Origin of the sequence: Streptomyces sp. NPDC001604 (genome assembly GCF_042893475.1) — a bacterium.
Lineage (GTDB): Bacteria > Actinomycetota > Actinomycetes > Streptomycetales > Streptomycetaceae > Streptomyces.
The window spans coordinates 56,100-111,799 of sequence record NZ_JBIAUY010000028.1; the positions used below are offsets into that span (position 1 = coordinate 56,100).

A 55,700-nucleotide genomic window follows, 5' to 3' on the forward strand; every position below is an offset into this window, starting at 1 on the left:
CATCCTGGGCAGCGCGAAGGACATGTACGGGCACCAGCTCGACAACGGCCAGCTGGTCACGGCGACGGCGGTGACGGCGGCGTTCACGACCCTCCTCATGGGCGTCGTCGGCAACGTGCCGATCGCGCTCGCCGCCGGTCTCGGTGTGAACTCGGTCGTCGCGCTCCAGCTCGCTCCCCGGATGTCCTGGCCGGACGCCATGGGCATGGTGGTCCTGGCCGGCTTCATCGTGATGCTGCTGGTCGCCACCGGACTGCGCGAGCGCGTCATGAACGCGGTGCCCTACAGCCTGCGCAAGGCGATCTCCATCGGCATCGGCCTGTTCATCATGCTGATCGGCCTGGTCGACTCGGGCTTCGTCTCCCGGATCCCGGACGTCGCCCAGACCACCGTCCCGCTCCAGCTCGGCAGCACCGGACACCTCAACGGCTGGCCCGTCCTGGTCTTCATCCTGGGCGCGCTGCTCACCTTCGTACTGATCATCCGCAAGGTCTCCGGCGCGATCCTGATCTCGATCGTCACGATGACGGTCCTCGCGCTGATCATCGACGCCGTCGCGAAGATCCCGACCTGGGGCCTTACGACGCCGAAGTGGCCCGGCAACCCGGTCGCCACCCCGGACTTCGGTCTGATCGGAAAGGTCAGCCTGTTCGGCGGCTTCTCCCACGTCGGTGTGCTGACCGGCATCCTCTTCGTCTTCACCGTGCTGCTGTCGTGCTTCTTCGACGCGATGGGCACGATCATGGGCGTCAGCGACGAGGCAAAGCTGACCGACGCCCAGGGTTATATGCCGGGCATCAACAAGGTCCTGTTCATCGACGGCCTCGCGGTCGCGACGGGCGGCGCCAGCTCCTCCTCTGCCACCACCGCGTTCGTGGAGTCCACGGCGGGCGTCGGTGAAGGCGCCCGTACGGGCCTCGCGAACGTCGTCACCGGCGGTCTGTTCGCCATCGCCCTGTTCCTGACCCCCGTCGCCACGATGGTCCCGTCCCAGGCGGCCACCCCGGCCCTGCTCGCGGTGGGCTTCCTGATCCTGGCCGGCTCCGTCAAGGAGATCGACTGGGCCGACTACACGATCGCCATCCCCGCCTTCGTGACGATGGTGATGATGCCGTTCACCTACTCCATCACCAACGGCATCGGCATGGGCTTCATCACCTTCGTGGTGCTGCGTCTCGCGGCCGGCCGGGGCCGGGAGGTCCCGGTGGCGATGTACGTCGTCGCGGCGGTGTTCGGCTTCTACTACCTGATGCCCGCGCTCGGTCTCACGTGACGCCGTAGAACCTCTCGGTCTCCTCCACGGCGGACTGGAAGCGCTCGTCGAAGTCATCCCGAATGAGCGTCCGGACGACATAGTCCTGGACGCTCATTCCTCTTTTGGCGGCGTGGTGCCGGAGCCGTTCGAGCAGCTCTCCGTCTATCCGCAGGCTGAGCACAGTGGTCCCCATGCCTACGAGGGTCGCGGCACCCTTCGGTGCGGTGTGTCACGTTCCGCGTCTCGATCACCCAAATGAGTGATGTTCCGCTTCAGTGGCGCGTGTCACGGGCATTCGGAGCGTCCCACCTGGTCCTTAGCGAGAGTAATGAGTTACTCTAAATACATGTCGGACCTCAGCCATGGCGACGACGCTGCCGCCGTGAACTCCCTGCGATCAGCTGTCATGCGGCTGTCCCGTCGACTCAAGCACCAGCGGGTCGACGAGTCGCTCAGCCCCACCGAGATGTCGGTGCTGGGCACCCTCTCCAACTGCGGTAGCGCCACACCGGGCGAACTGGCCCGCAAGGAGCACGTGCAGCCGCCGTCGATGACCCGCATCGTCGCGCTGCTCGAGGCCAAGGGGCTGGTCCGGCTGGAGCCGCACCCCGAGGACCGGCGCCAGAAGGTCGTCACCAAGACCGAACAGGCCGAGGCCATGCTCGCGGAGAGCCGCGCCAAGCGGAACGCGTTCCTGGCCAGCCTGGTCGACGGCCTCGACGAGGACGAGTGGGCGAAACTCCGCGCCGCCGCCCCCGTGCTGGAGAAGCTCGCACACCTGTAAGCCGACAAAGAGGAGGCGAACCCTTTTGAGTACGGGACCCGGAGCAGCTTCCGCCCCCGCACCGACACCTACGACCCCCGCTTCACCCCCGCTCTCCCGCAAGTCCTCGATGTTCAGCTCGCTGAAGGTCAGGAACTACCGCCTGTTCTTCATGGGCCAGGTCGTCTCCAACATAGGCACCTGGATGCAGCGCATCGCCCAGGACTGGCTGGTCCTGAGCCTCACCGGCTCCGCCACGGCCGTCGGCGTCACGACGGCCCTGCAGTTCCTGCCGATGCTGTTCCTCGGCCTCTACGGCGGAGTCCTCGTCGACCGCCTGCCCAGGCGCCGCACGCTGCTCTTCACGCAGACCTCGATGGCCGCCACCGGTATCGCGCTCGCGGCGCTCACCCTCTCCGGCCATGTCCAGGTCTGGCACGTGTACCTCGCGGCCTTCGCCGTGGGCCTCGCGACGGTCGTCGACAACCCGGCCCGGCAGTCCTTCGTCTCCGAGATGGTCGGCCCGGACCAGCTGCAGAACGCGGTCAGCCTCAACTCCGCCAACTTCCAGTCCGCCCGGCTGGTCGGCCCCGCCGTGGCCGGCCTGATGATCACCGGCGTGGGCACCGGCTGGGCGTTCCTCTTCAACGGCCTGTCCTTCGTCGCCCCGATCGCCGGTCTGCTGCTGATGCGGGCGCGCGAGCTGTGCGTCGTCGAGCGGGCACCGCGCGGAAAGGGCCAGCTGCGGGAGGGACTCCGCTATGTTGCCGGGCGCCCCGACCTGATCTGGACGATCGTCCTGGTCGGGTTCATCGGCACCTTCGGCTTCAACTTCCCGGTCTACCTCTCGGCCTTCGCGGACGACGTCTTCCACGCGGGCGCCGGCTCCTACAGCCTCTTCAACACGCTGATGGCGGTCGGTTCACTGGCGGGCGCCCTGCTCGCCGCCCGGCGCGGCACCGCCCGTATGCGCGTCCTGATCGCGGCGGCGGTGGCCTTCGGCGCGATGGAGATCGTGGCCGCGACCGCCCCCTCGCTGTGGCTGTTCACCCTGCTGATGGCCCCGATCGGCATGTTCGGCATGACGGTCAACGTCACCGCCAACACCAGCATCCAGATGGCCACCGACCCGGCCATGCGCGGCCGGGTGATGGCCCTCTACATGATGGTCTTCCTCGGCGGATCCCCGATCGGCGCACCCATCGCCGGGTGGATCACGGATGCGTACGGCGTCCGGGCGGGCCTGGCCGTGGGCGGCGCGATCGCCACGGCGGCAGCCGTCAGCATCGGTGTGATCCTTGCCAGGGTCGGCGGACTGCGGCTGTCGGTCGGCTGGAACCGCGGTCATCCGGTCGTGCGGTTCGTGCCGCGGGAGCGGCGGGAGGAGCTGGCCGCGGCGGCGTAGAGCGGCCGGGTCAGTCGCGGGGGAACTCGTCGGTCTTGAGGACCAGGCCGACCGGAGTGCCGGTCAGGTCGATGTCTTCCCCGAAGGAGAAGCTGACGTCGCTGTGGTACTTGCCGTCCTTCGGCAGGGTGTGCAGGTGCCACTCGCCGGTGTACGGGTCCACGATCAGGTACACCGGTACTTCGGCTGCGGCGTAGGTGTCCTTCTTCGGGCCGTAGTCGTTGCCCGCCGTGTCCTTGGAGACGACCTCGGCCACGAATTCGACGTCCTGGTAGCGCCAGCGGCCCTTGCTGTCCTTGACCGACCGCTCGGCCATCGCGGCCAGGTCGCAGGCGAAGCCGTTCAGATGCCCGGGGAAGTCGATCCGCACGTCCGACGCCAACCGCTTACGGGGGTACTTGGCGCGCAGCTGCTCCGCGATACCGAAGATGATCTCCCAGTGGTTCTGCCGCTGCGGTGACATGAAGATGTTCCCCCCGACGATCTCGATCTTCGTACCCTCGGGGATGGGCATCTTCTCAAGGCACTCGAACAGGACGTCCAGCGTCAGCTCGCCGCACTCCTCGGCCATCTCGATCCTGTCGTCAAGGACGGTCATCGTGGCGCTCCTCCCCGGCTGCCGCTCGGTCACGGACAGCCGCGCAGTACAACGATACGCACGGTGACCGGGACACGCCCGGCTGACGGCACGGTGTGCAGACTGGCCTCATGAGACTCTTCGCCGCCGTGCTGCCCCCCGAGGGGGTCGTCGACGAACTCGCCACTGAGGTGGCGGAATTGAAGAAGCTGCCGCGAGCGGAGGCGCTTCGCTGGACGGCCCGGGAAGGGTGGCACTTCACGCTCGCGTTCTACGGCGAGGTCGACGACGGCCTCGTACCGGAGCTGTCGGCCCGGCTGAAGCGGACGGCACAGCGATCCGAGCCCTTTGCGCTGGCCCTGCGGGGCGGTGGCCAGTTCGGGCACGGGCGGGCGCTGTGGGTGGGCGCGGAGGGGGGACTGCCGGCCCTGGGGCTGCTCGCCGATCGCGCCGAGGCGGCCGGGCGGAAGGCGGGCGTGGACATGGGGGAGCACCGGAGGTACAAGGCGCATCTGACGGTGGCGCGGAGCCGGGACGCGGTGGACGTACGGCCGTATGTCGCCGCCCTCCGGGAGTTCACCAGCCGTACGTGGACGGTGGGGGACCTGGTCCTGGTGCGGAGCAGGCTGCCGAGGTCCGGGGTGCCGGGGGAGCAGCCGCGTTATGAGGCGGTCGCCCGTTGGGGGCTCGGGGGCGCCGGTTAGGCTCGATGCGTGGACCCGAAAACCCGGAACCGGATCATGGCCGGTGCGCTTGTTGTTCTGTTTGTCGTTGTCGCCCTGGCGGCTGCGCTCCGTAAGTAGGGCGGCTCTGCGGGGACACGCCGGGGAACTGCGCGTTCGTCGCCGGGTGCGGGTGGGTTGTGGCTGGTCGCGCCCACGCGGCGGAGCCGCATATCGAATGCAGCCCCGCCGCCCCTGTCGGGACGCTGCTGTTGCCGGCGCTACCAGGCGAACGCCTCCGGAGACGGGCCCGGGCCCGGGAAGATTTCGTCCAGGCCGGTCAGGAGCTCGTCGCTCAGTTCCAGCTCAGCCGCCCTGATCGCCGACTCCAGCTGTTCCGCCGTGCGCGGGCCCACGATCGGGCCGGTGACGCCGGGGCGGGTCAGGAGCCAGGCCAGGGCTGCCTCGCCCGGTTCCACGCCGTGCTTGTCGAGCAGGTCCTCGTACGCCTGGATCTGCGCGCGGATGGTGGTGTTGGCGAGGGCGTCCGCGGCCCGGCCGCTCGCCCGGCGCCCGCCCTCGACCTCCTTCTTGATCACACCGCCGAGCAGGCCGCCGTGCAGCGGAGACCAGGGGATGACCCCGAGGCCGTACTCCTGCGCGGCCGGGATGACCTCCATCTCGGCGCGGCGCTCGGCCAGGTTGTAGAGGCACTGCTCGCTGACCAGGCCGATGGTGCCGCCGCGGCGGGCGGCGATCTCGTTGGCCTGGGCGATCTTGTAGCCGGGGAAGTTCGAGGACCCGACGTAGAGGATCTTGCCCTGCTGGACCAGGACGTCGATCGCCTGCCAGATCTCCTCGAAGGGGGTGCGGCGGTCTACGTGGTGGAACTGGTAGACGTCGATGTGGTCGGTCTGCAGCCGCTTCAGGCTGGCGTCGACCGCGCGCCGGATGTTCAGCGCCGAGAGCTTGTCGTGGTTGGGCCAGGTCTCGCCGTCGGCGGCCATGTTGCCGTACACCTTGGTGGCGAGGACGACCTTGTCGCGGTGGGCCGCGCTCTTGGCGAACCAGTTGCCGATGATCTCTTCCGTACGGCCCTTGTTCTCGCCCCAGCCGTACACGTTGGCGGTGTCGAAGAAGTTGATGCCGGCGTCCAGCGCCGCGTCCATGATCGCGTGACTGTCGGCCTCGTCGGTCTGCGGTCCGAAGTTCATGGTGCCGAGGACCAGTCGGCTGACCTTGAGTCCCGTGCGTCCGAGCTGCGTGTACTCCATGACCACCCAGCCAACGACTTGGAGTGCGCTCTACGCAAGGGATTCTCCAGAAAATGATCTATCCCTTCAGATGATCTTTGCTGTGCGAGAAGAATTCAAAAGACAAACTGCTGGATTACAAGCGCTCTAGTCGATGTTTTCGTCGAATTGGCCTCACTCGTTTGCCGCGCATCCGGAGGAGGGGACGCGGCGTTAGCGGAATATGGCGAAAGCAAGGTTCCTTAACCCGTACCGTTCCGGAGCGACCGCGGAGGATCTGCCCCCCGCCCGTGCGGTGACAGTGGGGCGCTACACCTTCACGCCCGCCGCGGCGTACTCGGCGGCCGACGCGTGCGGCACCTTGCACGGGGACGGTGCGCGGATCGAACTGCAGGTCACCGGGACCCTCTTCAGCGAGTTCCTGGGAATCCTGGACACGGCTCAGGAGGAACTCGGGCGGCGGTGGAACGATCAGGGACGGTCCGGCTGCCACGCGGTTACATGACGGGGGCGGACCTCCATGAACGACGAATACCTGGATCTTTCCTTCACCCCGCACGAACGGTATCCCGGTGACTACCCCACCGGGCTGGCCACCGGCCGCCACCGGGGTCCTGCAGAGGACATGTACGCCACGGGCCCCCTGGTGGAGGGCTGGGACCCGGTCGAGGAACTCACGTCCCTCCTGCAGAACGCCGTGACGGCGGAGCAGACGGCCACCGTGTCGCCGCCGCCTCGTCGAGAGCCACCGCCGCCGTCCGACCTCGACTTCACGGGCGAGTCGATGGACAACCTGGCGAGGATCACCGCCGAGCTGCCACCCATCCGGCGCCGTACCGTCCGGCACCGGAAAGTGCGGTTCCGGCTGCGCTTCCGGTTCGGGTGGCTGCAGACCGTCAGCTTTCTGATCGCCGCGCTGGCCGCCGTGATCGTTTCGATGGTGAGCGTCTTCGGCGGCATGGTGGCCTATGCACCTCTGCGGCACGTCGCGTCGGCCACGCAGGGCGGAATACTGACCTGGTGGCCGCTTCTGGTCTACGGCCCCTGGATGGTGGCCTCGCTCTCCATCCTGCGCAGCGCCCTTCACCAACGCAGGGCCGTGCACTCCTGGTTCGTCGTTCTGCTCTTCTCCTTCCTTGCGATGTCACTCTGCGTGGCCGAAGCCGACAGGAGCTTCACCGGTATCGCCGCGGCGGCCCTGCCGACGCTCGCGTCCCTGGCCTGCTTCCAGCAACTGGTCCGTCAGATCACGCTGACCCGGCCGCCACGCAGGAACATCTCCCGCCACCGTCATCGCCAGACGCCCGCAAGTGCCAAGTCCCCTGCATCCAAGAGCGGTTCGGCCGCTTCGAAGCCGCGCCCCACCGGTGGCGGCACGGCCTCCCGAAGCTGAACGGGGATCAGGCCGGCTTCCCGTCGGCCTCCCGCGCCGCACGCTCCACCCGGTCCCGGTGGCTCTCCCACCAGGCCGCGTCGTCCGACGGCATGCTGTCGTTGCCCTGGTTCATCCCCACCGCGCCGTCCGTGAGTTCGCGGAGGATGTCGGCGTGCCCGGCGTGCCGGTGCGTGTCGGCGATCACGCGGACCACGACGTGGTGCAAGGTCACTTCGTCCCTGCCGTCGGGCCACCACGGCACCTTGCCGACCGCGTCCAGCGGCAGCGCGTCGATCGTCGCGTCCGCGTGTGCCCACACCCGGCGGTAGAGGTCCACGATGTACTCGCGGGACTCGTCGGCGGTGGCCCACATGTCCGCGTTGGGTTCACTGCTCGCTGCCATCCAGGGAAGCGGCCCGCCGGACAACGGCCGCCCGAAGGTGTCGCCGAGGTACCCCAGCTCCACGCCGGTCGCGTGCTTCACCAGGCCCAGGAGGTTGGTGCCGGTCGGTGTGCGCGGGCGGCGGATGTCGTACTCCGAGAGCCCTTCGAGCTTCCAGAGCAGGGCATCGCGGGCGGACTGCAGGTAGAAGTGCAGATCGGCCTTGGCGTCAGGGGTTGGGGAGGTCATGGGGGCAGTCTGCCGCCGGCGCGATCTTTGGTCACCGGCTTTTCCCGCAGGCTTTCCGCTGCCTGCGGGAGTCGCCGGGTTCAGTCGCGGGGGAACTCTTCGGTCTTGAGGGTGAGGCCCACAAGCGTGGTGGTCATGTCGACGTCGCCGCCGAAAGCGACGGACAGTTCGACGACGTATTCGCCGTCCTTCGGCTGGGTGTAGAGGTGGCACTTGCCCTGGTAGGGGTCGGCGATGAGGTAGACGGGGACTTCGGCGAGGGCGTAGGCGGTCTTCTTGGAGCCGTAGTCGTTGGCGGCCGTGCCCTTCGAGATGACCTCGGCGACGAACTCGACGTCCTCGCAGCGCCACAGCCCCTTGTCGTCCTTCTCGGCGCCCTCGGAGACAAGAGTCACATCGGATGCGAAGCCGTTGAGGTGCCCCGGATAGTCGACGCGGACGTCCGACTTCACGCGCTTGCGGGGGTACTTGGTGCGCAGTTGCTCGTAGATGTCGGCGATGATTTCCCAGTGCGTGTCCCGCTGCGGCGACATGAAGATGGCCCCCTCGACGATCTCGACCTTGTAGCCCTCGGGGGTGGTCCGCTCAAGCGAATCGAACAGGCTGTCCAGAGTCAGCTCGGCGCTGTGTTCGGCCATCTCGATCCTGTCTTCAAGGACGGTCATCGTGGCGCTCCTCCCCGGCTGCCCCACGGACAGGCACAGCCGCGCAGTACAACGATACGCACGGTGACCAGGACGCGCGGAGAGGAACACATGCCCGATCCCGGCGCCTTCGAGGGTCAGCCCGCGTAGGGCTCCCCGAAGTCCCAGGCCTGGTACATCGCGTCCGCGAACGCCCCCGCGATCTTCCGCTCGCCGCTCGCGTTCGGATGCGTGCCGTCATAGGTGTCGAGATCGATGTCGTACGACGGCGGGGGCGAGGCCAGCAGGAGCGGGGAGCGCGGCTCGTCCAGATCGGCGACCGTCTTCGCCAGCAGTTCGTTGAAGCGGGTCACCTGTGCGGCGAAGGGGGCGTCCGAGGTGGCGCGGACGTTCGGGATCACCGGCAGGACGACGATACGGATGCGCGGGTTGGCCGAGCGCGCCGCCGCCACGAAGCCGTGCACGTTCTCCGCCGTCTGCTCCGCGTTCGTGTAGAAGCCCAGGTCGATCAGGCCGAGGGAGACCAGCAGGACGTCCGCGCGGCAGGAGCGCACCGCCTCCCCGATCAGCGGCGCCATGTGCTGCCAGCCCTCACCCCAGCCCGCCAGATGAGCGCGCGGGAAGTCGGGGTCGGCGTATTCGTACGACACCGGCGCGTCCGCCGCCTTGTCGTAGAGCGTCTCGCGCGGACCGACCAGGGCGAACGGGGCGCCGTACGTCTCGCGCAGGTGCTCCCACATCCGGTAGCGCCATGTGTGCTCGCCCGCGCTTCCGATCGTCATGGAGTCGCCGACCGGCATGAACCTAAGCATCCGCTCATGATGGACGATCGGGGAGGGTTCAGGGAGGGACCAATGGGACGGGTGGGGTGTGAGGCCTGCCACGCGCCCCTGCCGGCCCCCTCCCCGCGCCCCGCCCGTGAACACCGGGCCGGGATGGCAGGCTTGGGGACATGCGCCGACCGTTCGCTCTCCTCGCCGGGGTCCTTCTCGTGGGCGCCTTCGCCGTGCCCGCATCCGCCGCCGACGGCGACGGCAAGGGTGACCAGGGGTTCACCATCAAGGACTCGCGCATCACCGAGTCCAGCGGCCTCGCCGCCTCCCGTCTGCACCCCGGCATCTACTGGACCCACAACGACAGCGACGACGGCCCGTACATCTACGCCGTCGACAGCAGCACAGGGAAGACGGTCGCCCGCGTCACCCTCAGCGGAATCGGTTCACCCCGCGATGTCGAGGCGATCTCCATCGGCCCCGGCAACCAGATCTACGTCGGCGACATCGGCGACAACCTCGGCGGCAAGTGGCCGTATGTGTGGATCTACCGGCTGCCCGAGCCGAAGAAACTGGTCGACCAGACCGTGCGGGCCACGCAGTACGTGGTCAAGTACACGGACGGGGCGCGCAACGCCGAGTCGCTCGTCGTCGATCCGAGGACCGGGCGCGCGTACATCATCGACAAGAACGAGAACGGCGGGCACCTGTACGAGGGGCCGGCCAAGCTCTCCGCCTCCGGCACGAACTACTTCAGGCCCGTCGCCACCGTCGACCTCTGGGCCACCGACGCCGCCATCTCCCCGGACGACAGGCAGCTCGCCGTGCGCGGCTACTTCGGCGGGATCTACTACGACTGGAACGGCGGCAGGATCGAACGCAAGGGGCGGCTGAACGTTCCGCTGCAGGGGCAGGGCGAGTCCATCACCTACTCCGTCGACGGCTCGAAGCTCATGTACGGCAGCGAGGGCGCCGACAGCTCCGTGCAGGCACAGGACGCCCCGGGCGGGGGCGGGAGTTCGAAGTCGCCCTCCGGGAGCGGGAGTGCCAGTGCCTCGGGCGGGAGCAGTGGCGGTGTGGGCGGCAACCTCAAGGTCGGCGCGCTCGCCGTCGCCGTCGCGGCGGCGGTGGTCTTCGGGATCCGGCGGCTGCTGCGCCGCTGACCGACGTCGTAGTTATTGACGTGTTCATGTGACGTCGCTTCCATGGAGATGCCGGGTTGTGGGAGCGCTCCCACTCGTTCCGGGCCCGCGCCTCCCGAGAGGAAACAGCGACATGTTCCGCAGCCTGCGAAGAGCGCTGTGCGCTGTTGCAGCGGCGCTCCTGTTACCGCTGGGGCTCGGTGCCTCCACAGCACACGCGGCCGCCGTCCCCGGCGCCGGCTACTGGCACACCAGCGGCCGTCAGATCCTCGACGCGGCCGGCCAGCCGGTCCGGATCGCCGGGATCAACTGGTTCGGCTTCGAGACCGGCAACCACGTCGTCCACGGCCTCTGGTCCCGCGACTACAAGTCCATGATCGACCAGATGAAGTCGCTGGGCTACAACACCATCCGGCTGCCCTACAGCGACGACATCTTCACATCGTCCACCGTCCCCAACAGCATCGACTTCAGCAGCGGCAAGAACGCCGATCTGCAGGGGCTCAGCTCCCTCCAGGTCATGGACAGGCTCGTGGCGTACGCCGGTCAGGACGGCCTCAAGGTCATCCTCGACCGGCACCGGCCGGACTCCGGCGGACAGTCGGCGCTCTGGTACACGGCGGCCGTCCCCGAGTCGACATGGATCGCCGATCTGAAGGCACTGGCGGCCCGCTACAAAGGCCAGGACACCGTCATCGGCATCGACCTGCACAACGAGCCCCACGATCCGGCCTGCTGGGGCTGCGGCGACACGGCGACCGACTGGCGGCTGGCCGCCGAGCGGGCCGGCAACGCGGTGCTCTCCGTCAACCCCGACCTGCTGATCTTCGTCGAGGGCGTGCAGACGTATGCCGGGGTGTCGGGGTGGTGGGGCGGCAACCTGATGGGCGTCGCCCAGTACCCGGTCCGGCTCGACGTGGCCAACCGGGTCGTGTACTCCGCCCACGACTACGCGACCAGCGTCGCCCAGCAGCCGTGGTTCAGCGATCCGGCGTTCCCCGCCAACATGCCGGGCGTCTGGGACAAGTACTGGGGTTACATCTTCAAGCAGAACATCGCGCCCGTGTGGGTCGGCGAGTTCGGTACGACGCTGGCCTCGGCCGTCGACCAGAAGTGGCTGGCGGCGCTGGTGAGCTATCTGCGGCCGACGTCGACGTACGGGGCCGACTCCTTCCACTGGACGTTCTGGTCCTGGAACCCCAACTCCGGTGACACGGGCGGGATCCTGAAGGACGACTGGACGACCGTCGACACGGCGAAGGACGGTTACCTGGCGAGCATCAAGGCGCCGCTCTTTCCCGGCACCGGCACGGGCGGCGGGGGTGGCGGGGGTGGCGGGGGTGGCGGCGGGAGCACGGCCGCGTGCTCGGCCTCCTACACCGTGAGCAGCGACTGGGGCAGCGGCTTCAACGCCGAGGTGAAGGTGACCAACACCGGGACGAGCGCGATCGGTTCCTGGAAGGTGACCTGGACCTGGAGCGGGTCACAGCAGGTCACGAACATGTGGAACGCGTCGTACACCCAGAGCGGTGCGACGGTGACCGCGGTGAACGCCGCTCACAACGGCAGTGTCCCGGCCGGTGGCTCGGTGAGCTTCGGGTTCGGGGGCGCGCCGGGCGGGGGTGCGGTGCCGAGCGTGAGCTGTACAGCGGCCTGAGCCAGGAACCAGGGGCGCCCGGTGCTCGCCGGGCGCCCTCGTCGTCGTGGCCGCAGCTCAGCCGCGTACCGGCATGATCCCGTGCAGCCGGCGTGGTTTGGGGGCGTCCAGCATGCTGACTCCGTTGTAGCGGCGGCCCCGGAGGAAGAGCACAGGAGCGGCTACGAAGGTGACGAAGACCGAGACGACGCTGATGGGGAAGAGCGTGGGGAGGGACTGGCCCTCGGGGAGGGTCTTTCCGCCCTCGTGGACGGCGTAGCCGAACGCCATGAGGAGCACGAGCACGGACAGGGCGGCCAACACCAGCAGAATGGTCGCGGTCCTTCGGGTCCGGGCCTCGTCGCGGACCTCGGCCAGCAGGGACGCCTCGCACTCGGGGCAGGTCAGCTCGACGGTGTGCTTGCCCGACGCCGGCCGGCGCACCCGGTAGATGCCGTCCCGCCAGGTGATCCTGCGGGTCCTGGTCAGGAAGCCCGTCGTCCTGTCGCTGAGGATGTGGCGCACCGCGACCTGCACGGTGCCCGGTATCGGTCTGTTCATGCCACGGCCGTACCCAACGCACAGGGCCCTGTCACCGACAGGGCCCTGCAACAAGTTACGGAACTACGGGGTTTGACGCGGGAGTTACAGCTTCTCGATCACGTAGTCGATGCACTTCGTCAGCGCCTCGACGTCCGCCGGGTCGATCGCCGGGAACATCGCGACGCGCAGCTGGTTGCGGCCGAGCTTGCGGTACGGCTCGGTGTCGACGATGCCGTTGGCGCGCAGCACCTTGGCGACGGCGGCCGCGTCCACCTCGTCGGTGAAGTCGATCGTGCCGATGACCGCCGAGCGCTTGGCCGGGTCGGTGACGAACGGGTTGGCGTACTTGATGTCCTCGGCCCAGCCGTAGAGCGTGCGGGCGGAGGTCGCCGTTCGGCGGACCGACCAGTCCAGGCCGCCCTGGCCGTTGAGCCACTCCAGCTGCTGGTTCAGCAGGAAGAGGGTGGCGAGGGCCGGGGTGTTGTACGTCTGGTTCTTGCGGGAGTTGTCGATCGCTGTGGGGAGGCTGAAGAACTCCGGGACGTGGCGGCCGGATGCGTGGATGCGCTCGGCGCGCTCGATCGCGGCGGGGGAGAAGATGCCGATCCACAGGCCGCCGTCGGAGGCGAAGGACTTCTGCGGGGCGAAGTAGTAGACGTCCGTCTCGGACACGTCCACCGGGAGGCCGCCGGCGCCGGAGGTGGCGTCGACCAGGACCAGGGCGCCCTCGTCGGCGCCCGCCACACGCTTGATCGGCATGGCGACGCCGGTGGACGTCTCGTTGTGGGTGAAGGCGTAGACGTCGACGCCCGCCTCGGCCTGCGGCTCCGGGTGCGTGCCCGGGTCGCTCGCGATGACGGTCGGCTCGGCCAGCCACGGGGCCAGCTTGGCCGCCTTCGCGAACTTCGAGGAGAACTCGCCGAAGTTGAGGTGCTGCGACTTGTTCTCGATCAGGCCGTGCGTCGCGATGTCCCAGAACGCGGTGGAGCCGCCGTTGCCGAGGACCACCTCGTAGCCCTCGGGGAGGGAGAACAGCTCACTGATGCCCTCGCGCACCTTGCCGACCAGGTTCTTGACCGGGGCCTGGCGGTGGGAGGTGCCGAGGAGGGAGGTACCGGTCGCGGCCAGCGCGTCCAGCGCTTCCGTCCGCACCTTGGAGGGGCCCGCGCCGAAACGTCCGTCGGCGGGCTTGATGTCAGCGGGAATCTGGATCTCAGCCACGGGGTGAGGTTAGCTCTTTCGCGAAACGTGGGTGAAACCTCGTCCGTCGGGTGAGACGGCGGTGTCGTGGACGTCGGAACTGGGGGCTGCGCCCCCAGACCCCCCTTCGGCCTGAACGGCCTCGTCCTCAAACGCCGGACGGGCTGAGAGGCTGGCCCCATGGCGGATCTCGAGGCACGTTTGCGCGAGGTTGTCCGGGGTGAGGTGCGGTTTGACGTGGCCGCCCGGGCACTGGTCACGATGGACGCGTCCAACTATCGGCGTGTCCCGCTGGGGGTGGTCGCCCCGAGGGACGCCGCCGACGTGGCCGCCGTGCTGGAGGTCTGCCGGGCGCACGGCGTGCCCGTCGTGCCGCGTGGTGGTGGCACCTCGATCGCCGGGCAGGCCACAGGTACCGGTGTCGTGCTGGACTTCACCCGGCACATGAACCGGATCGTCTCCCTGGACGCCGAGGCCCGTGCCGCTGTCGTCCAGCCGGGGCTGGTTCTGGACCGGTTGCAGGAGGCCGCCGCGCCGCACGGGCTCCGGTTCGGGCCCGATCCGTCCACGCACAGCCGCTGCACGCTCGGCGGGATGATCGGGAACAACTCGTGCGGCTCGCACTCGGTGGCGTGGGGGACCACCGCGGACAGCGTGCGGGAGCTGGACGTGGTCACCGGGAGCGGGGAGCGGCTGCGGCTCGGGCAGGGGTGGGCCGGGGCGCCGGACGGGCTGCGGGGACTGGTCGAGGGCGAGTTGGCGCGGCTGCGGACGGGGTTTCCGGAGCTGCCCCGGCGGATCTCCGGGTATGCGGTGGACGCGCTGCTGCCGGAGAAGGGGGCCGATGTCGCCCGTTCCTTCTGCGGGAGCGAGGGCACGCTGGGGGTGCTGACCGAGGCCGTCGTACGGCTCGTCGAGGCGCCGCGCGCGCGTGCGCTGGCCGTGCTGGCGTACGCCGACGAGAGTGCGGCGGCGGAGGCCGCGGCCGGGTTGCTGCCGTACGGGCCGTTGACGGTGGAGGGGATGGCGGCCGATCTGGTGCCGTCCACGGCGGGGCTGCCGCGCGGCGCGGCCTGGCTGTTCGTGGAGACCGGCGGGGAGACGGAGGCGGAGGCACGCGCGCGTGCCGAGGCGATCGTCCGGGCCGCCGATGTCGTCGACTCGCTCGTCGTCACCGATCCGGGCGGGCAGCGGGCGCTGTGGCGTATCCGCGAGGACGCCAGTGGGACGGCGACCCGGATGCCGGACGGGAGCGAGGCCTGGCCGGGCTGGGAGGACTGCGCGGTGCCGCCCGCGCGGCTCGGCGCCTATCTGCGGGACTTCAGGCGGCTGCTGACCTCCCACGGACTGCGCGGCACCCCGTACGGGCACTTCGGGGACGGCTGCATCCACGTCCGTATCGACTTCGACCTGCTGAGCGAGGCGGGTGTCGGCCGGTTCCGGCGGTTCTCGGAGGAACTCGCGGACGTGGTCGTGGCGCACGGCGGATCGCTGTCCGGGGAGCACGGGGACGGGCAGGCGCGGGCGGAACTGCTGCCGAGGATGTACGGCGAGGAGATGGTCGCCCTCTTCGAGCGGGTGAAGGGCGTCTGGGACCCGGACGACCTCCTCAACCCCGGCATGCTGGTCCGTCCGGCACCGCTCGACGCTGACCTCCGCTTCTCCGTGCTGCCGCGCGAGCCCGTCGATGTGGCCTTCGGGTACCCGGCGGACGGCGGCGACTTCTCCGCGGCCGTACGGCGCTGCGTGGGCGTCGCCAAGTGCCGTACGACCTCTGCGTCCGGGACGTCCGTCATGTGCCCGTCCTTCCGGGCGACCGGCGAGGAGGAGCACTCCACGCGCGGACGGGCCCGGCTGCTGCACGAGATGCTGGCCGGCGAGGTCGTCACCGATGGCTGGCGGTCGACGGAGGTGCGGGACGCGCTCGATCTGTGCCTGTCCTGCAAGGGATGCCGGTCCGACTGCCCGGTCGAGGTCGACATGGCCACGTACAAGGCGGAGTTCCTGCACCACCACTACGCGGGACGGCGCCGTCCGGCCGCGCACTACAGCATGGGATGGCTGCCGGTGTGGCTGCGGCTGGTGGACCGCACCCGCACCGCCCGGCTGGTCAACCTCTCCGCCTCCGTGGGCCCGTTGGCGGCGCTCGCCAAGCGGCTGGGCGGGATCGCGCCCGAGCGGCGGATTCCGCGGGTGGCGACCGAGAGGTTCACCCGGTGGTTCGGGCGCCGTGCGAGGGCGCGGCAGCGGCGGATGATCCGCGAGCTGGGACCGGAGTACGAGGAGTCCTCCGGCAGGCCTGTCCTGCTGTGGCCGGACACCTTCACGGAGCACCTCTCGCCGGAGGTGGGGAAGGCGGCCGTGCGGGTCTTGGAAGCGGCGGGGCTGAGGCCGGTCCCGCTGCCCAGGCTGCCCCGGCACCGCCCCGTCTGCTGCGGGCTGACCTACCTCTCGACCGGCCAACTCGATCGTGCCCGCGAGGTGTTGCGCCGCACCCTCGACCAGCTCGACGTCCTGGTCTCCTCCGACGCGGCCGAGACCCTCGCACCCCTCGTCGTCCTGGAGCCCAGCTGCGCCGCGGCCCTGCGCACGGACCTGCCGGAGCTGCTGCACGACGACCCGCGCGCCGCCCGCCTCGCCGCCTCGGTCATGACCTTCGCGGAGGCGCTGGAGCGGTACGCCCCCGACTGGGTGCCGCCCGCCCTCGACCGCCCGGTCACCGGGCAGACCCACTGCCACCAGCACGCGGTCCTCGGTGACGGCCCGGACCGCCGGCTGCGCGAGGCGGCGGGGCTCACCGGCGAGTTGGCGGGCGGATGCTGCGGTCTGGCGGGCAACTTCGGCTTCGAGAAGGGCCATTACGAGGTGTCGGTGGCCTGTGCGGAGGAACAGCTGCTGCCGGCGGTGCGGGACGCGGCTGAGGGGACGGTCGTGCTGGCGGACGGGTTCTCCTGCCGGACGCAGTTGGAGCAGCTCGCCGGGGTGCGCGGAAGGCACCTGGCCGAGGTGTTGGCGGACGGACTGGGGAAGGGGCGCTCGCTCCCGGCTTCATAAGGCCCCCTCTTCCGATCTCTTCCGTGACGAGGTCGGCCCTGGTCCGGCATCCGAGGCTGCCGTGTCCACCATTCAGGACAGTCGCAAAACGGGTTCACACGCCTGACCGAGTCCACTACCCTGGACCTGGCAGTGCATCGAGATGAACAAGTCGTGAACCCCGAGCCGAGCACCTGGACCGCCCGTGACCAGCCCCAGCACCACCACCTCTCCGTCAGCGGTGCACACCCCGACGGCACCGCACCGACGAGGCTCCCTCGGCCCGGTCGGCCTGGTCCTGGCCGGCGGTGTGTCGGTGCAGTTCGGCGCCGCCCTGGCGGTGAACCTGATGCCGCGGGCGGGCGCGCTCGGCGTGGTCACCCTCCGCCTCCTCGCCGCGGCCGTGGTGCTGCTGCTGGTCTGCCGGCCCCGGCTGCGCGGCCACTCGCGCACCGACTGGGGCACGGTGATCGTCTTCGGTGTCACCCTGGGCACGATGAACGGCCTCTTCTACCAGGCGGTCGACCGCATCCCGCTCGGCCCGGCGGTCACCCTGGAGGTCCTCGGCCCGCTCGCCCTGTCGGTCCTGACCTCCCGCCGCGCGCTCAACGTCGTCTGGGCCGGACTCGCCCTCACCGGTGTCTTCCTGCTCGGCGGCGGAGGCTTCGACGGCCTCGACCCCCTCGGCGTCGCCTTCGCGCTGGGCGCGGGCGCCATGTGGGCGGCGTACATCGTCTTCAGTGCGCGTACGGGCCGACGGTTCCCGCAGGCGGACGGGCTGGCGCTGGCCATGGCGGTCGGGGCGCTGCTCATGCTCCCGCTGGGGATCGCCGAATCCGGCGCGAAGCTCATCGACCCGACGACGATCGCGCTGGGCTCGGCAGTGGCCATCATGTCCTCGGTGCTCCCGTACACCCTGGAACTCCTGGCCCTGCGCAGCCTCCCCGCATCCACCTTCGCGATCATGATGAGCCTGGAACCGGCCCTCGCAGCGACCGCCGGCTTCCTCATCCTGGGTCAGTCCCTCTCCGCCTGGCAGGCCGCCGCCATCGCCCTGGTCATCGGGGCGAGCATGGGGGCGGTGCGGACGCAGGTGGGGCGGGGGCGGGCGAAGGCGCCAGAGGTGGATTTCTGACGGTTGACGGGGCGTGGTTGGGTGCGGCGGCATTAGAGTCGGGCTCGTGGTGGGGAACGAGGACGCGGGGCGAGGAGGGAACGGCGCATGAGTCTGCAGCACACCGAGGCGTCGGGAGACGCGCCGCTGATCCCCCGACCCGAGCGCACCCCGGCAGCGTTGCGCGCTGCCTGTGCCGTCGTTGCTCCTCAGCTGGTGGCCGCGTACGACCGAGCCAAGGACCAGGCACTTGCGGAAGCCGTCGCACACGGCTCGTTGGGGCCCGTTCACGCGTACCTTGCCCACTGGGCGGCCCTGATCGAGATCGAGCGACATCCCGGGGCGGCAAAGGCGTACCACCGCGCCGAGTATCTCGGCCACATCGCGGCAGAGCCGACTGAGGCCCGCGAACACCTGACCGTCGCCAGCGACATCTATCGCGCCGCGGCCGAAGCGGTGCGCGTGGAGTGAACTGGCACTGGGAGTACGTCCCGGACGAGGAAACCGTGGCGGCCGGGGCGCCGCCCGAGTTCCTGGCCGAGGTGGAGAAGAAAGCCGATGAACTGGTCCGGGCCGCCGAAGCCCTCTATCTCCACGGGCCGGACTATCAGGGAGCGGACGAGGGGGCGAAGCACGCTTTCGTGGCCGGCGGCTTCTTCGTCTACATGATCACTCCGCGTTCGGAACTCATCACCATCTGGCAAGCAACCCCTGATCCGCTCAGCTGAAGGGATGGCGGCGCGCCGGGCGTGGCGCGCCTCATTTTCAGCGTTTCGCGTCCAGCAATTCGCGTTCAGCAGTTCGCGCTGTAGCGGACGCAGCCGGGCGGTGGGGAGTGGTCGTGGTTCCACTCGCGATGCGCGGCCGTCAGCGCTCCGCCGGCCAGGAGGGCCACCAGCAGGTGTGCGACCACGGTCCAGCGGGCACGGAAGACTCCCGCGACGACCGCCGGCACGAGTACGGCGATCTGCAGTTCCTGTAACCGGTCCATGTGCGCGAGGGCAGCCGCGTCGATCCGCGCCTGGTCGCCCTGCGCCGCCCATACCTCCAGCCCGTAGCCGTACATCCAGTCCAGCACGAGCCACCCGGCCTCCAGCAGGAACAGCGGGATCGCGAGGGCGAGGTCCACGCCCAGCCGCGTTCTGCGCGACCAGGGCCACCGGCGGGCCGGGCGTACGAGGGTGTCGGTCATGCGTGCAGCGTGCCGCGCCGGGCGGTGGCGCGCATGAGCACCTGTACTCAGGCGCGGGGGTTCTGGGCGGTGCCTCGGAGGAAGGCGGAGAAGGCGGCGGGGCTGAGGGTGAGGATCCCTGCCGGGGGGTTCTTGGAGTCGCGGACGGCTATGAGGGCTGTGCGGGGGGTGAGGTCGGCGACCTCCACGCAATCACCGCCACTGCTGCCGCTGTACGACGACTTACGCCACGTCGCGGTGCCGAGAGGGGCGCACTCGACACATTCGCCTCCGGTGCCGCCGCTGTAGGACGACTTACGCCAGCGAGCTCCGGTCAGGTCCTGGCTGTTCTGCATACCGTTCCTCCCGTACGCGGGCGATCAGCGCTGCCGAGTCCTCGACTGAGAGGGCTGCGGCCTGCAGATGATCGTAACGATGCGAACAGTCCCTGACGACGTCCGGGTTGGCGGTCATGTATCCCTTGTCGTAGTTCTCCGAGTAGGCGATGTCGGGGTCGTCATTGAAACGCAGGATGGTGAAGGAGCCCGCCGTGGCCGGATGTTGCCCCACCCCGAACGGCAACAGCTGCACACGCAGCTGGCGGCGTTTCTGGAGGTTCAACAGGTGCGTCAGTTGCTGACGCATGACTTCCCTGCCGCCGAAAGGCCTGTGCAGCACCACCTCGTCCAGCACCACCCATGCAAGGGGCGGTTTCTCCCGAGTCAGGATGCGCTGCCTTTCCAGGCGCGCCGCCACCTGCTCGTCGAGCTTGTCCGCCCAGCCTGCCTCCAGCACCGCACGCGCGTACGCCGGTGTCTGGAGCAGCCCGTAGACCACCTGGGCCTGGAACGTGGCGATGTTCGTCGCGCGTGCCTCCAGCTCCGCAAAGGGCTGAAACCAACTCGGCAACTGGTTCCGCAGAACCAGCCCCACCAACCGCGAAAACGTCCCGTCCGTCCCCAGCGCCGCATCCACGCGCTCGGAGAACTCCCGGGTCGGCACCCTCAAGGTCGTCTCGATCTGGCCGACCAGCGACCCCGTACAGAACACGATCGAACCGAGCGCCGCCTGAGTCAGCCCCGCTGCCTCACGGGCACGCCGTAGTTCGAAGCCGTAGTAGTCCAGCGGCGACGCACTGGGATCAAGTTCGCGGATATGCACGGCGACCACCTCCACTCACTGAGGGTAGCCAGTTGACTGCGCACAGGTGCCGGACCTGTGGAAAACAAATTAATGCAAGCACGCTTGCTTGTTTCTGAACCCCCTGCCATGCTCGCCCCATGGCTGACCCGACGCCCGTGATCGACGATCTCTGCGCGGAGAGCGAGGAACTCGACCTGCTCGTGGCGGAGTTGAGTCCGGAGCAGTGGGCGCTCGCGACCCCGGCGCCCGGCTGGACCGTCGCCCATCAGATCGCGCATCTTGCCTGGACCGACCACTCCTCCGTGCTGGCCGTGACCGACCAGGACGCCTTCGCCCGCGAGGTCGAGAAGGCGCTGGCCCAGCCCGGGGACTTCGTGGACAACGGCGCGGAGGAGGGCGCCCGGAAGCCGCCCGAGCAGTTGCTCGCGGACTGGCGGGCCGGGCGCAAGGCCCTGGCGGACGCACTCCGGGCCGCACCCGACGGAGCCCGCTTCCCCTGGTACGGCCCGCCCATGTCCACCGCCTCCATGGCCACCGCCCGCCTCATGGAGACCTGGGCGCACGGCGGGGACGTGGCGGACGCGCTGGGCGTGGAACGCACCCCCACCGACCGGCTCCGGCACATCGTCCGCCTCGGGGTCCGCACCCGCGACTTCGCCTTCGGCGTGCACGGGCTGACTCCGCCGTTCGAGGAGTTCCGTGTCGAACTGACCGCCCCGAGCGGCGAGTTGTGGGTGTACGGGCCTGAGGATGCCGACGACCGCGTCACCGGCCCCGCCCTCGACTTCTGCCGCCTGGTCACCCAGCGCGCCCACCGTACCGACCTCGCCCTGCACGCAGAGGGCTCCGACGCCGACCGCTGGCTGGACATCGCCCAGGCCTTCGCGGGCCCACCGGGTGACGGACGCCCGCCGAAGGGCGGCGGCACCGCATGACGGCGACCCTGCGCATCGGCAACGCCTCCGGCTTCTACGGCGACCGTTTCGACGCCATGCGCGAGATGCTCACCGGCGGTGAGCTGGACGTGCTGACCGGCGACTATCTCGCCGAGCTGACCATGCTGATCCTGGGCCGCGACCGCCTGAAGGACCCCGCGGCCGGATACGCCCGCACCTTCCTGCACCAGCTGGAGGAGTGCCTCGGCCTCGCCCATGAACGCTCCGTCAAGATCGTCACGAACGCCGGCGGTCTCAACCCCGCCGGACTCGCCGACGCCGTACGGCAGTTGGCCGACCGGCTCGGCATTCCCGTCCGTGTCGCACATGTCGAAGGTGATGACCTCAAGGCCGACTACCCGGACAGCCTCGCCGCCCACGCCTACCTCGGCGGCTTCGGCGTCGCGGCCTGCCTGCGGGAGGGCGCGGACGTGGTCGTCACCGGGCGCGTGACGGACGCGGCGCTGGTCACCGGGCCCGCCGCCGCCCACTTCGGGTGGGCCCGGACGGACTACGACCGGCTCGCGGGAGCCGTCGTCGCCGGGCATGTGCTGGAGTGCGGGACGCAGGCCACCGGGGGGAACTACGCCTTCTTCACCGAACACCCGGGTGACCTCCGGCGCCCCGGCTTCCCCCTCGCAGAGATCCACGAGGACGGCAGCTGCGTCATCACCAAACACCCCGGCACCGGCGGTTTCGTCGACGTCGGCACGGTCACCGCGCAGCTGCTGTACGAGACGGCGGGCGCCCGGTATGCGGGACCGGACGTGACGGCCCGCCTGGACACCGTCCGCCTCACCCAGGACGGCCCCGACCGCGTCCGCGTCGAGGGCGTGGGTGGCGAGGCCCCGCCGCCCACCCTCAAGGTCGGCCTCAACCGCCTCGGCGGCTTCCGCAACGAGGTCGCCTTCGTCCTCACCGGCCTCGACATCGAGGCCAAGGCGGCCCTCGTGCGGGAACAGATGGAGGCCGCTTTCGCGGACGCCAAGTCCCGTCCTCATGACATCAGTTGGGACCTCGTCCGCACCGACCGTCCCGACGCCCCGACCGAGGAGACGGCGAGCGCGCTGCTCCGGCTCGTCGTGCGGGACCCGGACGAGCGGCTCGTCGGGCGGGCGTTGAGCGGAGCGGCCGTAGAGCTGGCACTGGCCAGCTACCCCGGCTTCCATGTGCTGGCGCCACCCGGAAAGGGCGCGCCTTATGGGGTCTTCGAGGATGTGTACGTCCCCCATGGTGCCGTCGACCATGTGGCGGTCCTCTACGACGGGCGTCGGGTCCCTATAGCCCCGGCACACGACACCCTCGTACTCGACAACCTCCCGAGCCCCGAGTCGCCCGAGCCGCTCCCGGACGGACCCACCCGGCGTGCCCCGCTCGGCCTCGTCGCCGGCGCCCGCAGCGGGGACAAGGGCGGGGACGCCAACGTCGGGGTCTGGGCCCGTACGGACGAGTCCTGGCGGTGGCTCGCCCACGACCTGTCCGTCGACCGTTTCCGTGAGCTGCTGCCCGAGGCCCGCGACCTGCCCGTCACCCGGCACGTCCTGCCGAACCTCCGCGCCCTCAACTTCGTCGTCGAGGGCATCCTCGGCGCGGGCGTCGCCGCCCAGCACCGTTTCGACCCGCAGGCCAAGGCCCTCGGCGAATGGCTGCGCTCCCGCCATCTGGACCTCCCGGAGGCCCTCCTGTGACCGTTCTGCCGACCACCCTGGACACCGACGGCCCGGACTACCGGGCGGCCCGCGAGGCCATGCTCGCCAAGCTGGCCGACCTCGACGCCGAGCACGCCAAGGCCCTCGCGGGCGGCGGCGAGAAGTACGTCGAACGGCATCGCAAGCGCGGCAAGCTGCTCGCCCGCGAACGCATCGAACTGCTCCTCGACCCGGACACGCCCTTCCTGGAGCTGTCCCCGCTCGCCGCCTGGGGCAGCGAGTACGCGGTGGGCGCCTCGCTCGTCACCGGCATCGGGGTGGTGGAGGGGGTGGAGTGCCTGATCACCGCCAATGACCCGACCGTGCGCGGCGGCGCCAGCAACCCCTGGTCGCTGAAGAAGGCCCTGCGGGCGAATGACATCGCGCTCGCCAATCGGCTCCCGTGCATCAGCCTGGTGGAGTCGGGCGGCGCCGATCTGCCCTCCCAGAAGGAGATCTTCATCCCCGGGGGCGCCATCTTCCGGGACCTGACGAGGCTGTCGGCGGCCGGCATCCCCACCGTCGCCGTCGTCTTCGGGAACTCGACCGCCGGAGGCGCGTACATCCCCGGCATGTCCGACCACGTGATCATGGTCAAGGAGCGCGCGAAGGTCTTCCTCGGCGGCCCGCCCCTGGTCAAGATGGCGACCGGCGAGGAGAGCGACGACGAGTCCCTCGGCGGCGCCGAGATGCACGCGCGCGTGTCGGGTCTCGCCGACTACTTCGCCGTCGACGAACCGGACGCCCTGCGCCAGGCCCGCCGGGTGGTCGCCCGCCTCAACCACCGCAAGGCGTACGACGATCCGGGACCGGCCGAACCGCCCAAGTACTCGGCCGACGAGCTGCTGGGCATCGTCCCGGAGGATCTCAAGACCCCCTTCGACCCGCGCGAGGTCATCGCCCGGATCGTCGACGCCTCCGACTTCGACGAGTTCAAACCGCTGTACGGGACGAGCCTGACGACGGGCTGGGCCACGCTCCACGGCTATCCCGTGGGGGTGCTGGCGAACGCCCAGGGGGTCCTCTTCAGCGAGGAGTCCCAGAAGGCCGCCCAGTTCATCCAGCTGGCCAACCAGCGCGACATCCCGCTCCTCTTCCTGCACAACACCACCGGCTACATGGTCGGCAAGGAGTACGAGCAGGGCGGCATCATCAAGCACGGCGCAATGATGATCAACGCGGTCTCCAACTCGAAGGTGCCCCATCTGTCGGTCCTGATGGGCGCCTCCTACGGCGCCGGTCACTACGGCATGTGCGGCCGCGCCTACGACCCCCGCTTCCTCTTCGCCTGGCCCAGCGCCAAGTCCGCTGTCATGGGGCCGCAGCAGCTGGCCGGCGTCCTGTCGATCGTCGCCCGGCAGTCGGCGGCCGCGAAGGGCCGGCCGTACGACGAGGACGGCGACGCCGCCCTGCGCGCCATGGTGGAGCAGCAGATCGAGTCCGAGTCGCTGCCGATGTTCCTGTCCGGGCGGCTCTACGACGACGGCGTCATCGACCCCCGCGACACCCGCACGGTCCTGGGCCTGTGCCTGTCCGCCATCCACACCGCGCCGTACGAGGGTGCGCGCGGCGGCTTCGGCGTCTTCCGGATGTGAGGCTCATGATTACGTCTGTCCTGGTGGCGAACCGCGGCGAGATCGCCTGCCGTATCTTCCGCACCTGCCGTGAGTTGGGAATCCGGACGGTCGCGGTGCACTCCGACGCCGACGAGAACGCCCTCCACGCGCGCGTGGCCGACACGGCGGTACGGCTGCCCGGCGCGGCGCCCGCGGACACGTACCTGCGCGGCGACCTGATCGTGAAGGCGGCCGTCGCCTCCGGCGCGGACGCCGTCCACCCCGGCTACGGCTTCCTCTCCGAGAACGCCGACTTCGCACGCGCCGTCATCGACGCCGGCCTGACCTGGATCGGACCGCCCCCCGAGGCCATCGAGGCGATGGCGTCCAAGACACGCGCCAAGGAGCTCATGGGCATCGCCTCCCTGGAACGAGGGCGGATCACCGAGGCCGATCTGCCGGTCCTGGTGAAGGCGGCCGCGGGCGGCGGAGGGCGCGGAATGCGCATCGTGCGCCGCCTGGAGGACCTCGACGCCGCCCTGGAGGGCGCACGGGCCGAGGCCGCGAGCGCCTTCGGCGACGGCGAGGTCTTCGTCGAGCCGTACCTGGAGCACGGCCGCCACGTGGAGGTCCAGGTCCTCGCCGACAGCCACGGCACGATCTGGACCCTCGGCACCCGCGACTGCTCGCTCCAGCGCCGCCACCAGAAGGTCATCGAGGAGGCCCCGGCACCCGGCCTCCCGGACAGCCTCGTCGAGGACCTGTACGCGCTGTCGACACAGGCCGTGTGCGCCGTCGCCTACGAGGGCGCCGGCACCGTCGAGTTCCTGGTCGCCGACGGCCGCGCGCACTTCCTGGAGATGAACACCCGCCTCCAGGTCGAACACCCCGTCACGGAAGCGGTCTTCGGCATCGACCTGGTGGCCCTGCAGATCCGGGTCGCCGAGGGCCACCGCCTGGAGAACGACCCCCCACGCGCGCGTGGCCACGCGATCGAGGCCCGCCTCTACGCCGAGGACCCGGCGAACGACTGGACCCCGCAGACCGGCACCCTGCACCGCCTGACCGCCCCCGAAGGCATCCGCCTGGACACCGGCTACGGCGACGGAGACGACATCGGCGTCCACTACGACCCCATGCTCGCCAAGGCCGTCGCCCACGCCACCACCCGCGCGGAGGCCGTCCGCCGACTGGCCGGAGCCCTGGAGCGCACCACGATCCACGGCCCCACCACCAACCGCGACCTCCTCGTCCGCTCCCTGCGCCACCAGCAGTTCACCTCGGCGGCCATGGACACGGCCTTCTACGACCGCCACCTTCCCGAACTGACCACCCCGACCCCGGACCCCTGCGCCCCCTTGGCCGCCGCCCTCGCCGACGCCCGCTCCTGCCCCTCCCGCTTCGGCGGCTTCCGCAACCTCCCCTCCCAGCCGCAGACCAAGCGGTACGCCATGGCGGGCGAGGAACACGAGGCCCGCTACCGCCACACGCGCACGGGCCTGGAGGCGGACGGGGTACGGGTCGTACACGCGGACGCGCGTCTCGTCGTACTCGAAGTGGACGGCGTACAGCAGAAGTACGAGGTGGCACGGTACGGCGACGAGGTGTTCGTGAACACCACGCGCCTGACCGCCCTGCCCCGCTTCCCCGACCCGACGACCCAGCACGCCCCGGGCTCCCTCCTGGCGCCCATGCCGGGAACGGTCGTCAAGGTCGCCGAGGGTCTGGCCGTAGGAGCCGCCGTAAAGGCCGGGGAGCCCCTGCTCTGGCTGGAAGCGATGAAGATGCAACACAAGATCACAGCGCCGGTCACAGGCACGCTGAGCGCTTTGGAAGTAGTACCTGGCCAGCAGGTGACGGTCGGCACTTTGTTGGCAGTAGTGGAGGAAACGTAAGGGGCGCGGGACTGCATCGATTTGCGGCTACCGCCGCGTGAGCGCGACCAGCCACCTACAACCCGCACCCCGAAGGAGCCGAGATGCCCCTCATCGAATCCGAAGAACAAAAAGCCCTCCGCTCTGCAGTCGCCGCCCTCGGCAAGCGCCACGGCCGCGAATTCGACCGCGAGGCACTCTGGTCGGAGGCAGCCAAGCTGGGCTACCTGGGCGTCAACCTGCCGGAGGCATACGGCGGCGGAGGCGGCGGCATAGCCGAACTCTCCATCGTCCTGGAAGAACTCGGTGCCGCAGGCTGCCCGCTCCTCATGATGGTCGTGTCCCCGGCGATCTGCGGCACAGTGATCGCCCGCTTCGGCACCGAGGACCAGAAACGCACATGGCTCCCGGGCCTCGCCGACGGCACCCGGACCATGGCCTTCGGCATCACCGAACCCGACGCCGGCTCCAACAGCCACCGCATCACCACCACGGCCCGCCGCGACCCCGACACCGGCGACTGGCTGCTCACCGGCCGCAAAGTCTTCATCTCCGGCGTCGACATCGCGGACGCCACCCTGATTGTCGGCCGCACAGAAGACGCCCGCACCGGCAACCTGAAACCCTGCCTGTTCATCGTCCCGCGGGACGCCGCCGGCTTCACCCGCCGCCAGATCGACATGGAACTCCAGGCCGCGGAGAAGCAGTTCGAGCTGACCCTGGACGACGTACGCCTCCCGGCGGACGCCCTCGTGGGCGACGAGGACGCAGGCCTCCTCCAGCTCTTCGCCGGCCTCAACCCCGAACGCATCATGACCGCCGCCTTCGCCATCGGCATGGGCCGCTACGCACTCGCCCAGGCGATCACCTACGCCCGCGACCGCACCGTCTGGAAAACCCCCATCGGCGCCCACCAGGCCATCGCCCACCCCCTCGCCCAGGCGCACATCGACCTCGAACTCGCCCGCCTGATGATGCAGAAAGCGGCCCACCTGTACGACGCCGGAGACGACGTCGGCGCAGGCGAGGCCGCCAACATGGCCAAGTACGCGGCCGGAGAGGCCTGCGTCAAAGCCGTCGACCAGGCCGTGCACACCCTCGGCGGAAACGGCCTCACCCGCGAATTCGGACTCGCCTCGTTGATAACGGCCGCACGCGTGGCTCGTATTGCTCCGGTGAGCCGGGAGATGATTCTCAACTACGTCTCCCACCAGACTCTGGGCCTTCCCAAGTCGTACTAGACCGTCGTGGCCGCCTTGGAGGAACCGTGTTCCGCAGCGAGTACGCAGACGTTCCGCCCGTAGAACTCCCCATCCACGAAGCGGTGCTGGGCCGGGCCGCCGAGTACGGTGACGCGCCCGCCCTCATCGACGGAACCGACGGCACCACCCTCACGTACGAGCAACTGGACCGCTTCCACCGGCGCATCGCGGCCGCGCTCGCCGAGGCCGGCGTACGCAAGGGCGACGTGCTCGCCCTGCACAGCCCCAACACCGTCGCCTTCCCGACCGCCTTCTACGCGGCCACGCGCGCGGGTGCCACCGTCACCACCGTGCACCCCCTGGCCACCGCCGAGGAGTTCGCCAAGCAGCTGAAGGACTCGGCGGCCCGCTGGATCGTCACCGTGTCACCCCTGCTGGAAACGGCACGCAGGGCCACCGAACTCGCCGGCGGCGTCGAGGAGATCTTCGTCTGCGACAGCGCACCCGGACACCGGTCGCTGATCGACATGCTGGCCTCCGCCGCGCCCGAGCCGGAGGTCGCCATCGACCCGGTGGAGGACGTCGCCGCGCTGCCGTACTCCTCGGGCACCACCGGCATCCCCAAGGGCGTCATGCTCACGCACCGCCAGATCGCCACCAACCTCGCCCAGCTCGAACCCGTCATGCCGGCCGGCCCCGGCGAACGCATCCTCGCCGTCCTGCCCTTCTTCCACATCTACGGCCTGACGGCCCTCATGAACGCACCCCTCAGGCAGGGCGCCACGGTCGTCGTCCTTGCGCGCTTCGAACTCGAAACCTTCCTCGCGGCCATCCAGAACCACCGCATCACCAGCCTGTTCGTCGCCCCGCCCATCGTCCTGGCCCTCGCCAAACACCCCCTGGTCGCCCAGTACGACCTCTCGTCCCTGAAGCACGTCATCAGCGCCGCCGCCCCCCTGGACGCCCAACTCGCCGCCGCCTGCTCCGAGCGGCTCGGCCTGCCACCCGTCGGCCAGGCCTACGGCATGACGGAGCTGTCACCCGGCACCCATGTGGTCCCCCTCGCCGCCATGCACGAGGCACCTCCCGGCACCGTCGGCAAACTCATCGCGGGCACCGAGATGCGCATCGTCTCCCTCGACGACCCCGACAAGGACCTCGGCGCCGGCGAGTCCGGCGAGATCCTCATCCGCGGCCCCCAGATCATGAAGGGCTACCTCGGCCGCCCCGACGCCACCGCCGCGATGATCGACCCGGACGGCTGGCTGCACACCGGAGACGTCGGCCACGTCGACAACGACGGCTGGCTCTTCGTCGTCGACCGCGTCAAGGAACTCATCAAGTACAAGGGCTTCCAGGTGGCCCCCGCCGAACTCGAAGCCCTCCTGCTCACCCACCCGGGCATCACCGACGCGGCCGTCATCGGCGTCTACAACGACGACAACAACGAAGTCCCGCACGCCTACGTCGTCCGCCGGCCCACCGCCACCGACCTCTCCGAAGGAGAGGTCATGATGTATGTCGCCGAACGCGTCGCTCCCTACAAACGCGTCCGCCGGGTCACCTTCATCGACTGCATCCCGCGGGCCGCCTCCGGAAAGATCCTCCGCCGTGAACTGCGGGCACTGCAGGAGCGCACATGACATTGATCGGACGTGCACGCGCGCGTGGCATCGAGACCCTCAGCCTCGACTCCCCGGCCAGCCGCAACGCACTCTCCGCGGCACTCGTCGGAGAACTGGCCGACGCGCTGACGGACTGCGCCAAGGACACCGACGTCCGCGCGATCGTCCTCACCCACACCGGCAACACGTTCTGCGCGGGCGCCGACCTCCGCGACCCGCCGGCGCCGGACGCACTCGTCGGGCTGCTGAGGCAGATCGTCGAGCTGCGCAAACCGGTCGTGGCCCGCGTCACCGGCCATGTGCGCGCAGGCGGCCTCGGTCTGCTGGCCGCCTGCGACATCGCGGCGGGGGCGACGGCGTCCACCTTCGCCTTCACCGAGGTACGCATCGGGGTGGCCCCCGCGGTCATCTCCCTGCCCTTGCTGCCCCGCACGGACCCCCGGGCCCTCGCGCGCTACTACCTCACCGGCGAACGCTTCGAGGCCCCCGAGGCGGCCCGCATCGGCCTGCTGACCGCCACCGGCGACGACGTGGACGCCGTACTGGAACCGATCCTGGACGGACTGCGCCGAGCCGCCCCGCAGGGCCTGGCCGAGACGAAAGCGCTGCTCACAGCTAAGGTGCTCGAAACATTCGACCGGGACGCGGCCGACCTCACCGCGCTCTCGGCCCGGCTGTTCGCCTCCCCGCAGGCCCGCGAGGGGATGACGGCCTTCCTGGAACGACGGGATCCCACATGGGTGCTGTGACCACCGACAACGGCGTCGACCGCGCCGACCGCGTACCCAAGCAGGACCGCAGCCGAGCCACCCGGCAGCGCCTCCTGGAAGCCGCCGTGGCCTGCCTCGCCGAACACGGCTGGGCAGGCTCCACGGTCTCCGTCGTGGCCGAACGCGCCGGCGTCTCCCGCGGCGCCGCCCAGCACCACTTCCCCACCCGCGAGGACCTCTTCACGGCAGCCGTCGAATACGTCGCCGAGGAACGCTCGACGGCGCTGCGCGCCCTGTTCCCGCAGGGAGCGGCCGGAGACCGACGGGCGGTCGTGTCGGCCCTCGTCGACCTCTACACCGGCCCCCTCTTCCGGGCGGCGCTGCACTTGTGGGTCGCCGCCTCCAACGAGGAACAGCTCCGTCCGCGCGTCACCGAACTCGAAGCCCACGTCGGCCGCGAAACCCACCGCATCGCGGTCGACCTCCTGGACGCCGACGAATCCCGCCCCGGCGTCCGCGAAACCGTCCAGGGCCTCCTGGACATGGCCCGCGGCCTCGGCCTCGCCAACCTCCTCACGGACGACACCGGACGCCGGGAGCGGGTCGTCGCGCAGTGGGCGGCCGTCCTGGACCGGGAACTCAGGGACTGAGCCGCTCCACCCGCCACCCCCCGTCCGCCTCCGCCACATACCGCAACCGGTCGTGCAGCCGGTTCTCGCGGCCCTGCCAGAACTCCACCGCCTGCGGGGCGACCCGGAAACCACCCCAGTTCGGGGGCACGGGCACCTGCTCGCCCTCCGGGTAGCGGGCCGTCAGTTCGGCGTACGAGGCGTCCAGGTCGGCGCGGGTGGAGATCACGCTCGACTGGGCGCTGGCCCAGGCGCCGAGCTGCGAGCCGTGCGGACGGGTGCGGAAGTAGGCGGCGGTCTCGTCACGGCCGGTGCGGCGCGCGATGCCCGTGACGATGACCTGGCGGGCCATCGGATGCCAGGGGAACAACAGCGAGATGTACGGGTTCTCGGCGAGGTCGCGGGCCTTGCGGGAGTCGTAGTTGGTGTAGAAGACGAAACCCTGCTCGTCGAAGTGCTTCAGCAGCACGGTGCGCGAGCTGGGACGGCCTTCGGCGTTCGCCGTGGAGACGACCATGGCGTTCGGCTCGAAGAGATGGGCCTGAGTCGCGGCCTGCTGGAACCAGCGCGCGAACTGCGCCACCGGGGTGGCGGCCAGATCGGACTCGGCGAGGCCCTCGGCCCGGTACTGCTTGCGCATCGAGGCGGGATCGAAGGGGACGGCGTCTCGGTCGGTCACCCGATCATCCTGCCGTATGCGCAGGTGCCGTTCGCCATGGCGTCCGTCATGATTTCGGCATGGGCGCTCGCCGACCACGAGCACCGTGGCACTGAGTGCCGCGAAGCCTCCCCAAAAGTGGCACTCAGAGATATCGTGCTGGTGCGTTCTGGTTGAGCGACCAGCCGCGTGGGGCATCACCAGGGTGGCCCCCAGGACCACGAGTCGCACGACACGACCGGGGATCCAGCGGCCGAGCCGCCGTTTTTCTGCCCTGCACATCTGTCGTACACATCACGAGGAGCCGCCTGATGTCCGACTTCGTACCCGGACTCGAGGGAGTCGTCGCGTTCGAGACGGAGATCGCCGAACCGGACAAGGAGGGCGGCGCCCTCCGGTACCGGGGCGTCGACATCGAGGACCTGGTCGGTCACGTCTCCTTCGGAAACGTCTGGGGGCTGCTCGTCGACGGCGCCTTCAACCCCGGCCTGCCGCCCGCCGAACCGTTCCCGATCCCCGTGCACTCCGGCGACATCCGGGTGGACGTCCAGTCGGCACTGGCCATGCTGGCACCGGTCTGGGGCCTCAAACCCCTCCTGGACATCGACGCCGAGCAGGCCCGCGCGGACCTCGCCCGAGCCGCCGTCATGGCACTCTCCTACGTCGCCCAGTCGGCCCGCGGCCAGGGCCTCCCCATGGTTCCGCAGCGGGAGATCGACAAGGCCCACTCGATCACCGAGCGCTTCATGATCCGCTGGCGCGGCGAGCCCGACCCCAAGCACGTCGCCGCCGTCGACGCCTACTGGACCTCCGCCGCCGAGCACGGCATGAACGCGTCCACCTTCACCGCCCGCGTCATCGCCTCCACCGGAGCGGACGTCGCCGCGGCGCTCTCCGGCGCCGTAGGAGCGATGTCCGGCCCGCTGCATGGCGGCGCGCCCTCCCGGGTCCTCGGCATGATCGAGGAGATCGAACGGACCGGCGACGCGGAGGCGTACGTCAAGCAGGCCCTCGACAAGGGCGAGCGGCTGATGGGCTTCGGACACCGCGTGTACCGCGCCGAGGACCCACGCGCGCGCGTGCTGCGGCGCACGGCCCGCGAGCTGGGTGCCCCGCGATTCGAGGTCGCCGAGGCGCTGGAGAAGGCGGCACTGGCGGAGCTGCACGCGCGGCGCCCGGACCGCGTGCTCGCCACGAACGTCGAGTTCTGGGCGGCGATCGTCCTCGACTTCGCCCAGGTGCCCGCCCACATGTTCACCTCGATGTTCACGTGTGCCCGCACGGCCGGCTGGTCGGCGCACATCCTGGAGCAGAAGCGCACGGGCCGGCTGGTGCGGCCGTCCGCGCGATACGTGGGCCCGGGCGTACGGCGGCCGCAGGAGATCGAGGGCTACGACGGCATCGCCCGCTGAGGGAGCGGCAGCACCGGAACGCAGACGACCCGCGAGCTCTGGTCCCTCCGCCTGGGCGGAGGAGCCGGCCGGACGTACCGGCGAGCTCGCGGGTCGGGTGACTGCTTGGGATTGGGCCGGCTGCACGGTTCTCTCCCGCGCTGGTCCGGCACCGCACTCGGTGTGGTGGCGAGCCGCTAGCCCGCAGTCACCTCACGCGTCCGGTATTCATACATCTGCCGAACCACCTCCCTTCTCGTGTACCCCACACCCTAAGAACCGGTCGGCGCACGATCAACCACTTTTTTGACGGGGGCCGGTGACCTAGCTTTTCGACCATGACGGAGCGACGCGCGATTCTCAGTGGATCGACCTTCGAGGAGCAGATCGGTTACGCACGGGCCGTGGTCGACGGGGACTGGGTGCACGTGTCCGGGACCACGGGGTTCGACTACGCGACGATGACGATCTCGGACGACGTCGTCGAGCAGGCCGAGCAGTGCCTACGGAACATCGGGGCGGCGCTCGCGGACGCGGGGTGCGGGTTTTCCGATGTCGTACGGGTGCGGTACCTGCTGCCCGAGCGCGACGACTTCGAGCCGTGCTGGCCCGTGCTGCGGCGGGCGTTCGGGGAGGTGCGGCCGGCGGCGACCATGATGGTGGTCGGGCTGGCGGACCCTCGGATGAAGATTGAGATCGAGGTGTATGCGCGGCGTCCGGTGCTGCGGATCGAGGCCGTGGACTCCGAGGCCATGCTGGAGGAGTGGCGGTTCGTCCACAACAAGACAGTGCCGCCTGCCGCCATGTCGCTGGAGGAGGCTCGGGAGCGGCTCGGGCGTTACCGGCTGGAGAACGCGTATCTGGGGGATGCTCTCGTCGGGTGCTCGACCGTACGGCCGCCGGAGGGTGATGAGGGTGTGGCCACGGTGATCGCGCGGGTGCTGCCCGAGTTCCGGGGGCGCGGGTTCGGGCGGGCGCTGTACGAGAAGGGGCTGGCGCACGCGCGTGTGCTGGGTGCCGGGGTGGTCGAGACCTGTGTGCTGGCGGCCAACGAGGGTGGGCTGCGGTTTGCCGAGAAGTGCGGGTTCGTCGAGACCGACCGGTATGTGCTGGACGGCGAGAGTGATCTGTGGATTGATCTTCGGCTGGTGATGGCCGGATCATAGGGATCGGCGGGTTGCAACGATTCCTTCAATCTTGGGGAACTCGGTGTGTGCTGCGTCACGTTCCAGTTAGATGATTGCGAGTGAGCGAACCGACGCGCCGTACGTGCGGACGCAGCTTGGCAGGGGGTCCAGGTGAGTGCTTCCCGGCGTAGTGGGACCACCGACGAGCTGGGGCCCGATGAGCCCGAGCGGGCCGGCCCGGTGGGTCCTGACGGCTCCGATCTGCTGGCCGCGCTGCTCGACGGGATGGATGCGGCGCTGTGTGCCTTCGACGCGGGCGGGGTCGTCACGCACTGGAATCGTGAGGCCGAGCGGATTCTGGGCTGGACCGCGGCCGAGGCGGTGGGCCGGCACGGGTTCGCTGGGTGGGCGGTGCGCCCTGCGGATGCCGAGGAGGTCGAGCGGCGGCTGATGTCCGCCATGGAGGCCCCGGGTCGGCAGGTGCACGAGTTCGCGCTGCTGACGAAGGACGGCGGGCGGGTGCTGGTGCGGACGCAGTCCGCGGCGGTGCGCGGGCCCGACGGCAAGCCCGCGGGGGTGTACTGCGCCTTCAGCGAGGTGCATGCGCAGATCGATCTGGAGCGGTCGATCGCGCTCAGCGAGGCGTTGTTCGAGGACGCGAGCTGGGGTGTCGTACTGGTCGATGCCGATCTGCGGCCCGCGGTGGTGAACGCTCATGCGGCGCGGGCGCTCGGGATCGGGCGTACGTCGGCGCTGGGCCGGCCGCTGGGGGAGTTGCTCGCCCAGGGTGTGGAGGAGCTGGAGAGCGCGCTCACGCATGTGCTGGCGGAGGGTGCGCCGCCGGCGCCGGCGGAGATCTGGGTGAGTGTGCGGACGCCGGAGGGCGATCAGCGGCGGTGCTGGCGCTGTGGCTTCGTACGGCTGGCGTCACCGCTCGCGGAGGAGCCGGTGCCGTTGGGTGTCGCCTGGCTGTTCCAGGACGTGACGGAGGGCAAGCAGGGCGAGCAGGAGGCGGCTCTGCTGCGGTTCCGGACCAATCAGCTGCATCGGGCGGCCCGGGCGGCCGCGGAGTGCGAGGACCCGGGTGAGGCGGCGACCGTCCATCTGGACTTCGCGCTCGCCGGGTTCGCCGACCATGCGCTGATCGACCGAGTGGCGGGCGGTGCGGTGGCCGACGGGGCGGCGGAGGGTCCCGTACGGCTGGTGCGGGTCGCCACTACGCCGTCGGGGGCGCCGGGGCCGAGTCTGCTGACCGGGCAGGCGGGGTTGCCGGTGCGGTACGGGCAGGGGCATCCGGCGCTGCAGTGCGTGGAGCGGGCGGGGTCCGTGCGGGCGAGCGTGGGGGCGGTGCCGGCGGAGCAGGCGCGGGAGTGGGCGCTGGCCCGGCAGTGGCCGGAGGATGCCGTGCACGCGTTGTGCGCGGTGCTGCGGAGCCGGGGGCGGACGTTGGGGGTCGTGACGTTTCTGCGGGGGAGTGGGCGGAGTCAGTTCGAGCGGGTGGACGCGGTGTACGCGGAGGATGTCGCCGTGCGGATTGCCGCGGCGCTGGATTTGGCGGGGGTTGTGGGGCGGTAGCGAGGCCCGGCGGTGCGGGGTGCCGCCTGCGCCCACCCGTGCCGCCCCAGGCGGCACGAATGCCCGCAGGCTGCGCAGGTGATGGCTGCCCGCAGGCTCAGCCGGCTGCTATTGCTGGTAGAAGATCCGGTCTCCGTACTTCTGCATCACGCGGCTGTTCCACTCGTGGCCGCCGTCCACGTTGCCGGACCGCAGCAGTGGTGGCTCGATGCCCCGCTCGGCGAGGGTGCCCGCTGCCGTGGCCATGACCGCCTGGAGGATTGCGCTGGTGACGACCGTCGAGGCCGGGGCGAAGGGGGCCGGGATGGTGTCCAGGGTGAGGGTGGCGTCGCCGATGGGGATCTTGGAGTCGAGGACGAGGTCGCAGTGGTCGCGCAGATAGGTGCCGGAGCTGTGCCGGGACCGGGTCCCGGTCGCGTACGCCACTGAGGTCACGCCGATGACCTTCACGCCGAGCTCGCGGGCGTGGACGGCCATTTCGACGGGGAGGGCGTTGCGGCCGGAGAGGGAGATGATCACGAGGGCGTCCCCGGCGCGGAGCGGCGAGGAGTCGAGGACGGCGGTCGCGAGGCCGTCGACGCGCTCCAGGGCGGAGCCCAGGGTGGCCGGCATCACGTCGACGCCGACGACGCCCGGTACGGCGAGCAGGTTCATCAGGGCGAGTCCGCCCGCGCGGTAGACGACGTCCTGGGCGGCGAGGGAGGAGTGACCGGCGCCGAAGGCGAAGAGGCGGCCGCCGTCCGTGACGGTGTCGGCGAGGAGGGTGCCGGCCGCCGTGATGGACTGTGCCTCCTCGTCCCGGACCCGTTGCAGGAGGTCGATCGCGGCGTCGAAGAACTGGTCGGCCAGTTTGCCGTCGCTCATGCGGGTCCTTCCGGGGCGGTGTGGGGTGACCGGGCGCGGATGTGTCGCGGATCACCGTGCGGTCTGGACCAGTGCCGTGTCAATACGGTGGGTGAGTGCCCGCTCGTAACGCCGTGGTTTCAGCGGCGAGGCACGGTTGTCAGTGGTATGCGTCAGAATTGGATCCAGGGCCAGCGCACACGCCGGGAAGCTGTCGTGCTTCCGGCAGATCTCATCGAGGGGCACGTATGTCCGGACTGATCGACACCACGGAGATGTATCTCCGCACCATCCTCGAGCTGGAGGAGGAAGGTGTGGTCCCCATGCGCGCCCGGATCGCCGAGCGGCTGGACCAGAGCGGGCCGACCGTCAGCCAGACGGTGGCGCGGATGGAGCGGGACGGTCTCGTGTCCGTGGCGACGGACCGCCATCTGGAGCTGACGGACGAGGGCCGTCGCCTCGCCACGCGCGTGATGCGCAAGCACCGGCTCGCCGAGTGTCTGCTGGTCGATGTGATCGGTCTGGAGTGGGAGCAGGTGCACGCGGAGGCGTGTCGCTGGGAGCACGTGATGAGTGAGGCCGTGGAGCGGCGCGTGCTGGAGCTGCTGCGGCACCCGACCGAGTCGCCGTACGGCAACCCGATTCCGGGCCTTGAGGAGCTGGGCGAGAAGGACGGCGCGGACCCGTTCCTGGACGAGGGCATGGTGTCGCTGGCGGACCTCGACCCGGGCGCCGACGGCAAGACGGTCGTGGTGCGCCGTATCGGTGAGCCGATCCAGACGGATGCGCAGCTGATGTACACGCTGCGGCGGGCGGGTGTGCAGCCCGGTTCGGTGGTGAGTGTGACGGAATCGGCGGGCGGTGTGCTGGTGGGCAGCGGTGGTGAGGCGGCCGAGCTGGAGGCGGATGTCGCCTCCCATGTGTTCGTCGCCAAGCGCTGACGCCGTCAACTTCCGTTGTTCCAGGGGTGTTTGGGGAGTCCTGCGGGCTTGTCGTCGATCTCTTTCGGCCGCCGGGATCCGGTGCGTCGAAATCGCAGCGCTCGGACGTTTCGCGTGCGAGGCTGTCGCGTGAGGCATATGACCTGAGGGGGGTCGGGAGGATGTGCCGCAGACGTGTGGAGGGCCCCGGCGCCGTGTGGCGCCGGGGCCTGTCCTCCCCTGTGCTGACCCGGAGCCCCGAGCTCTCAGGGTCATCCCCTTCGGACCGTTTTCCCCGAGCGGTCCGCCTCCCGCTGAAGATCTCCCCTCGGCGGCGGCGATCATTCCTCGGGCGAGGTCACTCGTACGAGGGGTGTTGGCCGCAGGGACCCTATTTTCGAATACCCATTCGATAGTCTTCGGTGACAGGTCACGCGGAACGTGCGCTTCAGGAGTGAGCGCACCAGCACTGAGCGCACAAGCACCGAGCGCACAACGAACTGAGCTCATACGAACAGGCAGCTGCACGGCACGGCAGGACACGGTTCACAGGACCGGCCGGCTCGAGCGGGAGCGAGCGGTCCGAGCGGAGCTAGGGGGGTGCCAGGACCATGGCGCGACGCATCGACGTGACGGGTGCGGGCGGCGTACGCCTCGCGGCCTGGGAGTTCGGCGACCCTCCCAAGGCCGACCCGGCGCAACCCGCGCCCGAGGACACACCCGGCGTGCTGTTACTGCACGGCCTGATGGGCCGCGCCTCGCACTGGGCGTCCACTGCCCGCTGGCTCTCCGGGCGGCACCGTGCCGTCGCACTCGACCAGCGCGGCCACGGCCAGAGCGACAAGCCCCCGGGGGCCTCCTTCACCCGTGAGGCGTACGTCGAGGATGCCGAGGCCGCGCTCGAGCAGCTCGGCCTCGCCCCGGCCGTCCTCATCGGCCACGCCATGGGCGCGCTGACGGCCTGGCAGCTCGCCGCCAAGCGCCCCGAACTGGTGCGGGGCCTGGTCATCTGCGATATGCGGGCCTCCGCGCTGGGTGTCGCCTCGCAGCGGGAGTGGGCCGACTGGTTCAAGGCCTGGCCCGTCCCCTTCGCCACGCTCGCCGACGTACGCAAGTGGTTCGGCGAGGACGATCCGTGGGTGGAGCGGCCGAATCCGGCGCGCGGGGAGTTCTACGCCGAGGTGATGCACGAGTCGCCCGACGGCTGGCGGCCCGTCTTCGACTACGAGCAGATGCTGCGCTCCCGGGAGACCTGGGTGTATGACGCGCACTGGGAGGAGCTTGCGCAGGTGCGGTGTCCGGCACTTGTCGTGCGCGGGGTCGACGGGGAGTTGGGGCGGGCGGAGGCCCAGGAGATGGTGCGGGTGTTGCCTCTCGGCGAGTATGCGGAGGTGGCTGATGCGGGGCATCTTGTGCACTATGACCAGCCGGCGGCTTGGCGGGCGGCCGTCGAGCCGTTCCTCGACGCGGTGTTCACCGCGTGAGGCTGGGCGGGGCGCCTGATGGCTCGGGGGTGCTGGTTGTTCGGCGGGTGCGGGTCGGTGGGGGCTTGTCGCGCAGTTCTCCGCGCCCCTGACGGGGCACGCCGGCGGCACAGACGTACCGTCAGCCTTTGCTCACCGCCGTCAGGATCTCCGGGAGGCGGGCCGCTGTTCGTGGGGCCGCCAGGCGTAGGCCTGCCAGGGTGATGCCTGCCCCGTATGCCGCGCCGGCCGGGAGCAGCAGCCAGCCCCACCGGTCGCCGTCCTTGGCCACGTTGGCCCAGATCGTGGCGACGATGACGGGGGCGGACAGCAGGGCCGCTGAGACCATGCCGCCGAAGATGGAGATCCAGGCGAGGCCGGCCTGGCCGGGGGCGACGTTCTTGTAGCCCTCCTGGGGGATGGAGTACGGGAAACGGGCGGACGTCCATGCGCCGGTCGCCAGCATCGCGCCGAGCAGCGCGAAGGACAGGCCGAGCACCTCGGGCAGGCGGGGCCAGTCGCCGAGCATCGCGGTGGTCAGGACGGTCACGAGGGTGGCGTACGGCAGGGTGATCACGAGCAGGGCGAGGGCCCGGCCGCGCAGCTCGACATAGGCGTCGTGCGTGGAGGAGATGGTCGTGGCGACCATCCAGAACGCGGAGGTGTCCTGTCCGAACTGGTTGTACATCTGGATGCCGAGCATCCCCGCGGCGAAGCACGCGAAGTAGATCGAGCCGGTGCCCTGCAGGGCATTGAACACGGGCACGATCAGACCGATGGCGAGCGAGGTCACCCAGGCCGCCTTGGTCTTCGGGTCGCGCCAGATGTAGCGCAGGCTGCGTTCCATCACCGTGCCGGTGCGGCCGGAGGGCAGCAGGCGGGCGAGGCCGCCGGTGGTCCGTTCGCGGGCGGCGGGCTCGGCGGCCTGGAGGGTGGAGCCGTCGGGTGAGGTCATCAGCCGGGTGAGATGGCGTGACCACACGGCGAGCAGCAGCGTCAACGCGGCTACGCTCAGGGCCAGTTGGAGGGCGGCGACTCCGTACGAGCCGTTGCTCACCGAGTGCACCGCGCCGATGGCCGACGCGGGCGGCACCCACTTCAGGACGTCCGCCACCGGGTCGAGTTGCGAGAGCCCGGAGGAACCCAGGTGCTGCGCCCCGAAGTTGACCAGCTGCGCCCCGATCGCGATGACCAGGCCGCTCAGTACCGCCAGGTCGCGGCCCTTGCGGCTGGTCAGCAGGCGGATGTTGGCGGCGGCGACGGCCCGCGCCAGGGCCACGCACACCAGCAGCCCGAGGACGACGGCGAGGACACCGACGGCGTAGGCCGCGCCGCCGTGCGCGACCGCGATCACCGAACCGGCCAGCAGAAGCAGCGTGAACAGCGGCCCGATGCCCACCAGCGAGGCCGCCAGCAGCGCCCGCACCAGCGGCCGGGGCCGCAGCGGCAGCATCACAAGCCGCGTCGGGTCGAGCGTCTCGTCGCCGCTCGGGAAGAACAGCGGCATCACCGCCCAGCCCAGCGCCAGCACGGCCGTCCCGAGCGTGACCACGGACAGGGCGTGCGTGTTGCCGTGCAGCGCGATCAGTCCGAGCAGCTGCAGCGCCCCGAACAGCACCACGACGACGGCCGAGACGACATAGGCGGCCCGCCGTCCGCCGGACTGCCTGAGCCCGTTGCGCAGCAGCGACAGCTTCAGCCGTACGAAGACGGGAGTGAGGTCGGCTTCGCCCGTCATCGTGCGCCGCCGCCCAGCCAGTCCAGGTTCGACCCCGTGTCGCGGCCGCCCGCGCCGACGAGTTCGAGGAACGCCTGCTGCAGCGAAGCCGCCTCCCCGCGGACCTCGGCGAGCGTGCCGTGCGCGCGGATACGGCCGGCGGCCATCACGGCCACCCAGTCGCACAGCGACTCGACGAGCTCCATGACATGGGAGGAGAAGACGACGGTGGCGCCCGACGCCGTGTACCGCTCCAGGACCCCGCGGATGGTCTGGGCGGACACCGGATCGACGCCCTCGAACGGCTCGTCGAGGAAGAGCACTTCGGGGTTGTGGAGCAGCGCGGCCGCGAGGCCGATCTTCTTGCGCATACCGGTCGAGTAGTCGACGACGAGCTTGTGCTGGGCGCCGGCCAGGTCGAGCACATCGAGAAGCTGCGTGGCCCGCTTGTCGACCTCGGTACCGGGCAGCCCCCGCAACCGCCCGCTGTACGAGAGCAGTTCACGCCCCGACAGCCGTTCGAAGAGCCGCAGCCCCTCCGGCAGCACCCCGATCCGCGCCTTCACCGCCACCGGATCCCGCCACACGTCGTGCCCGACGACCTCGACACTCCCCTGATCGGGCCGCAGCAGCCCGGTCACCATGGACAGGGTGGTCGTCTTTCCGGCCCCGTTCGGCCCGACGAGCCCGATGAACTTCCCCGCGGGCAGTTCCAGATCGATCCCGGCAACGGCAACTTGCTGCCCGAACCGCTTCCACAGTCCCTGTACGCGCACGGCGGCTGACGTCATGGATCAACCCTACGGCGCTGCAGCCGCCCGACAGGGGCGCGGGACTGTGCTGATCTGCGGCTCCGCCGCGGGGCGCGAGCAACCACATACAACCCGCTCTCGCCGGGCTACCGATCCCGCCCACACGCATAGGCGAGAGGCGAAATCAATTCCTCCGCATCCGGCAGCCACCGATTGGCGGGCGTGGGCCGACAGGCCCACTGAACGGCCCCCCGCGCCCCGTACCGGGTGGGCGGCGCAGCCACATACGCCCCCTCCCCGAGCGCAACGAGATCCAGGGACGAGGGCGACCAGCCCAACTTCCGCACCAGTTCGGGCATCTTCGCCGCCGCCCCGGGCAGCACGAAGAAGTGCATCCGGCGATCCGGCGTCAACGTCACAGGACCGAGCGTCAACTCCATGCGCTCCATGCGCGCCAGCGCGAGGAACCCCGCGGTCTCGGCGACCTCGATCGCGTCGAAGGTACGCCCCGTCGGCAGCAGGATCGACGCCGTCGGATGCTTCTGCCACATCCGGCGGGCGACGGTCGCACTGCCCGTCGCCAGCGCCTCCCAGTCGTCGTCCGCCGGATGCGCGCCGCGCGCGGCGCACGCCGTGTCGCCGCAGGAGCAGTGCCACACCCCGTCGACGGCTTCCAGCCAGGTGCCGGGGAAGACGTCCCAGTGGCGCTCCTCGGCGTAGCGGACGGCGGTCTCCTGCAGCGATTCCCCACGCTGCTTCGGAATCTGAGCGGCTTCGGGGCCGGCGATCGTCTCTTCCACGGTGAACTCAACTCCCGTACCTACCTGGAGTTACGGGGGTAGCGCGCGCGGGGGAGGAGCATTGATTCCGTATCTGGGGCGCATGGATGCACGTGTGGGGGCGCGCGGGAGGAACCTCGGCGTGAGCTGGGTAGCCACCGGTGGGGTCGGGTTCCGCCTTTACCCCGGCAATCCGCGCAAGCCTCGCATTTTAGGTCTGTCGGCGGGGCATTGATCTTCACGGCCGGATCTTTTCGCTTCAGGGAATTGTTCCCAGGGGGTACGCCATGGCCGCAAGGCCTCTCGTCGCGCGACAGCCGAACGAACGGTTGCAGGCGCTCATCCAGGAGGCGGGGTGCTCGAACGCCGGGCTCGCCCGTCGGGTCAACATGTGCGGCGCCGAGCACGGCCTCGACCTGCGCTACGACAAGACGTCCGTGGCCCGCTGGCTGCGCGGGCAGCAGCCGCGCGGGCGCGCCCCGGCGATCATCGCAGAGGCGCTGGGACGCAAGCTGGGCCGTACGGTCACGATCGACGAGATCGGCATGGCCAACGGCAAGAACCTCGCCTCGGGCGTGGGTCTCCAGTTCTCGCCGACGGTACTGGGGGCCATCGAGCAGGTCTGCGAGCTGTGGCGCAGTGACGTGGGGCGCCGGGACTTCCTGTCCGGTTCGTCCGTCGCCGCGTCCGCGCTGGTCGAGCCGAGCCGGGACTGGCTGATCTCCTCGCCCGACTCGCAGGTGTCGCGCTCGGCGGGACCACGGGTGGGACAGTCCGACGTGGCGGCCGTGCGCGCGATGACACAGGCGCTGGTGGATCTGGACCACCAGTACGGCAGCGGGCATGTGCGCCCGGTGGTCGTGCACTACCTCAACAGCGTCGTCTCGGGGCTGCTGGCGGGGTCGTACCGGGAGGCCGTCGGCCGTGATCTGTTCGCCGCGGTGGCCCGGCTGACCGAGCTCGCGGGGTACATGGCCGTCGACACCGGGCAGCCGGGCCTGGCCCAGCGCTACTACATCCAGGCGCTGAGGCTCGCGCAGGCCGCCGGGGACCGCGGCTACGGCGGGTACGTCCTCGCCGCCTCCATGAGCCATCTCGCCGCGCAGCTCGGAAACCCGCGTGAGATCGCGCAGTTGGCGCGGGCGGCGCAGGAGGGGGCGCGTGGGCGCGTGACCCCGCGCGCGGAGGCGATGTTCTACGCGGCGGAGGCGCGCGGGCATGCGTTGATGGGGGACGCGCGGGCGGCCCAGGTGGCGTCCGGGCGGGCGGTCACGGCGCTGGAGTCCGCCGATTCCGCCTCCGGAGACGACCCCGCGTGGATCACGCACTTCGACGAGGCGTATCTGGCCGACGAGTTGGCGCACTGCCACCGGGACCTCGGACAGGCCGAGGCGGCGGCACGGCGCGCGCAGGAGTCGCTGGCCGGGCTGCCCGAGACCAAGGCCCGCAGGCGGGCCATCGGGTATGTGCTGCTGGCCACCGCGCAGGTGCAGCAGCGGGAGATCGAGCAGGCCTGCAACACGGGACTGAAGGCCGTGGAGCTCCTGGAGTCCCTGCGCTCCAACCGGGGCGCCGAGTACCTGGAGGACTTCCAGCAGCGGCTGGACCCTTACCGGGACGAGCCGGTGGTGCGGGAGTTCGGAGCCCGCCTCGACCTGCAGGCGGCTGCGTGAACCTGCGGACAACGGCCGGTGGCCGTTGGGGGTCGGCCGGAGTGCGTGACAGATGCAACAGATGCAGCGGTATGCAGAGCGGTTTTGTTACTGCTGTCACAGGGAAGGAGGTTGCGCCCTGAGCTGCGTGGCACCCGGCTCGGGGGACCCGGTAGCGTGAGCCGACGATTCCGAAGGTCCCCCATTCGTAGGAGTCCCGGTGACGCAGAGTGGACAGGGCGAGGAGCCCTCGCCGCGCGAAGCGCGCGAAGGCATCGTGCTGCCCTCCGACGGCGGCGAGCCCCTGCTGCCGGGCATGCTGGGCGCCCAGGCCCCGGCCGGCCCGCAGCCCGGCCCCTACGGCGGACCGCCTGCCGGTGACCCCGCCGGGCAGCAGCCAGGCGCGTACAACGGCCCGCAGGCGGGCTCCTACGGCGGTCAGCCGTCAGGCCAGTACGGCGGACAGCAGAGCGGCCCGTACGGCGGCCCGCAGGCCCCGGCCCCACCCGGCGGCCAGGCCTGGGGCACGCCGTGGGGCCCCGACCAGCAGCAGAGTGCGGCCCCGTCGCCGGGCCAGGGCTGGCCGACACCGCCGGCCCCGGCGTGGGGGGCACCCGACCAGCAGCAGTCGCCGCCCCCGGACCAGTGGGGTGCGCACGGGTCCGGGCCGCTGCCCCCCGAGAGCACCCCGGCCCCGTCGTACGGCGGTCAGCCCGCGATGCCGCAGCCCCCGGCGAACGCACCCCTGCCGCCCGCCGCGAACGCGTATGGCGCCTCGGCTCCGGAGGCCGCCCCGCTGCCTCCCGCCGCCCCCGGTGGCGCTCCGCTTCCGCCCGCTGTGGACGAGGGGGCCACGCAGTACATACCGCCCGTTGCTGCTGCTTCCGATACCGAAGGGGCGACTCAGTACATTCCGCCCGTTGCGCCGGGAGCGTTGCCGCCCGAGGTCGGTGGGGGCGGATCGGTCTCCGAGGCGACGCAGTTCCTCGGGCATACGCCGCATGCGGCCGGGCCCGACTCGCAGGCCACCCAGTACATACCGCCCGTGACCGGGCAGGCGCCGTACGGCATGCCGCAGGGCGGGGAACGGCAGCCGCCTGCCGAGTTCGACAACCTGTTCCGCAGCGGGCCCGGTGCCGGGAGCCCCGCGCAGGCCACGCAGCAGATGCCGCGCTTCCAGCAGCCGCCGCCCCCGCAGGCCGCGTACGCCCCGCCCGGGCCCGGTGACGGCAGCAGCGGCCGCAGCCGCTCACGGGTGCCGCTCATCGCCGCGATCGGTGTCGGCATCGTCGTGCTCGGCATCGGTGCCGGCGCGCTGCTCAACGGCGGGGGCGACAGCGGCGGCAAGGACAAGAACCAGACCGTCTCCGCCACGGCCCCGGCGACCGACGGCTCCGCCTCGTCAGCCGGCGATCCGGCGAAGCAGCAGGCCGTCGCCCTGGACAAGCTGCTCGCCGACAGCGGTGGCAGCCGGGCCTCGGTGATCCGGGCGGTGGACAGTGTGAAGGGGTGCAGGGACCTCGGCCAGGCCGCCTCGGACCTGCGCGACGCGGCCAAGCAGCGCGCCGAGCTGGTCAACCGGCTGTCCGGCCTGTCCGTCGACAAGCTCCCGAACCACGCCGCGCTGACCGCCGCGCTCACCAGGGCCTGGCAGGCGTCCGCGGCGGCCGACAACCACTACGCGGCCTGGGCCGACCAGGTGGGCGGCAAGAAGGGCTGCAAGAAGGGCCAGGCCCGCCCGACCGGCCAGACCGCGGCCGGCAACCGCGAGAGCGGCACCGCCAGCCAGCAGAAGGTCAAGGCGGCCCGGCTGTGGAACGCCATCGCGGAGACATACGGTCTGAGCCGGCGCCAGCCGACCCAGCTGTGATGTGAAAGCGCGGACGTGAGCCTCAGTTCACGTCCGCGCTCTGCAGCGTCTTCGTCACGTCCACGAACCCCTTGTTCACCGCCACGAGTTGGCCCTGGCGTACCACCTGGAGCGTCACGTCGGCGTTGACCATGCGGGAGAAGCCGATGCTGGCCAGCGGGCCCTCGGAGGACCACTGCAGGGCCGGCGTCAGTCCGTCCGTGTCGACCTTCAGCCCGTCGTCGAGGGCCCTGCGCACCGTGTCGGCGGACACGTCGCCGCTGCCCAGCGACGCGACGACGGACCTGAACACCGTGTACGCGATCCATGTCGTCTGCACCCCGGTGTCCGAGGCGTCGATGCGGTTGTCGCCGAAGGCCTGCTCCTGGATCACCTTCTTCATGGCGTCCCAGCGCGGATCGCTCGACACCGGGTACCAGCCGGTGACGTAGGACCCCTCGTACGGCCCCGACTGTCCGCCGGACTCGTTGATCACCGTCTGGTCGACGCTGTCGAGCGTGGCGGCGGTCTTCACCGCGGGGTAGCCCTGGCGGTCGCGCCGGAAGGAGTCCATGAAGGTGTCGGTGCGGTCCCCGAGCGCGGGGATCACGCACCCGCTCTTCGCCGGGGTGCCGGTCGTGGCCGTCAGCGCCTGCCGCGAGGGCCCCGAGTACTCGGTGGTGTCGTCCGCCGCCCGCTGGTCGATCGCGGGACGGTGGCCGCCCGCCTTCAGGCCGGAGTCGAGCATGGCGGGCAGTTCGTCGCCCGCGATGCTGTCGGGCCGCACGAGCGCCACCGGGCCGCAGCCGTCGGCGAGTTCCTTGCCGAGACCGGCCAGCAGGGCGGGCTGGCCGCCGTTGACCGGGTAGGACATGGGGCTGGTGAACTCGGCGGTCGTGACGCCGTAGCCGCCGATGTAAGGGATGCCTGCGCCCTCCAGCTCGGGGAGGTAGGAGTCGCCGTACTGGCTGTAGGAGCCGACGACCGCGACGACGTTCTCCTTGACGGCGAGGCGGGCGCACTTCGCGGCGGCCACGCTGTCGTTGTGCTCGTTGCAGGTCAGGACCTTCAGCTTGCGGCCGTTGATGCCGCCCTGGGCGTTGATCCAGCGGGCGTAGGCCTGCGCGAAGGCCGGCATGCCGGGCTTGTTGGTCGCGCTGGTGTCCGAAGGGGCCCAGGTCATGACGGTGATCGGGCCATCCCCGGAACCCCCCGTGGTACCGGGGATGACCCCGCAACCGGCGGCGAGCGAGGCACAGGCGACCAGCGCCCCCGCCGAGAGGGCGGTGGCTCTGAGAGGCCGGGTGCGTGTGGGGAGGAAGGTGCTGCGATTGCGTCGCCTGCCGGTCATGGGCACACACGCTTCCGCCACATCGCCAACCCGGGGGTGACCTTCGGTTGTCGAACGGTGACACCGAGGTGAATTACGGGGGTCGGTAGGACGCCCGAGCGGCAGAACGTACGATCGATGACCGTGCAAGGTTCGGAGAACTCTTCCCGTCGCGGCCGTCGCTCCTCCACCATGGGCGGCATGCCACTGAACGACATGCCGTGGTGGCGCTGGCGCAGCAATGTGCGCTCCGCGCTGCACATGCTCTCCGACCCGGCGTTCCAGCAGAACGTCTGGCTGGCCGGCGTCGACGGATACGGGGACGTGACCGACGCCGTGTACCGCCTCGTCGAGGACACCTGGCTGGACAACTGGTCCGCCGAGAAGTACGTCGGCACGATATTCCGGGACTCCCAGGAGGCGGCCCTCGTCGACACCGCCGTGCTCCGGGTGCTGCGGATCATGCACCAGGTCGGGCCCGACGCGCCGGTCTCCGCATACGTCGAGAACCAGGCCTGGCCGGAAGCCGTCAGGGCGGCCCGGGACGCGCATGTGCGGATGGCTACAGCCGACGGCGAGGACCCGGACGCGCCGCCGCGCACGCTCGAGGTGCTGCGGATCATGACCAGGTCCGCGTAGCGGACTCCGGTCCGGACCGGGGCCCGTTTATGGGACCCTGTCCTGCATGAACGAGCAGTCCACCCGAGCCGCGGCGCTCGACGACCAGTACGTCCTCACGCTCTCCTGCCCCGACAAGCGGGGCATCGTGCACGCCGTGTCGAGCTATCTCTTCATGACCGGCTGCAACATCGAGGACAGCCAGCAGTTCGGCGACCACGACACGGGTCTGTTCTTCATGCGCGTCCACTTCTCCGCCGAGGAGCCGGTGACGGTGGACAAGCTGCGAGCGAGCTTCGCGGCGATCGGTGACTCCTTCCACATGGACTGGCAGATCAACCGGGCCGACGAGAAGATGCGCATCGTCCTCATGGTCAGCAAGTTCGGGCACTGCCTGAACGACCTGCTGTTCCGGACCCGGATCGGGGCGCTGCCGGTGGAGATCGCGGCGGTGGTGTCCAACCACACGGAGTTCGCCGAGCTGGTCGGCTCGTACAACGTTCCTTTCCACCACGTTCCGGTGACGAAGGACACCAAGGCGGAGGCCGAGGCGCGGCTGCTGGAGATCGTCCGTGAGGAGGGGGTCGAGCTGGTGGTGCTCGCCCGCTATATGCAGGTCCTCTCCGACGACCTGTGCAAGCAGCTCAGCGGGCGGATCATCAATATCCACCATTCGTTCCTGCCGAGCTTCAAGGGTGCGAAGCCGTATCACCAGGCTCATGCCAGGGGTGTGAAGCTGATCGGTGCGACGGCGCATTACGTGACCGCGGATCTTGACGAGGGGCCGATCATCGAGCAGGAGGTCGAGCGGGTGGGGCATGACGTCACACCGGATCAGCTCGTCGCGATCGGTCGTGACGTGGAGTGCCAGGCGCTGGCGCGGGCGGTGAAGTGGCATGCCGAGCGGCGCATTCTGCTCAACGGGCGCCGGACGGTTGTGTTCGCCTAGCAGCTCGGGGCGGCTGGTCGTCGGCTCGCGCAGTTCCCCGCGCCCCTGAAAGGGGCGCGGGGAACTGCGCGAACGGCCCCCACGCACCCGCAGCCGCCGACGAAACCGCACCGCCTCCTACATCCGGCTCAAGGCCGCTGCAGCGAACAGCACATCCCTGATCGCCTCCCGGTCACCGACCTGCCCCACCGCCGCCTCCGCCGGAGGCACATGCCCCGCTGCCAGGCGGCAGAACTCCGCGCCGTCCAGGGCCACGTGGGCCACCTCGTGCGCGGCGGAGCCGACCGCCGCCGGGGAGTCGAGGGGGATCAGCCACTCGCCGCCGCCCATCCCTTCGATCTCCAGCCGCAGGCTGCGGCCCGGCTCGCCCGCCGGGACCAGGTGCCGGTGGTGGGGAGGCGAGGCCAGGCCGGCCCGGCGGCGGGTTGCGAGCACGTCCGGCAGGACCCGCGCCGCGAGGTCGATCATGCGGTTCATATGGCGTGGGGCGGGCGGCTCGTACGGGTAGTCGACGGCCTCGGCGATGTCCTCGGCGTGCACCCAGCACTCGAAGGCCCGGTCCAGCATCGCGTCCCGCAGCGGCAACTCGAAGTCGCCGTAGGAGACGGCCGGCCGGGCCGGCCCCGAGTCGCTGATGAAGGAGGCCGTGCGGACGAGGTCATGGGTCTGATCGCGCCAGGGGGCCCGTACGGAACGGTTGGGCGGGAAGTGCGAGGCGCGCCAGTACGCCTCGGTGCGGGCCCGGGGTGTGGAGCCCGCCTCGGCGACGTCGCCGAGCGGGTCGTCCATGCCGAGGGCGACCGCGACCAGCCCGTCGACCGACAGCAGGTGGGCGATGACCCCGGCGACCGTCGTACGACGGGTCATCGGGCTCTCCGCCTCGAACCAGCGCAGCCGCACGGGCCGGTGCCACTCGGCGTCCCCGATGTCCTGCAGCAGGGCGTCGAGCCGGGCGGCCTCCGCGTCGTACGGAGCCGCCCACTCGGGCACCGGGATGCGGGGCGGCCGCCGGTCGAGGCAGCCGTCCAGGACGCGGGTGCGCAGGCCCGGGTCCAGGTCGAGGCTCTCGGGCTGGTGCAGCAGGCCGACCGCTTCACGCAGCCGCAGCGCCTCGTCGGCGCAGGAGCCGCAGTCGCCCAGGTGTTCCTCGACGGCCGCCGTCTCGTCAGGCGAGCAGGCGGCCAGCGCCCAGGCCCCGAGGAGCGACTTCAGGACGCGGTGCTCCAGGACCAACCGTGCGGGCCGCTGCGCCGTCTCGTCCAGGTCCTCCAGGGCGGGCAGCGGCCGTCCGCCGTCCTCTACGGAGGCGCGGGGCATCGGTATGCGCGGAGGCTGGTCGGGGCCCGGAGGGATGTCGTTGCCGTTGTCGTGCGCGGGTCCGCCCGGGATGCCGTACCCCTCCTGCTGCTCGGCCTCGTCCTGCTCGTCGCGTTTGTCGCTCTTGTCCTTGAAGCTGCTCTTGTCCTCGAAGTCGCCCTTGCCCGCAGTGCCGTTCCCGCCGACGGGGTCGTCCTCGCCGTCGAATCCCCCGGGCTCGAAGCGGTCCGCGCTGCCTGCGTCGCTCACACGGCACCCCCGTAACCGGGCGGTGCCCCGGGTGCGCCGGCGTCGTGGGCGGTGGCCAGGAGCTGCAGGCCCAGGCGGAGCCGGCGGCGGGCCTCGTCCTCGGTGACGCCGAGGTCGGCGGCGGTCTGGCGGTAGTCGCGGCGCTGGAAGTAGGCAAGGTCCAGGGCGGCGCGCAGCGGGGCGGGCATGGACGTGACGATGTAGTCGGCGCGGGCGGCGACCGAGGCGCGGCGCACCTTGCGCTCCAGCTCCTCGGCGGAGCCGCCGGAGCCCTGGGCCAGGGCGGCGGTCTCGGTGGTGCGCAGCCGCTGCACGGCGAGGCGGTGGGTCAGCGTGGCGACCCAGGAACGCAGCGGGCCCTGCTTGGGGTCGTAGGCCTCGGGATGTTCCCAGACGTGTGCGAAGACGTCACGCGTGATGCCGTCGGCCGCGCGCTCGTCCCCGAGGACGCGATGGGCCAGGCCGTGCACGAGGGAGGCGAAGCGGTCGTAGAGCTCGCCGAGGGCGGCCGCCTCACCGCGTGCAAGTCGCTGCTGCATCTTGCGGTCCCAGCGGGGCGGTGCGTCCTTCTTCGTCATACGGCCCCCTCACCCCTGCCCGTTCGTCGGCCCGGTCTGCGTCCATCGTCTCCTCGAATGTAGTCGGCAGCTACGACAGTGCACGTCGCTTTGTCGCAATGTGTGCAGCCGGCGTCCTGTGCCTGCCTACCCGCTCGACCTTCGATCAGACCTGATCGAACAGGATCGAAGTCGATTAAAACAAGCCTCTTCTGATCGGTTGCCGTTTCTTGCGTCGTGTTTCAGGGAACGGCCGCTGGGCAGCCGCGCTGCAAGGAAGCGTAGGGATGGCTTCCGTTTTGCGGGGACTCCGGCGAGCGAAGGGCATGGTGGTGGCGTTCTATGTGACCGGCGGCGAGCAGGGCGACTGGACCGTGCTCCATGTGTCGGGCGAGCTGGACCTGGTGACGTCGCCGGTGCTGCGTCAGCGGGTGCACGACGTGGTGGCCGACGGCCGCCACGGCCTCGTCCTCGACCTCTCCGAGGTCTTCTTCTGCGATTCCAGCGGCGTCGGCGTGCTCATCGCCGCCCGCCGCCTCATCCGCTCCTGCCAGGGCACCCTGCGTCTGATCCTCCCGGCGCAGGGCGCGGTCGAGGGCTCACACGTCAACCGTGTCCTGGGCGCCCTGGGCGTGCGCCGATTGTTCGACGTGTACGCCGACGTGGCGTCGGCGGTCGCGGAAGAGGCCGATCCGCTTTCGGCCTGACCTGGGCCAGAGCTGTGCAAGGGGTCGCAGCTCAGCTCCATGTGCCACACAGTTGTCCCGAAATTCCCCCGGTCTTGGCACAAGCGCCGCTTTCCCGCGCCCGGACGGTCTCCCGCGTCGTACGCTCCGACGAGATGCACCCGAGATGACGTAAGGCGGCCCGAAAGACATGGTCAGCAGCGAGTACGAGCGCAGGATCGCCGCCCGGTTCGCCACCTTCGACCAGGACGGCAACGGCTTCATCGACCGCGAGGACTTCAGCGGAGCGGCCAAGGCGCTGCTCGCCGAGTTCGGTGTCGCGGCCCGCTCCGACAAGGGCCAGGCGCTGTACGGCGGAGCCGAGGCCTTCTGGCAGGGCATGGCCGGGATAGCGGACCGGGACGGCGACCAGCGCATCGACCGCGAGGAGTTCGTGAACGGCGCGGTCAAGCGCCTGCGCGACAACCCCGAGCGGTTCGCCGAGATCGCCCGCCCCTTCCTGCACGCGGCCCTCGACCTCGCCGACACCGCCGGCGACGGGGCCGCCACCGTCGAGGACACCGTGCGCGTGCTGAAGATCCTGGGCGTGGACGAGGGCATCGTCCACGCTGTCGCCGCCGCGCTCGACACCGACGGCGACGGCAAGGTCGGCGAGGCGGAGATCGTCCCGGCGTTCGCCCGCTACTTCACCGTCCCCGAGTAGCGCTCCCGCAGCTGGTACTTGAGCACCTTCCGCAGCGTCTCGTTGCGCGGCAGGGCGTCCACCACCTCCAGCTGCTCCGGCAGCTTGTGCACCGACAGCCCTTCCGCGCGCAGGTACGACGTGACCGCGTCCAGGGTCAACTCACCGGCGCCTTGCGGCTGTGCCCCCACCTCGATCACCGCGCACACCCGCTCCCCGCGCTCGGCGTCCGGCAGCCCGATCACCGCGACGTCCCCGACGGCCGGATGGGCGGCCAGCAGGTCCTCGATCTCCTTCGCCGAGATGTTCTCCCCCTTGCGGATGATCACGTCCTTGAGCCGCCCGGTGAGGACGAGATGTCCGCTGTCCGTGACGAACCCCAGGTCGCCGGTGCGCAGAAACCCCTCCTCGTCGAAGGCCTCCGCCGTCTGCGCCGGGTCCAGATACCCCTGGCACACGGCCTCCCCGCGCAGCCGCACCTCGCCGTCCACGATCCGTATCTCCATCCCCTCCGGCGGCCGTCCCTCCGTCGTCGCCAGGTTCTCCGCGGTGTCGTCCGGCGCCCCCATGGTGATCATCGGCACCTCGGTCATGCCGTACCCGTGAGTGAGCTGCACCCCCATCTCCCGTACGACGGAGTGGTACACCTCCGGCGGCTTCGGCGCCCCGCCGCCCGCGAGCAGCCGTAGCGAAGGAATGACCTTCTGCCCGGGCTGCTTGCGCTGTTCCGCGAGGAACATCGAGTAGAACGCCGTGGACCCGCCCGCCACCGTCACCCCGTGCCTGCGGTACTCCTCCAGCGCGTCCGGCAGCGCGAACTGCTCGAACATCACCGCCGGGAAGCCGTACAGCAGCAGCATCACCGTGTAATCGGGCCCCGCGATATGGGCGTACGGGAAGGCCATCGAGCCCACGTCGTCTGCCGACAGCCGCAGCGCGTGCGCGAGACACGAGCCGCCCGCGATCAGCGAACGGTCCGTGTGCAGCACGCCCTTCGGGTCGGAGGTCGTCCCCGAGGTCCAGTAGATCCAGCGCACGGAGGTGCCCTCGGAGGGCGGCGGGGGCAGCACCCCCGGATCACCGTCCGGCAGCACGTCGTACGCCTCGAAGACCCCCTTCGCGCCGAGCCGTCGCACCATCCCGGTGTGGTCGAAGCCCCGCCACTCACCGGGTACGGCGAAGAACTCGGCCCTCGACTCCCGCAGCGCGAAGCCGACCTCGCGGTCCCGGTAGAACGGGATGACCGGAGTCTGTACGGCGCCCAGGCGGGCCAGCGCGAAGGACAGCAGGGCGGTCTCGATCCGGGTGGGCAGCTGCCAGGCGACCACCGTGCCGGGACGTACGCCCATGTCGTACAGACCGGCCGCGACGCGTTCGGCACGCGCGCGCAGCTCGCCGAAACTCAGCGTGCGGTCGTCCTGGAGGAGGACGGGCCGGTCGGGGGTGAGGTCGGCGCGGCGGGCGACCAGGTCCCAGAGGGTGCGGGATGCGCTCAGTGCGTGGGCGGTGTCGTTCACGGCGGCCCCCTCGTGGAGCGGACACGGAGCTGATGTCGAACTGACGGGCAGTCAGATCGTGCGCAGAGCGTAGGGCTCGGCGCCTTGTCGGTCCAGAGGCGCGCGACTAGCCTGCTGGATGAAGAGAATCTGACGGTCCATCAGATAACTGAGTGCCCAGTGGGGGATCCATGACCGAACTGCCCCGCATCATCAGCGTCGACGACCATGTGATCGAGCCCGCACACCTCTTCGAGACCTGGCTGCCGCAGAAGTACCGCGACCGGGGCCCGCAGCCCCTCACCGCCGGGATCGGCGAGCTCGCCTACGTCGGTGGGAAGTACCGGATCACGATGGACCCGGAGGGCCAGCCGACCGACTGGTGGATCTACGAGGACCTGAAGTTCCCCTACAAGCGCAATATCGCCGCCGTCGGCTTCGACCGCGACGAGATGACCCTGGAGGGCATCACCCGGGAGGAGATGCGGCGCGGCTGCTGGGACCCCAAGGCCCGCCTCGAGGACATGGACCTCAACCATGTCGAGGCCAGCCTCTGCTTCCCGTCCTTCCCGCGCTTCTGCGGGCAGACCTTCGCCGAGGCGCACGACAAGGAGGTCGCGCTGGCCTGTGTGCGCGCCTACAACGACTGGATGGTCGAGGAGTGGTGCGGCGACAGCGGCGGCCGGCTCATCCCGCTCTGCCTGATCCCGCTGTGGGACGTCGACCTGGCGGTCGCGGAGATCCGGCGCAACGCCGCGCGCGGGGTGAAGGCGGTGACCTTCTCCGAGATCCCCACCTACCTCGGCCTGCCCTCCATCCACTCCGGCTACTGGGACCCGTTCTTCGCGGTCTGCCAGGAGACCGGGACGGTCGTCAACATGCACATCGGCAGCAGCTCCCAGATGCCCGCCGCCTCCCCCGACGCACCCCCCGCCGTACAGGCCTCGCTGAGCTTCAACAACGCCATGGCCTCGATGATGGACTACCTGTTCAGCGGGGTGCTGGTGAAGTTCCCGCGGCTCAAGCTCGCCTACTCCGAGGGCCAGATGGGCTGGATCCCGTACGCCCTGGAACGCGCCGACGACGTCTGGGAGGAACACCGGGCCTGGGGAGGCGTGCGCGACCTGATCCCGGAGCCCCCGTCGACGTACTACTACCGGCAGATGTTCTGCTGCTTCTTCCGCGACAAGCACGGGGTGGCCTCGCTGGACGTGGTGGGCCGGGACAACGCCACCTTCGAGACCGACTACCCGCACGTCGACTCGACCTTCCCGCACACCAAGGAAGTCGCCCTCGACCATGTGAAGGGCCTCGACGACGAGACGGTCTACAAGCTGATGCGCGGCAACGCCATCCGCATGCTCGACCTGGACCTCGACCGCTGATGGACCTGTCGTACACGCCCGAGGAGGAGGAGTTCCGGGCGCGGCTGCGGGAGTGGCTCGGCAAGGTGCTGCCGACGCTGCCGACGAAGCCCTCCCCGGAGGACTGGCCCGGGCGCAGGGCGTACGACCTCGGGTGGCAGCGGATGCTGTACGACGCCGGATACGCCGACGTCCACTGGGACGCCTCCCCGACCACCCGGCTGATCTTCCTGGAGGAGACCGAGAAGGCGGGCGCGCCCTATGTGGGCGCGAACTTCGTCGGACTGCTGCACGCCGGGCCGACCATCGCCGCCGAGGGGACCGACGAGCAGCGGGCGCGCTGGCTGCCGCCGATCCTGCGCGGCGAGGAGGTCTGGTGCCAGGGATTCAGCGAACCGGACGCCGGCTCCGACCTCGCGGCACTGCGCACGCGCGCGTGCAGGGACGGCGACGAGTACGTGGTGAGCGGGTCCAAGATCTGGACCTCGCACGCCGAAGTGGCCGACTGGTGCGAGCTGTTGGTCCGCACGGATCCGGCGGCACCCAAGCATCGCGGGATCAGCTGGCTGGCCATGCCCATGTCCTTGCCGGGCGTCACGGTACGGCCGCTGCGGACCCTGGCCGGGTCGGCGGAGTTCGCGGAGGTGTTCCTCGACGACGTACGGGTGCCGGTGGCGAACCGGGTCGGGGAGGAGAACGACGGCTGGCGCGTGACCATGGTGACGCTGTCGTTCGAGCGCGGTACGGCGTTCGTGGGCGAGGTGGTGGCCTGCCGGCGGGTGCTGGGCGAACTCGCCGCCGAGGCACGGCGGCGCGGGCGCTGGGACGATCCGGCGCTCCGGCGCCGCCTCGGGAGGCTCAATGCGGAGTTCCGAGGGCTGTGGCGGCTGATCCAGTGGAACGTGAGCGAGGCGGAGGCCTCCGGCGGGGTTCCCGGGGTGGGGGGTTCGGTTTTCAAACTGCGGTATTCGCATGCGCGGCAGGAGTTGTACGACGCCGCGGCGGACGTCCTCGGGGAGGACGCGCTCGATCTCGATCGGCCGTGGGTGGCGGATCGGTTGTCGTCGCTGGCGTACACCATTGCGGCCGGGACTTCGCAGATTCAGCGGAACATCGTGGCCGAGCGGATTCTTGGGTTGCCGAAGGGGCGGTGAGGCGTGCGTTTTCAATTGACCGTGGAGCAACGG

The 55,700-nt window shown here is 70.4% G+C and carries 54 protein-coding genes (2 of these 54 cut by a window edge); 34 read left to right on the forward strand and 20 right to left on the reverse strand.

The features are described from left to right. Positions 1-1,273: the 3' portion of an NCS2 family permease gene (locus ACFY1E_RS44820; RefSeq protein WP_389087540.1), read on the forward strand. 179 nt of this gene lie to the left of the window's left edge; 1,273 of the gene's 1,452 nt are visible here — the last part of the coding sequence; the start codon falls outside the window, past its left edge; its stop codon occupies positions 1,271-1,273. Here ACFY1E_RS44820 and ACFY1E_RS44825 read toward each other — a convergent pair. Next, positions 1,266-1,448, reverse strand: a complete 183-nt coding sequence (locus ACFY1E_RS44825) for a ribbon-helix-helix protein, CopG family (protein ID WP_389087542.1) — start codon at positions 1,446-1,448, stop codon at positions 1,266-1,268. The genes ACFY1E_RS44820 and ACFY1E_RS44825 overlap by 8 nt on opposite strands. 153 nt (positions 1,449-1,601) lie before the next feature. Between ACFY1E_RS44825 and ACFY1E_RS44830 the strand changes: the two genes are divergently transcribed. After that, entirely contained in the window at positions 1,602-2,039 is a 438-nt protein-coding gene (locus ACFY1E_RS44830) for a MarR family transcriptional regulator (protein ID WP_099929673.1), read from the forward strand. A gap of 25 nt (positions 2,040-2,064) precedes the next feature. After that, on the forward strand, positions 2,065-3,423 hold the full coding sequence (locus ACFY1E_RS44835) for an MFS transporter (RefSeq protein WP_389087545.1): 1,359 nt from the start codon (positions 2,065-2,067) through the stop codon (positions 3,421-3,423). Positions 3,424-3,433: 10 nt separating this feature from the next. Here the strand turns inward: ACFY1E_RS44835 and ACFY1E_RS44840 are convergent, their stop codons facing one another. Further along, complete coding sequence (locus tag ACFY1E_RS44840) at positions 3,434-4,021, reverse strand: Uma2 family endonuclease (protein ID WP_389087547.1); 588 nt, start codon at positions 4,019-4,021, stop codon at positions 3,434-3,436. A 110-nt stretch (positions 4,022-4,131) separates the two neighbouring features. On the opposite strand from ACFY1E_RS44840, the gene thpR reads away from it, so the two are divergent. Further along, positions 4,132-4,704 carry an RNA 2',3'-cyclic phosphodiesterase gene (gene thpR, locus ACFY1E_RS44845; protein ID WP_389087549.1) on the forward strand — a complete coding sequence of 191 codons (573 nt, stop codon included), beginning with the start codon at positions 4,132-4,134 and terminating at the stop codon, positions 4,702-4,704. Between the two features lie 239 nt (positions 4,705-4,943). Here the strand turns inward: thpR and ACFY1E_RS44850 are convergent, their stop codons facing one another. Continuing rightward, complete coding sequence (locus tag ACFY1E_RS44850; RefSeq protein ID WP_389087552.1) at positions 4,944-5,936, reverse strand: aldo/keto reductase; 993 nt, start codon at positions 5,934-5,936, stop codon at positions 4,944-4,946. A 274-nt stretch (positions 5,937-6,210) separates the two neighbouring features. Here ACFY1E_RS44850 and ACFY1E_RS44855 point away from each other — a divergent pair, with 274 nt between their 5' ends. Beyond that, positions 6,211-6,420 carry a hypothetical protein gene (locus tag ACFY1E_RS44855; protein WP_389087554.1) on the forward strand — a complete coding sequence of 70 codons (210 nt, stop codon included), beginning with the start codon at positions 6,211-6,213 and terminating at the stop codon, positions 6,418-6,420. A gap of 15 nt (positions 6,421-6,435) precedes the next feature. Beyond that, positions 6,436-7,308: a DUF2637 domain-containing protein gene (locus ACFY1E_RS44860; RefSeq protein ID WP_389087556.1), complete on the forward strand. Its 873-nt coding sequence runs from the start codon at positions 6,436-6,438 to the stop codon at positions 7,306-7,308. Positions 7,309-7,315: 7 nt separating this feature from the next. On the opposite strand, the gene ACFY1E_RS44865 is transcribed toward ACFY1E_RS44860, so the two are convergent. From ACFY1E_RS44865 to ACFY1E_RS44875, 3 genes are all read right to left on the reverse strand, one after another. Next, complete coding sequence (locus tag ACFY1E_RS44865) at positions 7,316-7,921, reverse strand: DinB family protein (RefSeq protein WP_389087558.1); 606 nt, start codon at positions 7,919-7,921, stop codon at positions 7,316-7,318. An 80-nt stretch (positions 7,922-8,001) separates the two neighbouring features. Beyond that, positions 8,002-8,586 carry a Uma2 family endonuclease gene (locus ACFY1E_RS44870; RefSeq protein WP_389087561.1) on the reverse strand — a complete coding sequence of 195 codons (585 nt, stop codon included), beginning with the start codon at positions 8,584-8,586 and terminating at the stop codon, positions 8,002-8,004. A gap of 116 nt (positions 8,587-8,702) precedes the next feature. Next, positions 8,703-9,377, reverse strand: coding sequence for an SGNH/GDSL hydrolase family protein (locus ACFY1E_RS44875; RefSeq protein WP_389087563.1), 675 nt, complete (start codon positions 9,375-9,377; stop codon positions 8,703-8,705). A gap of 140 nt (positions 9,378-9,517) precedes the next feature. Between ACFY1E_RS44875 and ACFY1E_RS44880 the strand changes: the two genes are divergently transcribed. Both ACFY1E_RS44880 and ACFY1E_RS44885 read left to right on the forward strand, forming a co-directional pair. Next, positions 9,518-10,501 carry a WD40 repeat domain-containing protein gene (locus ACFY1E_RS44880; protein WP_389087566.1) on the forward strand — a complete coding sequence of 328 codons (984 nt, stop codon included), beginning with the start codon at positions 9,518-9,520 and terminating at the stop codon, positions 10,499-10,501. A 112-nt stretch (positions 10,502-10,613) separates the two neighbouring features. Then, positions 10,614-12,137, forward strand: a complete 1,524-nt coding sequence (locus ACFY1E_RS44885; protein WP_389087568.1) for a cellulase family glycosylhydrolase — start codon at positions 10,614-10,616, stop codon at positions 12,135-12,137. A 57-nt stretch (positions 12,138-12,194) separates the two neighbouring features. On the opposite strand, the gene ACFY1E_RS44890 is transcribed toward ACFY1E_RS44885, so the two are convergent. Both ACFY1E_RS44890 and serC read right to left on the reverse strand, forming a co-directional pair. Then, the gene (locus ACFY1E_RS44890) at positions 12,195-12,677 is read right to left on the reverse strand and encodes a hypothetical protein (RefSeq protein ID WP_389087570.1); all 483 of its coding nucleotides are present in this window, start codon (positions 12,675-12,677) and stop codon (positions 12,195-12,197) included. A gap of 84 nt (positions 12,678-12,761) precedes the next feature. Beyond that, complete coding sequence (gene serC / locus ACFY1E_RS44895) at positions 12,762-13,880, reverse strand: phosphoserine transaminase (protein WP_389087573.1); 1,119 nt, start codon at positions 13,878-13,880, stop codon at positions 12,762-12,764. 159 nt (positions 13,881-14,039) lie between these two features. Between serC and ACFY1E_RS44900 the strand changes: the two genes are divergently transcribed. The 4 genes from ACFY1E_RS44900 to ACFY1E_RS44915 all read left to right on the forward strand — a co-directional run bounded on the left by ACFY1E_RS44900 (position 14,040) and on the right by ACFY1E_RS44915 (position 18,734). Then, positions 14,040-16,913, forward strand: coding sequence for an FAD-binding and (Fe-S)-binding domain-containing protein (locus tag ACFY1E_RS44900; protein ID WP_389087575.1), 2,874 nt, complete (start codon positions 14,040-14,042; stop codon positions 16,911-16,913). 184 nt (positions 16,914-17,097) lie between these two features. Further along, the gene (locus ACFY1E_RS44905; RefSeq protein ID WP_389087577.1) at positions 17,098-18,027 is read left to right on the forward strand and encodes a DMT family transporter; all 930 of its coding nucleotides are present in this window, start codon (positions 17,098-17,100) and stop codon (positions 18,025-18,027) included. Positions 18,028-18,114: 87 nt separating this feature from the next. After that, the gene (locus ACFY1E_RS44910) at positions 18,115-18,477 is read left to right on the forward strand and encodes a DUF6247 family protein (protein ID WP_389087580.1); all 363 of its coding nucleotides are present in this window, start codon (positions 18,115-18,117) and stop codon (positions 18,475-18,477) included. After that, a complete protein-coding gene (locus tag ACFY1E_RS44915; protein ID WP_389087582.1) occupies positions 18,474-18,734 on the forward strand; it encodes a hypothetical protein in 261 nt (86 codons plus the stop codon). The genes ACFY1E_RS44910 and ACFY1E_RS44915 overlap by 4 nt, the downstream gene beginning before the upstream one ends. A gap of 65 nt (positions 18,735-18,799) precedes the next feature. Here the strand turns inward: ACFY1E_RS44915 and ACFY1E_RS44920 are convergent, their stop codons facing one another. From ACFY1E_RS44920 to ACFY1E_RS44930, 3 genes are read right to left on the reverse strand one after another with little or no spacing between them, the layout of a single operon-like run. Then, on the reverse strand, positions 18,800-19,198 hold the full coding sequence (locus tag ACFY1E_RS44920; protein ID WP_389087585.1) for a DUF6234 family protein: 399 nt from the start codon (positions 19,196-19,198) through the stop codon (positions 18,800-18,802). Between the two features lie 47 nt (positions 19,199-19,245). Then, positions 19,246-19,533 (reverse strand): DUF397 domain-containing protein, encoded by a 288-nt coding sequence (locus ACFY1E_RS44925; protein WP_389087587.1) that lies wholly within the window; start codon positions 19,531-19,533, stop codon positions 19,246-19,248. Then, positions 19,493-20,353 carry a helix-turn-helix domain-containing protein gene (locus ACFY1E_RS44930; RefSeq protein WP_389087590.1) on the reverse strand — a complete coding sequence of 287 codons (861 nt, stop codon included), beginning with the start codon at positions 20,351-20,353 and terminating at the stop codon, positions 19,493-19,495. Before ACFY1E_RS44930 ends, ACFY1E_RS44925 begins: the two co-directional genes overlap by 41 nt. 104 nt (positions 20,354-20,457) lie before the next feature. Here ACFY1E_RS44930 and ACFY1E_RS44935 point away from each other — a divergent pair, with 104 nt between their 5' ends. The 8 genes from ACFY1E_RS44935 (at position 20,458) to ACFY1E_RS44970 (ending at position 30,560) form a co-directional block, all read left to right on the forward strand. Then, positions 20,458-21,255, forward strand: a complete 798-nt coding sequence (locus ACFY1E_RS44935) for a TIGR03084 family metal-binding protein (RefSeq protein WP_389087592.1) — start codon at positions 20,458-20,460, stop codon at positions 21,253-21,255. Next, on the forward strand, positions 21,252-22,943 hold the full coding sequence (locus ACFY1E_RS44940; RefSeq protein WP_389087595.1) for an acyclic terpene utilization AtuA family protein: 1,692 nt from the start codon (positions 21,252-21,254) through the stop codon (positions 22,941-22,943). The genes ACFY1E_RS44935 and ACFY1E_RS44940 overlap by 4 nt, the downstream gene beginning before the upstream one ends. Further along, complete coding sequence (locus ACFY1E_RS44945) at positions 22,940-24,538, forward strand: acyl-CoA carboxylase subunit beta (RefSeq protein WP_389087597.1); 1,599 nt, start codon at positions 22,940-22,942, stop codon at positions 24,536-24,538. The genes ACFY1E_RS44940 and ACFY1E_RS44945 overlap by 4 nt, the downstream gene beginning before the upstream one ends. 5 nt (positions 24,539-24,543) lie before the next feature. Next, the gene (locus ACFY1E_RS44950; protein ID WP_389087601.1) at positions 24,544-26,394 is read left to right on the forward strand and encodes an acetyl/propionyl/methylcrotonyl-CoA carboxylase subunit alpha; all 1,851 of its coding nucleotides are present in this window, start codon (positions 24,544-24,546) and stop codon (positions 26,392-26,394) included. Between the two features lie 83 nt (positions 26,395-26,477). Then, entirely contained in the window at positions 26,478-27,614 is a 1,137-nt protein-coding gene (locus tag ACFY1E_RS44955; RefSeq protein WP_389087603.1) for an acyl-CoA dehydrogenase family protein, read from the forward strand. Positions 27,615-27,640: 26 nt separating this feature from the next. Then, on the forward strand, positions 27,641-29,218 hold the full coding sequence (locus ACFY1E_RS44960) for a 4-coumarate--CoA ligase family protein (protein ID WP_389087606.1): 1,578 nt from the start codon (positions 27,641-27,643) through the stop codon (positions 29,216-29,218). Further along, positions 29,215-29,949 (forward strand): enoyl-CoA hydratase family protein, encoded by a 735-nt coding sequence (locus ACFY1E_RS44965; protein ID WP_389087608.1) that lies wholly within the window; start codon positions 29,215-29,217, stop codon positions 29,947-29,949. Before ACFY1E_RS44960 ends, ACFY1E_RS44965 begins: the two co-directional genes overlap by 4 nt. Next, entirely contained in the window at positions 29,937-30,560 is a 624-nt protein-coding gene (locus tag ACFY1E_RS44970; protein WP_389087610.1) for a TetR/AcrR family transcriptional regulator, read from the forward strand. Before ACFY1E_RS44965 ends, ACFY1E_RS44970 begins: the two co-directional genes overlap by 13 nt. On the opposite strand, the gene pdxH is transcribed toward ACFY1E_RS44970, so the two are convergent. Beyond that, on the reverse strand, positions 30,550-31,218 hold the full coding sequence (gene pdxH / locus ACFY1E_RS44975) for a pyridoxamine 5'-phosphate oxidase (protein WP_389087614.1): 669 nt from the start codon (positions 31,216-31,218) through the stop codon (positions 30,550-30,552). The two genes, ACFY1E_RS44970 and pdxH, sit on opposite strands and share 11 nt — an antisense overlap. A gap of 290 nt (positions 31,219-31,508) precedes the next feature. Between pdxH and ACFY1E_RS44980 the strand changes: the two genes are divergently transcribed. The 3 genes from ACFY1E_RS44980 to ACFY1E_RS44990 all read left to right on the forward strand — a co-directional run bounded on the left by ACFY1E_RS44980 (position 31,509) and on the right by ACFY1E_RS44990 (position 35,290). Then, a complete protein-coding gene (locus ACFY1E_RS44980; protein ID WP_389087616.1) occupies positions 31,509-32,609 on the forward strand; it encodes a citrate synthase 2 in 1,101 nt (366 codons plus the stop codon). 317 nt (positions 32,610-32,926) lie between these two features. Then, positions 32,927-33,754, forward strand: coding sequence for a GNAT family N-acetyltransferase (locus ACFY1E_RS44985; protein ID WP_389087619.1), 828 nt, complete (start codon positions 32,927-32,929; stop codon positions 33,752-33,754). A 132-nt stretch (positions 33,755-33,886) separates the two neighbouring features. Then, entirely contained in the window at positions 33,887-35,290 is a 1,404-nt protein-coding gene (locus ACFY1E_RS44990) for a PAS domain-containing protein (protein WP_389087621.1), read from the forward strand. A gap of 108 nt (positions 35,291-35,398) precedes the next feature. Here ACFY1E_RS44990 and ACFY1E_RS44995 read toward each other — a convergent pair whose 3' ends face one another. Continuing rightward, positions 35,399-36,154 carry an SIS domain-containing protein gene (locus ACFY1E_RS44995; protein WP_389087624.1) on the reverse strand — a complete coding sequence of 252 codons (756 nt, stop codon included), beginning with the start codon at positions 36,152-36,154 and terminating at the stop codon, positions 35,399-35,401. Positions 36,155-36,381: 227 nt separating this feature from the next. On the opposite strand from ACFY1E_RS44995, the gene ACFY1E_RS45000 reads away from it, so the two are divergent. Then, positions 36,382-37,074: a metal-dependent transcriptional regulator gene (locus ACFY1E_RS45000; RefSeq protein WP_030941023.1), complete on the forward strand. Its 693-nt coding sequence runs from the start codon at positions 36,382-36,384 to the stop codon at positions 37,072-37,074. Positions 37,075-37,664: 590 nt separating this feature from the next. Continuing rightward, positions 37,665-38,537 (forward strand): alpha/beta fold hydrolase, encoded by an 873-nt coding sequence (locus ACFY1E_RS45005; RefSeq protein WP_389087626.1) that lies wholly within the window; start codon positions 37,665-37,667, stop codon positions 38,535-38,537. Between the two features lie 121 nt (positions 38,538-38,658). On the opposite strand, the gene ACFY1E_RS45010 is transcribed toward ACFY1E_RS45005, so the two are convergent. The 3 genes from ACFY1E_RS45010 to ACFY1E_RS45020 form a co-directional block, all read right to left on the reverse strand. Continuing rightward, positions 38,659-40,254: a transporter gene (locus tag ACFY1E_RS45010; protein ID WP_389087629.1), complete on the reverse strand. Its 1,596-nt coding sequence runs from the start codon at positions 40,252-40,254 to the stop codon at positions 38,659-38,661. Further along, a complete protein-coding gene (locus ACFY1E_RS45015) occupies positions 40,251-41,024 on the reverse strand; it encodes an ABC transporter ATP-binding protein (RefSeq protein ID WP_389087631.1) in 774 nt (257 codons plus the stop codon). Before ACFY1E_RS45015 ends, ACFY1E_RS45010 begins: the two co-directional genes overlap by 4 nt. 107 nt (positions 41,025-41,131) lie before the next feature. After that, positions 41,132-41,785, reverse strand: a complete 654-nt coding sequence (locus ACFY1E_RS45020; RefSeq protein WP_389087634.1) for a bifunctional DNA primase/polymerase — start codon at positions 41,783-41,785, stop codon at positions 41,132-41,134. 266 nt (positions 41,786-42,051) lie between these two features. Between ACFY1E_RS45020 and ACFY1E_RS45025 the strand changes: the two genes are divergently transcribed. Then, positions 42,052-43,437 carry a transcriptional regulator gene (locus tag ACFY1E_RS45025; RefSeq protein WP_389087636.1) on the forward strand — a complete coding sequence of 462 codons (1,386 nt, stop codon included), beginning with the start codon at positions 42,052-42,054 and terminating at the stop codon, positions 43,435-43,437. Between the two features lie 199 nt (positions 43,438-43,636). Further along, positions 43,637-45,286 carry a hypothetical protein gene (locus tag ACFY1E_RS45030; RefSeq protein WP_389087638.1) on the forward strand — a complete coding sequence of 550 codons (1,650 nt, stop codon included), beginning with the start codon at positions 43,637-43,639 and terminating at the stop codon, positions 45,284-45,286. A 22-nt stretch (positions 45,287-45,308) separates the two neighbouring features. Here ACFY1E_RS45030 and ACFY1E_RS45035 read toward each other — a convergent pair whose 3' ends face one another. After that, on the reverse strand, positions 45,309-46,616 hold the full coding sequence (locus ACFY1E_RS45035) for an ABC transporter substrate-binding protein (RefSeq protein WP_389087640.1): 1,308 nt from the start codon (positions 46,614-46,616) through the stop codon (positions 45,309-45,311). A gap of 117 nt (positions 46,617-46,733) precedes the next feature. Here ACFY1E_RS45035 and ACFY1E_RS45040 point away from each other — a divergent pair, with 117 nt between their 5' ends. Both ACFY1E_RS45040 and purU read left to right on the forward strand, forming a co-directional pair. Beyond that, positions 46,734-47,234 (forward strand): hypothetical protein, encoded by a 501-nt coding sequence (locus tag ACFY1E_RS45040; RefSeq protein WP_115907499.1) that lies wholly within the window; start codon positions 46,734-46,736, stop codon positions 47,232-47,234. A 46-nt stretch (positions 47,235-47,280) separates the two neighbouring features. Beyond that, positions 47,281-48,162 carry a formyltetrahydrofolate deformylase gene (gene purU, locus ACFY1E_RS45045; protein ID WP_389087642.1) on the forward strand — a complete coding sequence of 294 codons (882 nt, stop codon included), beginning with the start codon at positions 47,281-47,283 and terminating at the stop codon, positions 48,160-48,162. 117 nt (positions 48,163-48,279) lie between these two features. Here purU and ACFY1E_RS45050 read toward each other — a convergent pair whose 3' ends face one another. Both ACFY1E_RS45050 and ACFY1E_RS45055 read right to left on the reverse strand, forming a co-directional pair. Further along, positions 48,280-49,728, reverse strand: coding sequence for a maleylpyruvate isomerase N-terminal domain-containing protein (locus tag ACFY1E_RS45050; protein ID WP_389087645.1), 1,449 nt, complete (start codon positions 49,726-49,728; stop codon positions 48,280-48,282). Then, positions 49,725-50,306, reverse strand: a complete 582-nt coding sequence (locus tag ACFY1E_RS45055) for a sigma-70 family RNA polymerase sigma factor (RefSeq protein WP_389087647.1) — start codon at positions 50,304-50,306, stop codon at positions 49,725-49,727. Before ACFY1E_RS45055 ends, ACFY1E_RS45050 begins: the two co-directional genes overlap by 4 nt. A gap of 305 nt (positions 50,307-50,611) precedes the next feature. Here ACFY1E_RS45055 and ACFY1E_RS45060 point away from each other — a divergent pair, with 305 nt between their 5' ends. Then, a complete protein-coding gene (locus ACFY1E_RS45060) occupies positions 50,612-50,992 on the forward strand; it encodes an STAS domain-containing protein (RefSeq protein WP_389087675.1) in 381 nt (126 codons plus the stop codon). Positions 50,993-51,161: 169 nt separating this feature from the next. After that, positions 51,162-51,674 (forward strand): EF-hand domain-containing protein, encoded by a 513-nt coding sequence (locus ACFY1E_RS45065; RefSeq protein WP_389087649.1) that lies wholly within the window; start codon positions 51,162-51,164, stop codon positions 51,672-51,674. Here the strand turns inward: ACFY1E_RS45065 and ACFY1E_RS45070 are convergent. Further along, positions 51,653-53,170 carry a class I adenylate-forming enzyme family protein gene (locus tag ACFY1E_RS45070; RefSeq protein ID WP_389087651.1) on the reverse strand — a complete coding sequence of 506 codons (1,518 nt, stop codon included), beginning with the start codon at positions 53,168-53,170 and terminating at the stop codon, positions 51,653-51,655. The genes ACFY1E_RS45065 and ACFY1E_RS45070 overlap by 22 nt on opposite strands. 170 nt (positions 53,171-53,340) lie before the next feature. Between ACFY1E_RS45070 and ACFY1E_RS45075 the strand changes: the two genes are divergently transcribed. The 3 genes in view from ACFY1E_RS45075 to ACFY1E_RS45085 are tightly spaced (at most 3 nt apart) and all read left to right on the forward strand, a layout consistent with a single transcriptional unit that may run on beyond the window. Further along, entirely contained in the window at positions 53,341-54,534 is a 1,194-nt protein-coding gene (locus ACFY1E_RS45075; RefSeq protein WP_389087653.1) for an amidohydrolase family protein, read from the forward strand. Next, complete coding sequence (locus ACFY1E_RS45080; RefSeq protein ID WP_389087656.1) at positions 54,534-55,667, forward strand: acyl-CoA dehydrogenase family protein; 1,134 nt, start codon at positions 54,534-54,536, stop codon at positions 55,665-55,667. The genes ACFY1E_RS45075 and ACFY1E_RS45080 overlap by 1 nt, the downstream gene beginning before the upstream one ends. Before the next feature lie 3 nt (positions 55,668-55,670). Next, a protein-coding gene (locus ACFY1E_RS45085; RefSeq protein ID WP_389087658.1) for an acyl-CoA dehydrogenase family protein crosses the window boundary here: on the forward strand, positions 55,671-55,700 show its start. The gene runs 876 nt beyond the window's last position; 30 of the gene's 906 nt are visible here — the first part of the coding sequence; its start codon is at positions 55,671-55,673; its stop codon lies beyond the right edge, outside the window.

Coding starts and splice junctions, on each gene's coding strand:
- ACFY1E_RS44825 (WP_389087542.1), bottom strand. CDS start 1,448: ATGGGGACCACTGTGCTCAGCCTGCGGATAGACGGAGAGCTGCTCGAA.
- ACFY1E_RS44830 (WP_099929673.1), top strand. CDS start 1,602: ATGTCGGACCTCAGCCATGGCGACGACGCTGCCGCCGTGAACTCCCTG.
- ACFY1E_RS44840 (WP_389087547.1), bottom strand. CDS start 4,021: ATGACCGTCCTTGACGACAGGATCGAGATGGCCGAGGAGTGCGGCGAG.
- thpR (WP_389087549.1), top strand. CDS start 4,132: ATGAGACTCTTCGCCGCCGTGCTGCCCCCCGAGGGGGTCGTCGACGAA.
- ACFY1E_RS44850 (WP_389087552.1), bottom strand. CDS start 5,936: ATGGAGTACACGCAGCTCGGACGCACGGGACTCAAGGTCAGCCGACTG.
- ACFY1E_RS44860 (WP_389087556.1), top strand. CDS start 6,436: ATGAACGACGAATACCTGGATCTTTCCTTCACCCCGCACGAACGGTAT.
- ACFY1E_RS44865 (WP_389087558.1), bottom strand. CDS start 7,921: ATGACCTCCCCAACCCCTGACGCCAAGGCCGATCTGCACTTCTACCTG.
- ACFY1E_RS44870 (WP_389087561.1), bottom strand. CDS start 8,586: ATGACCGTCCTTGAAGACAGGATCGAGATGGCCGAACACAGCGCCGAG.
- ACFY1E_RS44875 (WP_389087563.1), bottom strand. CDS start 9,377: ATGCTTAGGTTCATGCCGGTCGGCGACTCCATGACGATCGGAAGCGCG.
- ACFY1E_RS44880 (WP_389087566.1), top strand. CDS start 9,518: ATGCGCCGACCGTTCGCTCTCCTCGCCGGGGTCCTTCTCGTGGGCGCC.
- ACFY1E_RS44885 (WP_389087568.1), top strand. CDS start 10,614: ATGTTCCGCAGCCTGCGAAGAGCGCTGTGCGCTGTTGCAGCGGCGCTC.
- ACFY1E_RS44890 (WP_389087570.1), bottom strand. CDS start 12,677: ATGAACAGACCGATACCGGGCACCGTGCAGGTCGCGGTGCGCCACATC.
- ACFY1E_RS44900 (WP_389087575.1), top strand. CDS start 14,040: ATGGCGGATCTCGAGGCACGTTTGCGCGAGGTTGTCCGGGGTGAGGTG.
- ACFY1E_RS44910 (WP_389087580.1), top strand. CDS start 18,115: ATGAGTCTGCAGCACACCGAGGCGTCGGGAGACGCGCCGCTGATCCCC.
- ACFY1E_RS44920 (WP_389087585.1), bottom strand. CDS start 19,198: ATGACCGACACCCTCGTACGCCCGGCCCGCCGGTGGCCCTGGTCGCGC.
- ACFY1E_RS44925 (WP_389087587.1), bottom strand. CDS start 19,533: ATGCAGAACAGCCAGGACCTGACCGGAGCTCGCTGGCGTAAGTCGTCC.
- ACFY1E_RS44935 (WP_389087592.1), top strand. CDS start 20,458: ATGGCTGACCCGACGCCCGTGATCGACGATCTCTGCGCGGAGAGCGAG.
- ACFY1E_RS44940 (WP_389087595.1), top strand. CDS start 21,252: ATGACGGCGACCCTGCGCATCGGCAACGCCTCCGGCTTCTACGGCGAC.
- ACFY1E_RS44950 (WP_389087601.1), top strand. CDS start 24,544: ATGATTACGTCTGTCCTGGTGGCGAACCGCGGCGAGATCGCCTGCCGT.
- ACFY1E_RS44955 (WP_389087603.1), top strand. CDS start 26,478: ATGCCCCTCATCGAATCCGAAGAACAAAAAGCCCTCCGCTCTGCAGTC.
- ACFY1E_RS44965 (WP_389087608.1), top strand. CDS start 29,215: ATGACATTGATCGGACGTGCACGCGCGCGTGGCATCGAGACCCTCAGC.
- ACFY1E_RS44970 (WP_389087610.1), top strand. CDS start 29,937: ATGGGTGCTGTGACCACCGACAACGGCGTCGACCGCGCCGACCGCGTA.
- ACFY1E_RS44980 (WP_389087616.1), top strand. CDS start 31,509: ATGTCCGACTTCGTACCCGGACTCGAGGGAGTCGTCGCGTTCGAGACG.
- ACFY1E_RS44985 (WP_389087619.1), top strand. CDS start 32,927: ATGACGGAGCGACGCGCGATTCTCAGTGGATCGACCTTCGAGGAGCAG.
- ACFY1E_RS44995 (WP_389087624.1), bottom strand. CDS start 36,154: ATGAGCGACGGCAAACTGGCCGACCAGTTCTTCGACGCCGCGATCGAC.
- ACFY1E_RS45000 (WP_030941023.1), top strand. CDS start 36,382: ATGTCCGGACTGATCGACACCACGGAGATGTATCTCCGCACCATCCTC.
- ACFY1E_RS45005 (WP_389087626.1), top strand. CDS start 37,665: ATGGCGCGACGCATCGACGTGACGGGTGCGGGCGGCGTACGCCTCGCG.
- ACFY1E_RS45010 (WP_389087629.1), bottom strand. CDS start 40,254: ATGACGGGCGAAGCCGACCTCACTCCCGTCTTCGTACGGCTGAAGCTG.
- ACFY1E_RS45015 (WP_389087631.1), bottom strand. CDS start 41,024: ATGACGTCAGCCGCCGTGCGCGTACAGGGACTGTGGAAGCGGTTCGGG.
- ACFY1E_RS45025 (WP_389087636.1), top strand. CDS start 42,052: ATGGCCGCAAGGCCTCTCGTCGCGCGACAGCCGAACGAACGGTTGCAG.
- ACFY1E_RS45035 (WP_389087640.1), bottom strand. CDS start 46,616: ATGACCGGCAGGCGACGCAATCGCAGCACCTTCCTCCCCACACGCACC.
- ACFY1E_RS45040 (WP_115907499.1), top strand. CDS start 46,734: ATGACCGTGCAAGGTTCGGAGAACTCTTCCCGTCGCGGCCGTCGCTCC.
- purU (WP_389087642.1), top strand. CDS start 47,281: ATGAACGAGCAGTCCACCCGAGCCGCGGCGCTCGACGACCAGTACGTC.
- ACFY1E_RS45055 (WP_389087647.1), bottom strand. CDS start 50,306: ATGACGAAGAAGGACGCACCGCCCCGCTGGGACCGCAAGATGCAGCAG.
- ACFY1E_RS45060 (WP_389087675.1), top strand. CDS start 50,612: ATGGTGGTGGCGTTCTATGTGACCGGCGGCGAGCAGGGCGACTGGACC.
- ACFY1E_RS45065 (WP_389087649.1), top strand. CDS start 51,162: ATGGTCAGCAGCGAGTACGAGCGCAGGATCGCCGCCCGGTTCGCCACC.
- ACFY1E_RS45075 (WP_389087653.1), top strand. CDS start 53,341: ATGACCGAACTGCCCCGCATCATCAGCGTCGACGACCATGTGATCGAG.
- ACFY1E_RS45080 (WP_389087656.1), top strand. CDS start 54,534: ATGGACCTGTCGTACACGCCCGAGGAGGAGGAGTTCCGGGCGCGGCTG.